The following is a 57,671-nucleotide window of genomic DNA, read 5'->3' on the forward strand; positions in this document are numbered from 1 at the left end:
AATAGTTGCACCTAATGCAGCTAATTTCTTATGGAAGTTTACATAGCCACGGTCAAGATGTTTTAACTCAGTTACACGAGTGTAACCTTCTGATACTAAACCAGCTAAGATTAATGCAGCTGCAGCACGTAAATCAGTTGCTGCTACTTCAGCACCTTGTAAGCTGTTTGGACCGTTCATAATAACAGAACGACCTTCGATTTTAATATCAGCATTCATACGACGGAATTCTTCAACGTGCATAAAGCGGTTTTCAAATACCGTTTCTGTAATCATACTTGTTCCATCAGCTTGTAGTAATAATGCCATCATTTGTGATTGCATGTCTGTTGGGAAACCTGGGTGAGGCATAGTTTTAATATCAACCGCTTTTAACTTATCTGGGCCGATAACACGTACACCTTCATTTTCCTCAATAATTTTAACACCCATTTCTTCCATCTTCGCTGTAATTGAGCGTAAATGTTCAGGCACAGCATTTTCAATTAAGATGTCTCCACCAGTAATTGCCGCTGCAACCATGAATGTTCCCGCTTCAATACGGTCAGGAATAATAGAGTGGTTTGCACCATATAATTTATCAACGCCTTCGATACGAATCGTTCCAGTTCCAGCTCCGCGTACTTTCGCTCCCATCGCATTTAAGAAGTTAGCTAAGTCAACGATTTCTGGTTCTTTCGCTGCGTTTTCAAGGATTGTTGTCCCTTTTGCTAATGTAGCTGCAGACATAATGTTTTCTGTCGCGCCCACGCTTGGGAAGTCTAAATAAATTTTAGCTCCTTTTAGTTCTCCCTCAACGTATGCCTCAACAAAACCGTTACCAACCTGTACTTTTGCTCCCATTGCTTCGAAGCCTTTTAAATGTTGGTCAATTGGACGTGAACCAATTGCACATCCACCAGGAAGTGCAATACGAGCACGACCGTTACGTGCTAATAAAGGTCCCATTACTTGAACAGATGCACGCATTTTACGTACATATTCAAATGGTGCTTCAATGTTTAGCTCTTTAGAAGCATCGATTGTTACTTTGTTATTTTCAAATACGACTTCAGCATTTAAATGACGTAATACCTCATTAATTGTGTATACATCAGACAAAACTGGTACTTCAGATAGTACATTCTTTCCATCACTCGCTAATAGGGCTGCAGCGATTATAGGTAATACAGCATTTTTTGCGCCCTCAACACGCACTGTGCCGTTTAACCGCTTTCCGCCACGGACGATGATCTTTTCCAAATTATTCCCCTCCGTGTCCTTTTTTCAGTATCTATTCACTCAATACTCAGAAGTTATGATCGGTGTGCCAACCACAATTGTATCTTTGTTGTCTGTAGAACGTATTGCTATTTGCACATTTATTTTCTCTCTATTTGTTGAAAGAGCGTCATCCCACTTTTTATTGTATGCGGAGACTGACACAAATGCTCTTTCTTCTATCTGTTCGATCGCTCTTGCTGAAAGATCTTTCAAAACCTGATTGGTTTTATTTTGCAAAACACCTTCAATCTTATCATTCAGTACACCTTGAACACAAGTGTAAATTATAGGTTTTTCACTAAAAATTTTATTCGTTTTCTGAATATACTTCGGGTCCCATTTTGCCCCGCTTACTTCAAAGATAATGAAAGTGTTTTCTTTAGTATTTTCCTTACTCCAAGTTACTACTACTCGTTCTTCATAGGAAGAAAATTTTTTATAGGATGTAGCTTTATATCCATCTGGAGATTGCTCTAATTCCCACTTTTGAATATTCGCCTTATCCTTCACATCGTTTAACAACTTTTGAAACGTATGTATATTAGAAATTGTTTTTGTTTCTCGTGCTAACCATGACCATTTCTCTACTTTAGCATCATTTTTCTCTACAGCTGCGATCATGTTCTCCATCTTCTGTTCATCGCTGATTGGTTTCATCTCTCTATACCCAACCAAAAATAAAACAACACTTAATGCAACAATAAGAATGGCTTTAAGCTTCAATTTCATCCCCTCCTATCCCCATTGTTAACGGAGATTTGAGGTTCTATACACTTACTTTACTAAATACGTTAAACTCTTTGAATAGCCTAAATAATCAAGGAAAAAGTTACTTACAGATGTCCCAATTGCAATTGTAATTAAGATGAGTAATACTCTCGTCTGCATCACCTTTCCAGGCTTCATTAAACGCTCAATGTGAATACCTTGTAAGGCCCACCACGTAATGGTAATAAACAATAAATGCGAAACGATGGCAATCAGTGCTTGTTGCCCTAAAAGATGTGCCAAAAAACCGACTCCTTTTTACCTAGCCACTACTTACGAAATACTATAAAAACGATACCATAATAAGTAGGAGCCACACTTTTTCAAATACAAATAAGCATCTTACATGTTACATCGTAATTTTCTCTTTAAAAGCGTATACTTATATGCATTTTCAATCGTAGTTCACACAAAATAAAAAGCGCAGAGTAACGACTCCACACCTTTTATTTTCACTATTGTACCACGTTCCCTAAGAAGAAGAAATCTTTCATTAATGGAAAATATTCATAAAAGAAATTGTATCCAATCATCGGCATAATCCCTAGTATTACAATCGAAATTGCGCAAAGGCTCATCACAACCTTTATATTGAGTGGCAACCGAATTTTCTCTTCTACTTCTCCTGTACGGAAAAACATTTGCTGTAAAATACGGAAATAATATACGAATGAAATGACTGTCGTCCCCATCATAATAGAAGCTAGTACGTAATGAGCTGGCTCTACATGAAGGGCCCCTAAAAAGATGTTAATTTTCCCAATGAAACCAGCTGTTCCTGGTATCCCCGCTAGCGATAAAATAAAAATCGTCATCACGATTGCTGTAAATGGCGACCTTTTATATAATCCGGTGAAAATGGTGATATTTTCTTTGTCGCTTTGTAAGATTAAGCCGTGGATAATTGCAAACGCGCCTATATTCATAAGCATATACGCAAGCATGTAAAACCACATGCTATCCATCGTAAATGACGATAATGCTACAAGCGGTACGAGTAAATATCCTGCATGCGCGATTCCTGAATAAGCAAATAAGCGTTTTACGTTATATTGCTTTAATGCGACTACATTTCCAATAATCATCGTAATACTAGCTAGCACAGCGATGTATATGCTCATACGTCCGTATAAAGATTGCATGTCTCCTTGCACCGATACACTTGCAAAAACCATGAGGAACAGACGAATAATGAGTAAGAACCCAGCAATTTTAGAAATCGTTCCAAGAAAAGCAGTAACAGGTGTAGCCGCTCCCTCATACACATCAGGCGCCCACATATGAAACGGCACTGTCGCAATTTTGAATGAGAGCCCAACGAGTAATAGTAGAAATGCAAGAGCTAGCAATAACTGAATACCACCAGCCAGTTCCCCGGCAAATACCTTTTGCATATCCACAATATTAGTTGATCCTGTAATGCCGTATAAATAACTCATTCCAAAGAGCGTAATTGCCGTTCCAATTCCTCCATTAATGACATATTTCATTGCTGCCTCATTTGATGCACGGTTCTTTTTTCGTATTCCTACTAAAATGTAGGAAGAAAGTGAAAGCAATTCTAGGCCGACGAAAAGTGTAATGAAGTCGACACTAGAAGCCATAAACATAGCCCCAAGAAGCGCCATTAAAAATAAGTAATAATATTCTCCCTTATCTTCAATTGGATTTTTCTTATCATCGCTCATTGCGGTGCATAAGATGAGAGCCGCTCCGCCTAATAACAACGTTTTAAATCCTTTTGAAAACCCATCTAACACAAACGAGCCATTTAAAATATCTCCCGCTGGTTCACCGTATAGCATAATTAATGATACGATCGCTAATACGATAGCTGCGATTGCACCAAGCGCTACATACCTATGGTTCAGCTTAAAAAACAAATCACATATGGAAAGAAGGATGGCAGCCCCGAGAATGATGAATTCTGGCACCATGAGATGCCATGATAAGCTAAGTAACGTATTCATATCCACCCTACTTCACCCCCAATGTTTTCAATGTATTTTGAAGCGGATCCCCTAGTATTTCTGGCATTACTCCAATTGCAATAATGCAGAAGATAAGTAGTAAAATCGGGACATACTCCCATCCGTGTATATCAGCTTTCGCTTCCCACTCTTTCTTACCAAATGTTACTTGAAGGGTTGCTCTTAATACGTATACAGCAGTTAAAATGATGCCAAGTACTCCGGCCGCAGCAATAACTGGCTCCCCTTGGAATAAACCGAGAAAGGCAAGAAACTCGCTCACAAATCCAGACATTCCCGGCAATCCAAGCGATGCCATTCCTCCCGCTAAGAAGAAACCGCTAAGTACTGGTACACTTTTTGCAAGTCCGCCAAGCGCTGTAATATTTGATGTTCCAAAGCGCTGTTCTATAACACCAAGTAAGAAAAAGAGTAAAGCTGCAATTAAACCGTGCGAAACAATTTGGAATAGAGCGCCTTGTGTACCTGGTGCATTTAACGCCCCAAGGCCCATTAATACAATACCCATATGTGAAATACTAGAGTAAGCAAGCACCTTCCGGAAGTCCGTTTGAATGAGTGCCAAGAAGGCTCCGTACAATAAATTGATGACTCCTAAAATCGCAATGAGCGTTGCAACCTCGCGAAAGTATTCCGGGAATAGCCCCTGGCCAAAGCGGATTATACCGTATGCTCCAATCTTCAGTAAAACACCTGCATGAAGCATAACGACAGCCGGATGTGCTTCAATATGTACATTGACCATCCAGCGATGTAACGGGAAAACGGGTAGTTTAATCGCAAAAGCGATCATTATGCTAAGAAACAAGCCGAACTGTAAGCTATTTGGGACAGCCATTCCTCCGCCAGCACCTACACTCGTTAATATTTCTTTAAGCTCTGTAATATTGGTTGTACCTGTTTTCGCAAATAAAACCGAGAAAACGATAAGCAAAATAGCGGAGCCAATACCGTTATATATTAAATAACTATAAGCAGCCTTTTCACTCGACAATTTCCCCCACTTCCCAATTAATAAAAACATCGGTGGCAATGTAATTTCAAAGAAGATAAAGAACAACATTAAATTTTGAGCAGCGAAGACACCGAGCATCCCTATTTCTAACATGAGTAACAGCATATAAAATGCTTTCAAATTCCTTTTAATCGTAAATGCCGCAATTGCTGCAAGCATCGCTAGAAGGGCCGTCAGTACCATCATAACGAGCGATAAACCATCAATACCAAGTTCGTAATAAATGGAAAACCACCTTTTATCCACCGCTGCAAAATCCCCAAATGTAATCCATTTCACTTTTTCATCAAATAGAGACAAACTCTTTCCAGAAGCATATGTACAAGCGAGGACGATAGCCATTCCGAATGGAAGCACCGTTCCAAATAAACCGAGCGCTCGCACTGTACGTGATTCTTTTTTCGGTGTTAATGTAAGTAAGAGAATTCCTAAAAGCGGGGAAAAAATGAAGAACGTTAATAACAAATCATTCATCGTAAATCCCCTCCCGTATAGAGCAAAATAATGAAGAGTACTGCAAGTGAAACAGCTGTTACAGTCCCGTACACTTGTACATTTCCGTTTTGAAGTCTAGAGCCAATTGCACTTATCCCTTTCACTAAACTCCCTATTAAAACGGCAATTCCTTCGACTACATACACTTCAAATAGGCGAAGCACATGAGCGATTCCTTTCGCAATAGGGAGCACCGTCATATTGTATAGTTCATCCACATAATATTTTTCTTTCAAAAGTTTATAAAGAGGCGAGTCCTCGCCACCAGCCCAATCTCTAGCAATAGATTTCTTGCCATATATGAAATATGCAAGAGCAATCCCTGTCAAAGAAACGAGCGTCGCAACAATCATAATCCAAACTGGTCCGTGTGCCTCTCGCACTTTAAATGCTACATCTTTCGTAAGCCAATCCCCGAGAAACGTTCCAAACCACGGTGTATTTATATAGCCTGCCACGACTGCAAGAACGCCAAGGACAATCATCGGATACGTCATGATGCGGGGCGATTCATGCACATCTTCCTTCGTCTTCGCTTCCCCAGTAAAGACAAGAAAGTATAGGCGGAACATGTAGAACGCTGTTAGGAATGCTGCAATTATCGCTAAGACGAATAAAACATAATTGCCGTTCATCCAAGCTGCAGCTAAAATTTCATCTTTACTAAAGAAACCGGAAAGGAGTGGCACACCACTAATTGCAAGAGTACCGATTAAAAATAAGGCACCTGTTACTTTCATCTTCTTCTGTAAACCGCCCATTTTATTAATGTTTTGCGTATGCACGGCATGAATGACACTTCCTGCCGCCAAAAATAGCAACGCTTTAAAAAAAGCGTGTGTCGTTAAATGGAACACACCAGCTACATAACCGGCAGATCCTAATGCAAACATCATATACCCGAGCTGGCTAACTGTAGAATAAGCAAGTACTCTCTTTATATCCGTTTGTACAAGACCGATGGAAGCTGCAAAGATTGCAGTAAAGGCGCCAACAATTGCTACCGTCTGCATCGCCACCGCACTTGCTGAAAATAGCGGAAACATCGTTGCCACTAAATATACGCCAGCTGCGACCATTGTCGCCGCATGAATAAGTGCCGAAACAGGCGTCGGCCCTTCCATGGCATCCGGTAACCACGTATGAAGCGGGAACTGACCTGATTTCCCCATCGCTCCGATAAAAATTAAAATCGCCGTTATTGTAATCATTGTCGGAGTCAGATCACCCGTATGAATCGCCCTAAATATTGCGTCATATTCAAAACTACCTGCATGCCAGAAAATTAAGATCATCCCAATAAATAAACCGACATCTCCAATACGTGTCATAATAAAAGCCTTTTTCGCGGCAGCCTTCGCTTCTTCTTTAAAGAAATAAAAACCGATGAGTAAGAATGAACCGAGGCCGACTAACTCCCAAAATATATAAAGCTGTAATAAATTCGGTGATATAACAAGCCCGAGCATCGCAAATGTAAAGAGCCCTAAATAAGCATAAAAGGTTGGTAATCTTTCCTCACCTTTCATATAACCTTTCGAATACACGTGTACAAGTAAACTCACAAGTGTAACGATAAACAGCATTAAAGCCCCTAATGCTGTCACTTCAAAGCCAAATGATATATCAATATCTCCAGCTCTAAGCCATACCCACTTATGCTTCACTGGTACTGTCGTAAATCTTTCTATTAATACAAGTACCGCAAATATAAAGGAGAGAAAGACGAAGAAAATACTAAGTACACTGCTTCCTTCTCTAATTTTCTTCCCGAATATAATTAATAACAAAAACGAAACAAGCGGGAAAAGCGGTATGAGCCATGCATAATCGATCATTGTTTCCTTCCCCCTTTTCGGTCACAATGTTATCCTTTGAGCGTATCCATTTCATCTACATGAACTGTCGTACGATTACGATATAAAGCAATTAAAATGGCGAGTCCTACCGCCGCCTCCGCTGCTGCTACGGCCATCGTAAACAGAGAGAAAATTTGCCCTGTTACATTTGGGAACAAACCTAATTTACTAAACGCTACTAAGTTTAAATTGGCTGCGTTCAGCATTAATTCAATACAAACTAATACAATCACTGTATTGCGCTTCGTTAAAGCTCCAAACAAACCGATGCAAAACAAAATAATCGCAAGCGTTAAATACGCAGAAGCAGGCACGCTACTCATTGGAATCCTCCTCTTTCTCATCCTTCTTCGCAAGAATAATTGCACCGACAAGTGCTACAAGTAAAATAACTGAGGTTAACTCAAATGGAATGATATATTTTGAATAGAGAAGCGTACCGATTTGAAGTGTGTTTTTTTCATGGAGAGGTAAACTTCCTTGTGTACTTTCATTTGCGAAATCAATATTGTTAACAGCGAAATACATAACTGCCCCAAATGCTACAACCGCAAAGAAGATAATCCATTTTCGAAGAGTAAGACGCGATTCATTTTCCGCGTTATGTTTCGTTAACATAATGCCAAAAATCATAATAATTGTGATCGCACCCGAGTAAAGTAAAATTTGTGCAACCCCGATAAATTCAGCTGATAAAAGAAAGTACAAACCTGCAATGCTGAGAAATGTTAGAACGAGAGCTAGCATCATATGCATGACCTTCGTTAAATTCAACATAAGAACGCCGCCGATAATTGCAGACAAGGATAGTATAAAGAATGCTATAAACTCGCCATTCATGCTTTATTCTCCTTCCTGACGTTTTCGTCGTTTTCATCAAGCCACTGCAAATTTTTAAATAAGTCATCCCGTGAATATTCCGCGAGTTCAAAGTTATTTGTCATAACAATCGCTTCTGTCGGACAAACTTCTGTACATAAATCACAAAGAATACAAATTTCAAAATTAATATCGTACGTGTCAATAATTTTTCCTTTTTTCGTAGGATCCGGATGTTTTTTCCCCGTTAACTGAATACAGTCTGTCGGACAAATGTTGGAGCACTGGTTACAAACGATACACTTTTCTGGATAAAACTTTTGAATTCCTCGAAAACGATCTGGCAATGGCAACGGTTGATTCGGATAATCATACGTCACCTTCTTCTTACTCAAATTGCTTAATGTATATTTTAATCCTTTAAATAGCCCTTTCATCTCTTACTGGCACCCCCTTCATAGATTAGAAGAATAACTCCTTAATCAATGCCGTTAAGAAAATATTTGCAAGTGCAATTGGCAATAATACTTTCCAGCCAAACTCCATTAACTGATCACCTCTTATACGCGGAAACGTAACGCGGAACCAAATTAATAGAAAAACTACACTGCTAAACTTTAAAGCAAACCATACGGCACCTGGGATAAATCCAAGGAACATAACTGGATTCCATCCGCCTAAAAAGAGCACTGTAATTAAAGATGCCATCCCGAAGAAATATACGTACTCTGAAAGCATAAAGAACGCCCAGCGAAACCCTGAGTATTCCGTATGATATCCAGAAACAAGCTCCGACTCAGCTTCTGGTAAATCAAACGGCGTCCTATTTAACTCTGCTACTGCTGCGATTAAAAATACGATGAAACCGATTGGTTGCACGAAAATGTACCAAACATTTTCCTGCGTTGCTACGATTTCATTTAAATTTAAGCTACCAGCTAACAAAACGATCCCAATTACACTCATTACGAGCGGAATTTCATAAGAAATCATTTGCGCCGCTGCACGCATCCCTCCTAAAAGGGAATATTTATTATTCGATGCCCATCCTCCGGTTACGACGCCAATCGTCGTAATGCCAGAAACAGCAATGTAATACAGTAAGCCTACGCCAATATCCGCGAACTGAAATTTATCAGTAAATGGGATGACTGCAAGCACCATAAATGCTGGTGCGAACGCAATGACAGGTGCTAATATAAACAACGGTTTATCTGCCGCCTTCGGAATACTATCTTCTTTCAATAATAGTTTTAAAACATCGGCTACCGTTTGCAACAGACCAAACCGGCCCCCGACTTGGTTTGGCCCAATCCGCCCTTGCATAAAACCCATCACTTTCCGTTCTGCCAAAATACCATATGTAACGAAGCCAAGGACCGCAAATAATAGGAGCACCGCTAATCCGAAAAAAATGAAGAAATTCGTCCAGCTAGAAGGTGATTGTAAGAGCGTTTCAATCATTAGCCATCAACCTCCCCAAGTACAATATCCACTCCACCTAAAATCGTAATTAAATTGGCGATGTTTTCGCCTTTCAATAACTTCGGTAAAATTTGCAAATTGTAAAAAGACGGCCTGCGAAACTTCAAGCGGTACGGCTCTTTCTTTCCGTCACTAGCAATATAGCAACCAATCTCTCCTCGCGGCGACTCTATACGGACGAATGCTTCCCCTTTAGGAGCCTTAATAATTTTCGATACTTTCGCAAGTACTGCTCCTTCTTTCGGGAACTGTTGAACCGCTTGCTCAACAATCTTTAAAGACTCCTCGATTTCTTGCATTCGGCAAACGTAGCGATCCCAAGCATCCCCCACGCTCCCAACAGGAATATCGAAATCAAAACGGTCGTAAATGGAGTATGGTTCATCCTTGCGAAGATCCCAGTTTACTCCGGTGCACCGCAAATTCGCTCCGCTTAAAGAATACGAAATCGCTTCCTCCGCGCTATATATACCAACGCCTTTTACACGATTTAAGAAAATCTCATTGCCGCTAACAAGATCATGATACCCTGCCAATTGTTCTCTCATATACGGAACAAATTCTTCCACTTTTTCAATCCAACCATCCGGTGCATCCCACTTTACACCGCCGACTCTCATATAGTTAAAAGTAAGCCGGGCACCGCATAATTCGTTTAATAAATTTATAATCATCTCTCGTTCACGAAACGCGTACAAAAACGGGCTAACCGCTCCTATATCAAGAAGATTTGTCCCCCACCAAACGAGGTGGCTCGCAATCCTTCCAAGCTCCATTGCAAGTACTCGCAAGTATTCGGCACGCTCCGGGATTTCAAGCCCCATCATCGTCTCTACAGCATGGCAAATGACGTAATTATTCGTCATAGCCGATAAATAATCCATCCGATCTGTATAAGGGATAATTTGCGTATACTGTAAGCTCTCTGCAATCTTTTCGGTCCCGCGATGCAAATATCCAATAACCGGTGTAGCTTCTTTAATAATTTCCCCGTCAATTTTAATAACGAGCCTGAACACACCGTGCGTACTCGGATGCTGAGGACCTACATTCAAAAGCATTTCTTCCGTACGGATCATTTAGCTACACCTCCACATCATACGGTTCATAATCTTTCCTAAGCGGGTGCCCTACCCAATCATCAGGCATTAAAATACGTGATAAATTCGGATGCCCCTTAAATACGATACCAAGCAAATCATACGCTTCCCGCTCTGGCCAATCTGCCCCTTTCCAAAGCGCTGTCACCGATTCCACTTGCGGTGCTTCCCTATCCAACTTCACCTTCACCGCTACTGACTGTTTCTTTCCATATGAAAATAAATGAACATACACTTCCATATGTGTCATAAAATCCGTCGCATGTAGCTCTGACATATAATCAAATGCAAGTCCCTCATGGAATCGCAGTAACTCCATTACTTCATAATATTTTGAGGGCTCTACTACAAGAGTTGGTACATCTTTGGAAAGTTTATTAATGTAGCAATCTACTAAAGCATCCTCTCCTACTTTTCCCTTAATAACTTCAACATACTGATTTAAATACGGTTGATTCACAGATGGCTCTTCCTGCTTCGTCTCTTCTTCCTTCTTACCTTCAGCACCCTTCATCTTCGCCCTTGCAGCCGCTGCCGCTTTTGCCTTCGCCTTTTCATCCCCCGAATCCCCATCACCTTGCGATGCTTTCTGCTTCGCTAACGCCGCTGCTTTTGCTTTCGCGGCGGCGACTGCCTTCGCTTTCGCCTTGGCCTTTTCTTCTTCCGTCACTTCTTCTGTTCCTTCTCTTTTTTGCTTCGCTAACGCCGCTGCTTTCGCTTTTGCGGCTGCTGCTGCCTTCGCCTTTGCTTTTGCCTTTTCTTCTTCTGTTCCTTCTCTTTTTTGTTTCGCTAACGCCGCCGCTTTCGCTTTTGCAGCCGCTGCTGCCTTCGTCTTCGCTTTGGCCTTTTCCTCTTCCGTTACTTCTTCTATTCCTTCTCTTTTCTGTTTCGCTAACGCCGCCGCTTTCGCTTTTGCAGCCGCTGCTGCCTTCGCCTTTGCTTTTGCCTTTTCTTCTTCCGTCACTTCTTCTGTTCCTTCTCTTTTTTGTTTCGCTAACGCCGCTGCTTTCGCTTTTGCGGCTGCTGCTGCCTTCGCCTTTGCTTTTGCCTTTTCTTCTTCCGTTACCTCTTCTGTCCCTTCTCTTTTCTGTTTCGCTAACGCCGCCGCTTTTGCTTTTGCCGCCGCTGCTGCACGTCGTTTTGCTTCTTCTATAGTCATATCGTCATTTTTTGGTAGCGCTTTCTCTTTTTCGCGATTTTCTTCCTCAAGTTTACTTATTTCCCCACCATGTTTCGCAACGAGACGCTTTCTCGCCTCTTCTTTCGCACGCCTAGCCGCTTCTCTTTTTAAATCCTCTAAGTCTTTGTTAGGATCACTCATTTATTCGTCACCTGCTTTCCAGTCTTTGCTTCGTAACGAATTTTTTCTTTTAATTTATTAATTCCATAAATTAAAGCTGCAGGATTTGGTGGGCAACCAGGGATATACACGTCAACTGGAACAATTTGATCTACACCTTTCACAACAGCGTACGAATTTACATATGGACCACCTGCTGTCGCACAAGATCCCATTGCAATAACCCATTTCGGTTCAGGCATTTGGTCATATAAGCGCCGAACAATAGGAGCCATCTTCTTCGTTACCGTTCCCGACACAATCATAACGTCCGATTGCCTTGGTGAAGTCCGAAAAAATGACCCAAATCGATCTAAATCATAATGTGATGAACCTACTCCCATCATTTCAATTGCACAGCATGCCAGTCCGAATGTCATCGGCCATAAAGAATTACTTCTCGCCCATCCTTTCAACTGTTCCAATGTAGAAAAAAAGATATTTCGTTCTAATTCCGCTCGCTCATTTGGATGTAATTCCTCAAAATTTATAACCATTGTAACACCTTCTTTTTCCAAGCATACGCTAATCCAACTAGCAACATTACAACAAAGATGAGCATTTCAATCAGTGCAAATAAACCGAGGTTGTCATATGCAACAGCCCATGGATATAAAAATAAAGTTTCTACATCAAAGATGACAAACAATAAAGCAAAAATATAATAACGAGCATGAAACCGAATATTCGCATCATGAAAAGGCTCAATCCCGCTCTCATACGTCGTCGCTTTCGCTGCACTTGGTTTATTTGGGCGCAGCATCCTTCCTAATGTAAGAGCCACTACCGGCAGCAATATACCTAATAGCAAGAAAATCAAAACGATCATATAACTATTTTCATATACACTTGCCATTGTGAAACCCTCCCCCCTAAATTAAGAACAAGTTCACTTAGTAAACAATATGTCCTAGTTGCAGTAATTATTATTTTTAAATTTTTCTAAATAATGCAACTATTTTAATCATTATAGCAAACTTCAAATTCCTATGTCGATATGTTGGGGACAGAAACGAGAATTATTAAAATCTGTTTTTATAACTTGCTATACTTGCGCAAAATAAGTATATAGGTTATATATGTTTTTTAAGAAACTATAAAAAATACAAAAGAGGAATTTATATGTATATACCGTGGGTGAGATAGATGAAAAAACAAACACATGTAAGTATTCTTATAAGCATTACATTGCTATCTATAGTAATTCATTACGTGGCAATGCCTTTTCTATATGAATACTCATTTCCCTTTCAAATATTAATTGGAATGAGTACTTTATTCATTGATATTATCGCTTGTAGTTATATACTTTATTTTTCAAATATGAAAGAAGGGTTACCTCGTTTATTTTGGACGATATTATGCGTTGGAACTCTCTCTTATTTCATCGGGGATATCGTCGTTGCCTATCAACGTTTAATTTTAAAGGACTACTATACATTCGTTGATCCGTCCGACTTTTTTTATTTACTTTTTTTAATTAGCTTTGCATTCGCCTTTCTATATGAAATCATTTATAACCGAGATTTATTAGAAAAGCTTTTTATGATATGTGATATTTGTATTATTGTTACAGCACAATTCACTTTAAGTTACTACTTACTTATTGAAAGAACCATTCACATTTCTTCAACATCCTATATCGACATATTTGTTCAACTTACTTATCCAATGACCGATTTACTCTTTTTCCTCATAGGAATTAATCTGTTATTCAAGCCTTTATCTTTATTATCCAAAAAGGTTGGCGCACTTCTTGGCAGTGCTTTACTTTTATATGCTACTACAGATGCGATTTATGCTTATATCAAATACTTCATACCCGAGTATTCTATGTTTACAGTTACTCCTCTTTATCAAGTAACTTTAGTACTAGTAGCAATCGCATGTATTATCCATACAAAAGAACCTGAAAAACAAGAACAAGTGCTATTAACACCTAAATTTGGGGAAGCGATCAGATTATCATTACCTTATATTTCTGTCGTAATGCTTATTGTTTTCATATTAGTCGAATATGTTTTCGCGCCTATTGTAGTAATTGGGCTTATGATAACTTTCTCCTTCGTTCTCATACGCCATAGTTTAGTTCGAAAACAAAATAAAATATTATTATTAGCCCAAATGCAATTCAACTCAGAACTCGAAAAACAAATTGAACTGCGTACAGAAGATTTAGTAGAACAAAAAAATGAACTGTATCATAACCAACAAATGTTTAAATCTTTATACGAGCATCATCCAGATCCAATCTTCACATTAGATTTATACGGTAATTTTCTTAACGTGAATAACGCTGGTACGACTTTACTCGGTTATCAAACGAATGAATTATTAAATCAGCCTTACTATTCACTTACGTATGAAGAAGATTTGGAAGAAATCATTAATGCCTTTCATCGCGTAAAAAAGGGGAAATCTATTTCTTTAGAAATACGGGCATATCATAAAAATAGAGATATTTACTACTTGCATGTGACAGCTGTTCCTATCTTTTTAAAGGATCATATTTCCGGAGTTTATTTAATGATTAAAGATATTACGGAAAGCAAACAACAACAAGAACAAATTAATTTTCTAGCATATCATGATACACTAACAGAGCTTGCAAATCGACGTGCATTTCATCAATATGTAGAACAAGCAATTGCGCGATCCAAAATATCAAAAATGCCTTTTGCTGTTATGTTTCTTGACCTAGATCGCTTTAAAGTTATTAACGATACCCTCGGTCATAGGGTAGGAGACCTTCTATTAATTGCAGTAGCAAAAAGACTCGAAAGTATAGCGACACCAAATATGAAGCTTGCCCGATTAGCTGGAGATGAGTTCACAATCCTTATCGAAAATTATAAAAAGAGGCCAGACGTAAAAAAAATAGCTGATACAATTGTAGCAGCCATGAACGAACCATTCGAAATTGAAAATCAACATTTACAAATCTCACCGAGCATCGGGATTGCAATATATCCTGAAGCAGGTGAAGATCCGTTATCCATTTTACAACATGCTGATATGGCCATGTACGAAGCAAAAAATAAAGGAAAAAATGGTAGCTCTCTGTACACGAAAGAATTGTATAAAAAAACGGAACGAAAAGCCCGAATTGAAAAAGATTTACCACTCGCTTTAGTAAACGAAGAATTTTATCTCGTCTATCAACCACAAATTGATATTACGACGAAAAAGATTATTGGTGCTGAAGCATTACTACGCTGGAAACACCCACTCCTTGGTGACATTCCGCCATGTGAGTTCATTCCAATTGTAGAGGAGACTCCTCAAGTCATTCCACTTGGTCATTGGGTATTAAATGAATCTTGTCGTCAGCTAAAAATATGGCATACTTTTGGCTACAAAGATTTAAAAATAAGTGTTAACTTATCAGCTAAAGAGTTCCAGCAAAATAATTTAATCGAGAACATTTTACAAATAATAACAGACGTTAAAGTCGATCCAAAAGATGTAACACTTGAATTAACAGAACGAATTGCAATGATCGATGAAAAGGAAACGTTATCCAAGCTAAAACAATTAAAGGAATATGGTATTCAAACGTCCATTGATGACTTCGGCACCGGCTATTCTTCTCTCGCTTATTTATCTATTTTCCCTATCGATACATTAAAAGTACCGAGAGAATTTACACAACTAGCTGATCATCGACCTGAAGAGAGAGCCATCGTGTCCACTATCCTTTCCCTTGCAAATACGTTAAACCTATCTGTCGTTGCTGAAGGAATTGAAACAGAAAAACAACTTAAGTTTCTACAAAAGAACAACTGTAAATATATGCAAGGTTACTATTTCAGTAAACCACTTACTAGTCATCAATTTATAAAATTTCTACAAAAAACACCTAGTATGAACCAATAACTCATACTAGGTGTTTTTATCATGCCATTTGCGGACTACAAAGCTATTCATCGACGCAGAGTGTCCGACTCACTTTATAATGTCGGAATGTTTTTCTCGTAATATTCCTCTGCAATCTCTTCATAAAAAGCTGCTGACGTCGTATAAAAATATGGAATTAGCCATAAGAATCCAATCCCGAGTGTAATACAACTTAATATAAACCAACCAATAAAACTCAAACATAAAATGAAATACTCCATCTTATGTCCATCCATCATACGACGGCTTTCTGTAATCGCTTGATTTATAGAATACTCCGGGTGATCATTTATAATAAAGTACGTCATCGCATAAGAAAATGATTTAATAATGCCTGGGATAATGAACAGTAACGTCCATAAGAAAAGATAAAAATTTACTAATAAATATAATAAAAATGACTTTAAAAATCTCTTTCCCTCTGAAAACCAAATGAACACATTACCGATACTAGCTTGCTTTTCACGAAGGATATTTAAAGCAAGATAATATCCACCTAAAGTTAAAGGCCCAGTAACAAAAAATGTAAGGATATTTATTGAAATTGAATTTTTCGTTTCTTTCCAATCAAAAATTGAAGAAAATCCCCACTCAATACTAAAACTAAAAATCATGATTAGAATTGAAATAAGTAATGTCGCCCCGACAGCTAATCCCCATTTCCCTTCTAATGAATCTAATGCTTCTCCTTTTAAATCACCAATCATACGTAACCTCCTATACACAATAACTCTATTAGTATAGCATGTTCCTACTACAATTCATCTTTTGAAATATAGCGGTAAAAATGCGCTGTTGTTGTACTCACGTACGGACTAAGCCATAGAAAACCTATCCCAAGTGTAAAAATCGCTAAAATAGCCCACCCTATAAAGCTTAGCCATAAAAGAAATAGATCTAATTTATGCCCCTTCATCAGATTCTTACTTTCTTTCATTGCTTGCGAAACACTGTATTCCGGTTTTTCAACCATCACATAATATGTCATCGAATATGAAAAATACAAAATAGCCATTACAATAAACGAAATAGCTAATAAAATAAAGAAAACAATTATAAATGATGGATTTGCATTCTCATCAAGAAAACCTAATAGCCCAAATACAATCGTTCCTAACATCGGAACCCATGTACCTGTATATAACAAAATTGCAAGCATAGCCCACATTGTTTTCATCATTCTTTTAAAGCCACGAAATCCTTCAAATAAATAATCCACTCTAGCATCTTCTCGTTTGCTTATTTGTAGAAACAAATTCGTATGACCATATGTGGTAATGCCATAAGCCGCATAACTTAAAATTATCATAAGGCAGTAAAAAACCCCAAACGTAATAGCAGCTCCAATTGCCATTGTTTCTTCTTCAATTGAACCAGTTAAAATAGATGCTAAAATAAATATTATAACTCCTGGAATTAATACTATAAGCATTACAGCCATTGAAACGACGTAACTTACAATATGATATAAAATCGTTGATCCAACACCTAGTCCCCATTTTCCTTTTAAAGAGTGCAATGCTTCTCGCTTCATTTCACCGATCATTTATTCATCCCCTTTATAAATTGTTGTACATTCTCTACTTATACGAGCACCAATATAATTATACCATTTTTGTAAAATTATCCATTAACTACATAAAAAAAATCCGTAAAGGCTTTGCCTTTACGGATTTTTTTATTTCATATCGGAAACGTTTAAACGGTTCACAGCGCGTTGTAATGCCATTTCTGCACGTTTAAAGTCAACATGTGCTTGTTTATCTTGCAGACGTTGCTCAGCACGACGCTTCGCTTCATTTGCACGATGGATATCGATATGGTTTGCTTCTTCAGCAGATGATGATAATACAGTTACTTTATCTGGACGAACTTCGATAAAGCCACCACTTACCGCTACATAATCAGTGTGTCCACCATTTTTCAGACGAACTGCACTAATTTTTAATGGTGCAACAGTTGGAATGTGACCTGGTAAAATCCCCATTTCCCCACTCTCTGCTTTTACACTTACCATTTCTACTTCTTTTTCGTAAACCGGTCCATCAGGAGTTACAATACTGACTGGAAATGTCTTCATACTTCGTCCCTCCTAAGGCCTTACGCCATCATTTTCTTCGCGTTTTCAATAACTTCTTCAATGCCACCAACTAAGCGGAATGCATCTTCTGGAAGGTCATCATATTTTCCTTCTAGAATTTCTTTGAAACCACGAACTGTGTCTTTTACAGGTACGTAAGAACCTTTTTGACCTGTAAACTGCTCCGCTACGTGGAAGTTTTGAGATAAGAAGAATTGAATACGACGAGCACGATGTACAACTAACTTATCTTCTTCAGATAACTCATCCATACCTAAGATAGCAATGATATCTTGAAGCTCTTTGTAACGTTGTAAAGTTTGCTGTACTTGACGAGCCACTTCATAATGCTCTTCTCCTACGATTTCTGGAGAAAGTGCACGAGATGTAGATGCTAATGGATCTACGGCTGGGTAAATACCCATTTGTGTTAAACGACGCTCTAAGTTTGTTGTTGCATCTAAGTGAGCGAACGTTGTAGCTGGTGCTGGGTCAGTATAGTCATCGGCTGGTACATATACCGCTTGGATAGACGTGATAGACCCTTTATTTGTAGATGTAATACGCTCTTGTAATTGACCCATTTCTGTTGCAAGTGTTGGTTGGTAACCTACCGCAGATGGCATACGGCCAAGAAGGGCAGATACTTCAGAACCTGCTTGCGTGAAACGGAAGATATTATCGATGAACAGAAGTACGTCTTGTCCTTGCTCATCACGGAAATATTCAGCCATTGTTAAGCCTGTTAATGCAACACGTTGACGTGCTCCAGGTGGCTCGTTCATTTGTCCGAATACCATCGCAGTTTTCTTAATTACGCCAGAATCGCTCATTTCGTGGTATAAGTCATTACCCTCACGAGTACGCTCACCTACACCAGCGAATACAGAGATACCACCGTGCTCTTGTGCGATGTTGTTGATTAACTCCTGAATTAATACTGTTTTACCTACACCGGCACCACCGAATAGACCGATCTTACCACCCTTAATGTAAGGAGCAAGTAAGTCTACTACTTTAATACCAGTTTCAAGAATTTCTACTTTAGTAGATAATTCTTCGAATGCAGGTGCTTGACGGTGAATTGGATCACGGCGTACATCCGAAGGAACCTCACCATCTAAGTCAATAGCATCACCTAATACGTTAAATACGCGACCAAGTGTTGCATCACCAACTGGTACAGAGATTGCTTTACCAGTATCTTCTACTTCTGTGCCACGAACAAGTCCATCTGTGGAAGACATCGCAACTGTACGAACTGTATCATCACCTAAATGAAGTGCAACTTCAAATGTTAAGTTAAGTTCACCGTTTTCGTTGCTCTGTTTTACCGTAAGGGCGTTGTAGATTTCTGGTAGCTTTCCGCCATCAAACTTAACGTCTACAACCGGACCCATGATTTGCGTAACGCGCCCTTTATTCATCGGGTTCCCTCCTAGCTTTCTTTTAATTAGCTAACTTTCTACGAGCAGCTAGCTTTTCATTTTTTATTAGTTTATAGCTTACGCGACTCTTTTGACAGAGCCGCCTACGCTTTTTATTGAATCTAGCTCCAGCGGTTAGAATGTTCGGTGGCTTCGCTTTTTCCTGCGAGGCACAAATCGCCTCTACGTCAAAAGCTCCATCCCCCTCTCATTCTGAACGAACCGCCTACGCTTTTTATTACTATTCTAACGCTGCTGCTCCACCAACGATTTCCGTAATTTCTTGCGTAATCGCTGCCTGACGCGCACGGTTGAATGAAAGTGTAAGTGAATCGATAACTTCCATTGCGTTGTCTGTAGCACTCTTCATTGCTGTCATACGCGCTGCGTGCTCACTTGCTTTACCGTCTAGTAATGCACCGTACACTAAGCTTTCTGCGTATTGTGGCAATAGTACTTTTAAAATTTCTTCTTCAGAAGGTTCGAATTCATAAGCTGTCGTCGGTTTATCAGACGCCACATCAGTAAGCGGTAAAATTTTATTTTCCGTTACTTCTTGTGAAATTTTACTTACGTAATGGTTGTAGTAAATATACAGCTCATCATAAGCACCATCTGCGAACATCGCAATTGCTCGAGAAGCAAGGTCTTTAATATCAGTAAATGATGGGTGGTCAGATAATCCAACTACTTCATCAATGATGTTAAAGCCGCGACGTTTTAAATAATCACGTCCTAGTCGTCCAAGCACAATAATTGAATATTGGTTTGAATCCATATTATGACGTTCACGAATTACGTTACTTACTGTACGTAATACGTTACTGTTATAACCACCTGCTAGTCCGCGATCAGATGTAATAACGATGTATCCTGTACGCTTTACAGGACGCGCATTTAGCATTGGATGATTAATTCCTTTACTTCCTTGCGCAATGCTCGCTACTACTTCTTGAATCTTTTCCATATACGGAACGAAAGATTTAGCATTTTGCTCTGCACGGTTTAACTTAGATGCAGATACCATCTCCATCGCTTTCGTAATTTGACTCGTTTTCTTTGTCGAGTTAATCTTCGCTTTTATATCGCGTAAAGATGCCACAGGTTTTCACCACCTTTTTTCCGGAAGTTGGCACGATTAGTAAGAATCCTCTTCCTAATCTACGTTGCAAGATATTCTTGCTCATGATTGAAGGAAAAGAATAGGTGCACCTACTCTTTTCCTTTACATAACCGTCAGCAATCTCAGAAATTGAGATGCCTTTATATATTATCTAGCTCCAGCGGCTTCCGCTTTTATTAATCTAGTTCCGCCTCTTAGCCGATGGGGCTAAACAGTCGGCTTCACTTTTTATTATTCAGAAGCTACGAATACTTTTTTAAATCCGTTAATTGCTGCTGCAAATTTGTCGTCATCCGCAAGTTTCTTAGTTGTGCGGATTTCTTCTAATAAGTCAGTCGCATTAGAATCTAACCAAGCATGGAATTCTTCTTCGAAACGAGTGATATCTACTACTGGGATATCATCTAGGAATCCACGTGTTAAAGCGTAAAGAATGATAACTTGTTTCTCTACACGTAACGGTTTGTGTAATCCTTGTTTTAATACCTCAACAGTACGAGCACCACGGTTTAGTTTCGCTTGAGTTGCTTTATCTAGGTCAGAACCGAACTGAGCGAACGCTTCTAACTCACGGTAAGATGCAAGGTCAAGACGAAGTGTACCTGATACTTTACTCATTGCTTTAATCTGAGCAGATCCACCTACACGAGATACAGAAGTACCCGCATCGATTGCTGGACGTACGCCAGAGAAGAATAGGTCAGATTGTAAGAAGATTTGTCCATCCGTAATTGAGATTACGTTTGTTGGGATGTAAGCTGATACGTCCCCTGCTTGTGTTTCGATGAAAGGTAGTGCAGTTAAAGAACCGCCGCCTTTTGCATCACTTAATTTTGCTGCACGCTCTAATAAGCGAGAATGTAAGTAGAATACATCCCCTGGGTAAGCTTCACGACCTGGAGGACGACGTAATAGTAATGACAGCTCACGGTAAGCTGCTGCTTGTTTTGATAAGTCATCATATACTACTAATACGTGTTTACCATTGTACATGAACTCTTCACCCATTGTTACACCAGCGTAAGGAGCTAGGTATAATAATGGAGCTGGTTGAGAAGCAGATGCAGTTACAACGATTGTGTACTCTAATGCACCATGCTTACGTAGTGTTTCTACTACGTTACGTACAGTTGATTCTTTTTGTCCAATTGCTACGTAGATACAAATCATATCTTCATCTTTTTGGTTAATGATTGTATCTAGTGCAACTGCTGTTTTACCTGTTTGACGGTCACCGATGATTAACTCACGTTGACCACGGCCAATTGGTACAAGAGCGTCGATCGCTTTAATACCTGTTTGAAGTGGCTCATGAACAGATTTACGATCCATTACACCTGGTGCTGGACTTTCGATTGGACGAGTGTTTGTTGTATTGATTGGGCCTAAACCATCAACTGGTTGACCTAATGGGTTTACAACACGACCAATTAGTTCTTTTCCTACTGGTACTTGCATGATACGACCAGTACGACGAACTTCGTCACCTTCACGGATTTCTGTGTAAGGTCCTAAAATGATAATACCTACGTTGTTTTCCTCTAAATTTTGTGCTAGTCCCATAACGCCGTTAGAGAACTCTACAAGTTCACCAGCCATAACGTTATCAAGACCATGAGCACGCGCGATACCGTCACCAACTTGGATAACTGTACCAACATCACTAACTTCGATTTCAGACTGATAGTTCTCGATTTGTTGCTTTATCAGTGCGCTAATTTCTTCAGCTCTGATGCTCATGTGCTTCACCCCTATCTATTCTTCATTAATTCACGCTGAATACGTGCTAATTTTCCTTGTAAACTTCCATCATAAATGCGATTTCCAATACGTACTTTAATGCCGCCTAGTAAATCTTCATCTACAACATTTTTTACGCGAATTGCATCTTTTCCTGTTCTCTTTGCAAATGCTTCTGCAATGTTAAGCTTCTCTTCTTCCGATAGAAGACGAGTAGAATATACAGTTGCGTCCGCTACGTTACGTTCTTCATTAGCAAGAACAACATATTCATCTGCAATTTCAGGTAAGATATCAATGCGCTTGTTATCAATTAAAATATATAACGTATTTAAAATAGATTCAGAAACAGACCCGAATACGTTTGCAAGAAACGTTTTCTTTTGTTCCTTTGAAATGTTCGGTTGCGTTAAAAAGCTATGTAGTTCTCCGTTCTTTACATAAACGTTTTGTACAAGGCGTAATTCCTCTTCAAACATTTCTAATACGTGTTTTTCTTTAGCAATTTTAAAAAGAGCGACAGCATAACGTTTTGCTACAATCCCATTGCTCATCGCGCTTCTCCTACTTCTTTAATATAATCGCGAATTAACTTCACTTGATCTTCTTCTTTTAATTCTTTTTCAATTACTTTAGAAGCAATTTGAACAGATAAAGAAGCAACTTGTTCTTGTAAAGCAGCAATCGCTTGCTCTTTTTCGCGTTGAATTTCTTGTACAGCAGATGCTTTAATTGATTCTGCTTCTTCTTTCGCAGCAGCAACAATAGCATCTTTTTGATCTACAGCTTGTTTTTTCGCTCTTTCGATTAACTCTTGTGCTTCAACACGTGATTGTTTTAACATTTCACGTTGTTCTTCTACTAACTTCTTCGCTTCAGCGTTACTTCTTTCTGCAGCGTCGATTTCATTAGTAACATGCTCTTCACGTTCTTTCATAATCCCCATTAAAGGACCCCACGCGAATTTGCGTAGCATTACTAATAGAAGTAAGAAAATGAACAATGTATAAGCAATCGTTCCAAATGGAATGGCAGCCCCTAATAATAAAGTTGGCACAAGGATTCACTCCCTTCAAAATATCTAAATTGATCATATGAAAAAAAAAGACATACGTTTCGTTCATAAAGCAATGGCGAAGAAAGTTCGGAAAAACACTCTTCGCCATCTATGTAAGGGGAGTCTCCCTTATTTGTTCATTACGATGAATGCAATAACTACACCGATGATTGGAAGTGCCTCAACTAAAGCAACCCCGATGAACATAATTGTTTGAAGTGCGCCTTTTAATTCTGGTTGACGAGCAACACCTTCGATTGTACGTGATACGATAAGACCGTTACCAATACCTGCACCTAATGCTGATAAACCAATTGCAATTGCAGCTGCGATTACACCTAAACTCATTTAATTTGTCCTCCTTTGTATTATAAAAAAATAAATTTTTTCTTACTTAAATTATATTAATGGTCATGACTTACTTTATGAGCCATATAAACCATCGTTAACATAACGAAAATAAATGCTTGGATTGATCCAACGAATACACTGAATCCCATCCATGCTAACATCGGCACAAGTGCACCTAATGCTCCAAGGAATGATGCTCCGCCCAGCTTAGCAAGTAATCCTAATAAGATCTCACCTGCATAAATGTTACCAAATAAACGAAGACCTAACGTTAATGTGTTAGCAAACTCCTCAATAACCTTTAATGGGAATAAGAATTTCATAGGTTGGAAATAACCTTTTACGTATTCTTTCGTACCCTTCATCTTAATTCCATAATAATGGGTGAGGGTAACTACCATCACGGCTAATGTTAATGTAACTGCTGGATCAGACGTTGGTGATCTCCACCATGCAATATGTTCGCCAGCTTCAGTTGCTGAATACATGAATGGTAAACCAAGGAAGTTCGATACGATGATAAACATGATAAGCGTAACGCCAAGCGTTAAGAAACGTCCACCTGTTTTCCAGTCCATCGTACTATTGATAATCCCTTTCACGAAGTCAAACACCCATTCCATGAAGTTTTGCATTCCTGTTGGGCGAAGAGCTAAGCTGCGAGTTCCGATAACAGCGATTAAGAAAACAATAACTGCTGCTACAGTAACCATCATAACTGATGACAAATCGAACGTTAAACCTAGAAATTTAACTAATTTACCGTGTTCCACTAGTAATTCACCTCTCTTCCCTGCTCTTATACTCTAAATAAAGAAAATCTATGATCATGACAAGGTATCCTGTCAGCAATCCTACACCTAAGCCCCACATCGCAATTAACTCTTGATATTTGGCTGCAAATAAAATTAATAACCCAATCGTGGCGAATCTTGAATATGTACTTACCGCTGTCGCTTTAAACTTCACGTTTTCTCCATTTGTCACGCGATCCAACAGCTTGTCTGTCCTACGTGCAATGATGCGCAAACTAAGAAAACTGAAAATCGTCCCGATAATCAGTCCAAGAAATACATCCTTGTAAGAGGTGAATCCCCATCCTAGCACTAGAAGCGCAAGCAAGTAGTACATATATTTCTTTTGTCTTTGGACAAGTCCATGTACGTCTATCATCATTGCTCTCCCGAATAGTAATGTCGAATGAGTCGAATCATTGCGTATACCCCTGTTCCTAATCCGAGTAATAACCCTATAATAAGAAACAATGGAAACGTTCCAACCTTATTATCAATCCACTGCCCACCAAAGATCCCAACAAGAATAGAACCGACTAACTGAGCAAGAATACCTGACATTAAAGCATAAGCTTTTATATGGCTGCGATCGTTTTTTTGCAAGGATTCATCCCTCCAATATGTAACCCTCATTCACGATGTGTTAATAATAACTCATTTTTTTGCATAAATCCTATACAAAATAAAAAGTTTACATTTTCGTCACGGAATAGATGTATTTTTGTCACTGAAAGCCCTACCATCTATCCCCGTTGTTAGCATACAATAGGGTATTAACAGTGTCAACGAGAAATCGTAAAAAATCAAAAAATTTGAGTATTAGTCATTTCCTCCCAAAAATGAAAACGTTCCCCTTCTAAATACTGGTTAGAGATATGAAATTTCTAACAGTTTTCTCTTTATAATAGAAGGAAATGTTCACAAGTTTGTCACTATTATATTTTTACGATATAACGCTTTCCTTCCATAATATAGTGCTCTTTAGACGTAAGACTTCTATATTATATGTGATGTGTATGCAACTTATGTTGTATATACTATGTATATTTATCCTCTCCCCTCCCCTACTTGCTTACATCAAAAAAAGACGAGCTGAGGAATCCCCCTGCTCGTCAGTTGTCTTACTTCGTTCCGAATAAACGGTCACCAGCATCACCAAGACCTGGTACTACATATCCGTGGTCATTTAATTTCTCATCTAATGCTGCTACATAAATATCAACATCAGGATGTTCTTCTTGTACTACTTTTACTCCTTCTGGAGCTGCAACGATACACATTAATTTAATTTGTTTTGCGCCGCGCTTTTTCAGAGAGTTAATTGCTTCAGCTGCAGAACCACCTGTTGCTAGCATCGGATCTAGTACGATAAAGTCACGCTCTTCTACATCCGTTGGAAGTTTCACATAGTATTCTACCGGTTGCAATGTTTTAGGGTCGCGGTATAAGCCAACGTGTCCTACTTTTGCTGCTGGAATTAATTTCAGAATTCCATCAACCATTCCTAAACCTGCACGTAAAATCGGAATTAAACCAAGTTTTTTACCAGCGATCACTTTTGTTGTCGCTTTGCTTACAGGAGTCTCAATTTCAATGTCTTTAAGTGGAAGGTCGCGAGTAATTTCAAAAGCCATTAAGCTTGCTACTTCGTCCACTAATTCACGAAAATCTTTCGTACCTGTATTCTTGTCGCGAATATATGTAATCTTATGTTGAATTAACGGGTGATCAAATACATACAGTTTTCCCATGTGAATCTCTCCTTTAGATGATATTCATGCGTTTGCACGCTTTTTTACACTATTTACGATTGTAAAGAAAACGCTACTAATATTCAAGGGCAAATTTGGAAAAGTCATGATTTCCGATGAATCTATCTAGTATCTTTACCAATTATGGGAGCTGTATCCTTCATTATATCGCCAAAATTTATTCATCATTTGTATACATACTTAAAGAACAATATATGTCCACAAAAAAAACTGCCAAAACAATTATGTCTCAGCAGTCTTCTTCAATCTATTATAGATTTGGATACATTGGGAATTTGCTCGTTAACGCTTCTACACGCTTACGTGCTTCTTCTAATGCAGCTTCATTGTCATGATTTTTTAATGTGTAAGCAATAAGTGACGCAATTTCATCCATTTCTTCTAAACCGAAACCACGAGATGTTACAGCTGCTGTACCGATACGTACACCACTTGTTACAAATGGGCTTGCTGTTTCAAATGGAATTGTATTTTTGTTCACTGTAATACCAACTTCGTCTAATACGTGCTCTGCTACTTTACCTGTGATTTCTAGGTTACGAACATCAATTAGGATTAAGTGATTGTCTGTTCCACCAGAAACAAGTGTAAGTCCTTCTTTTTGAAGACCTTCAGCTAAGCGGTTCGCATTGTTAATGATATTTTGTGCATATGTTTTGAAATCATCTTGAAGTGCCTCACCAAACGCAACAGCTTTTGCAGCGATTACGTGCATAAGTGGACCACCTTGAATACCAGGGAAGATTGATTTATCAATTTGTTTTGCAAATTGCTCTTCACATAAAATCATACCACCACGTGGACCACGTAATGTTTTATGTGTTGTTGTTGTAACGAAATGTGCATGTGGCACTGGATTTGGATGTAAACCAGCCGCTACTAAACCAGCGATATGTGCCATATCAACCATTAAGTATGCGCCCACTTCATCTGCAATCTCACGGAATCGTTTGAAATCGATAACACGAGGGTATGCACTTGCACCTGCAACGATTAATTTTGGTTTATGTTCTTTCGCTTTTGCTAATACATCATCGTAATTAATACGGTGAGATTCAGCATCCACGCCATATTCTACGAAATTATATTGTACTCCACTGAAGTTAACAGGGCTTCCGTGTGTTAAGTGACCACCATGAGATAAATTCATACCAAGTACTGTATCGCCTTGCTCTAAAATCGTGAAGTATACTGCCATGTTCGCTTGTGCACCAGAATGCGGTTGAACATTTACGTGCTCTGCGCCGAAAATTTCTTTTACGCGATCACGTGCGATATCTTCTACTACGTCTACATGTTCACAACCACCATAGTAACGTTTCCCAGGATATCCTTCAGCATACTTATTCGTTAAAACAGAACCTTGCGCCTCCATTACTGCTTCACTTACGAAGTTTTCCGAAGCAATTAACTCAATCTTCGAACGCTGTCTTCCTAGTTCTGCCTCAATTGCAGCAAATACCTTTTCATCTTGACGTTTTAAATGATCCACCAAAATCCCCCTTTTCTGAACGAATTACATCGATTCCCAACAGTTTTTTCTTATTTATTCAGAAAAAACGAAAATTCAGGTTGTAATTCTTTCGAACCTTCATGTTTTCAACTACATTCTAACATGACTTTCTATATCATAAAAGAAAAAAAAGACCGAAAATTGGTCTTTTCTTTCTTCTATAATAAAGTCAGACAACATACCTTATTCATAACTTTAACGGCAAGTGATAGTCTCTTCCTTCGCCGCATAAACAGCACGTGCTCCACCAATTAGCTTTCCACGTGTTGTTGCCATCGTTACATGTGCACTTCCAATTTCCTTCACACTAGTACGAACCGGAACAGCTACGTGCTTTAAATGCATACCGATAAATGTATCACCAATATCCATTCCCGCATCTGCTTTAATAAACTCAATTACTACCGGATCTTTCAAATTGTGATAAGCATATGTTGCTAATGCACCACCTGCTGATCTAACAGGCGTAACTGTTACAATTTCAAATTGATATTTCATCGCCAACTCTTTCTCAACTACTAAAGCACGGTTTAAATGCTCACAACATTGAAACGCCAACTCAATACCTGTTTGTTCTTGAAATTGTTTTAACTCAGAAAAAATCGCCTCTGCTACTTCCATCGTTCCTGATGTCCCAATTCTTTCTCCTAGCACTTCGCTCGTACTACACCCCACTACAAAAATTTGACCACTTTGTAATGAAGCTTGTTCTTGGAAATCAGAAAGCGAAATTTGTAGCTGTTCTCTTACCTTTACGATTTCTGTCATTACGCCTCTTCCTTTCACAGGTTGGTTCACCAAATTATATTTCCTACTGCTTCTAGTTAGAATCTATTACTTTGCTTCGTATGTTTTAATTTTTCCTACGCGGTTTTCGTGACGGCCGCCTTCAAATTCAGTTGTTAACCAAATTTTTGCGATGTCGCGTGCTAGACCAGCACCAATTACACGCTCGCCCATTGCTAACATGTTTGTATCGTTATGCTCTCTCGTTGCTCTCGCACTGAAAGTATCATGAACTAACGCACAACGAATACCATTTACTTTGTTTGCAGCAATTGACATACCGATGCCTGTCCCACAAACTAAGATACCACGATCTACTTCGCCATTTGCTACCATTTCCGCTGCTGGAAACGCAAAATCAGGGTAATCAACAGAACCAGCTTCACATTCACAACCTAAATCAATATATTCAATATTTAACTCTTCTAATAAACTTACAAGTTCTTTACGGATATTCATACCGCCGTGATCAGATGCTACTACTACTTTCATTTTTACCCCTCCAAAGTTTCAATCCATTATCTTCATTCTCACTTAATCCTTTAATGGGACGAAGTGATCTCCAATATCGTATTATACACGAAACATCAACCTTCTGAATGTTTTTTCAGTAAAGTTTGTACAAGTTTTTCCATCTCTTCTAATGTTTCTTTATAAATAGAGAGAGATCCGCCGAACGGATCTGAAATATCCTTACTCATCCCCTCAGTTACTCCATATAATGTATCTACTTTCCCTTCAACACTCGGATAATGCCCAAGGATAAGTTCCTTATGGTTTTCCGTCATTGTTACTACAATATCTGCCCAATCAATTAAGGCTTCGTTTACCTGCTGCGAAGCATGATCGATTGCAATTCCCTTTTCAGCTAAAGCTTCCTTTGCATGTACCGACGCATCACTTCCAGGATAGGCGAAAACACCAGCAGATTGCACTTCAAACTTACCTTCTCCATAATGGCGCAGTAACGCCTCAGCCATCGGACTACGGCATGTATTTCCAGTGCAAACAAATAATACTCGTTTCATCTAAACCCACCCCTTTTCTCTATTTCCTTCCTTTTATCATAGCGTACATTACAATAGAACAAAAGAAATGTGAATATACGAAAGGCGCATTTCTCTTATATTTTTTCTAAGAAAAATGCGCCTTATCCACATATATGTGAAACCCTATTTCCAAGTGCCCAAAGTATTTTACCATATATAAGGAACAGACTACAAAACAAAATAAGGAATCCATTTCATACGAAACGGATTCCTTTCATGTGATAATTATTTCATTGTAACTTTCATTACTTCTGTTGAACCTTTTGTAGCAGTTACACCTACAGTTGTCTTAATAGACTCAGCTGCATCTGTGTTTGTAATAACGATTGGAGTAATTGTGCTTTTCGCTTTTTCACGAATTAATTCTAAGTCGAATGAGATTAATTTATCTCCAGCTTTTACAGCTTGTCCTTCAGAAACGTGAGCTTCAAAACCTTCGCCTTCCATTTTTACAGTTTCTAATCCAACGTGGATTAAAATTTCTATACCGTTTTTCGCTTTAATTCCAATTGCATGTTTCGTGTGGAATAATTGTACGATTTCGCCATCAACTGGAGATACAACTACACCTTCAGTAGGATCGATTGCAACACCGTCACCCATCATACGACCAGCGAATACTGGATCTGGTACTTCTTCAATATTTTTCACCGCTCCAGTTAATGGAGCTACAATTGTTTCTTCATTTGTTTTTGAACCAAGACCGAATAATTTTTTAAACATAGGATAGTCCTCCTTATAATTTACCTAAAAGTTTATAGGGCAATCTCTATTAAAGATCAGAATAAACGTAAGACTTCATACTTCGAATATTATACTGTAAAAACGCTTTCGAAATAAATTACGTCATTACTACTAGACTCTTATTGTAGCGTCTCACAAAATTCCAGTCAATTCTGATTGTCTGAATAACAATAAGAAGTTAACTTCTACTTATATTTTCTCTTTTTTTACCTAACTTGTCTAGAGGTCTTTACTACATTTTATTTTTTGTTGTTAATTTGTAAAATTTTTTTCAAACTTTTTTCGAAATCCACTTGACTAAAGTAAGTAACTATTTTATTATTACTTACGTAAGGTAAGTTAATAACTTTTAGGAGGTTTTCAAAAATGATGGATTTCGGTCTTCTTATTATTCGTCTTATTATAGGTATTACATTCATGGGTCATGGTGCTCAAAAATTATTTGGTTGGTTCGGCGGTTACGGTTTAAAAGGAACAGGTGGCTGGATGGAATCAATCGGTTTACGCCCTGGTGTATTTATGGCATTTATGGCTGGTGCAACTGAACTATTAGGTGGTTTCTTATTCGCATCAGGTATTTTCACTGCAATCGGTTCATTATTTATTGTTGGAACAATGTTAATGGCGATCTTCACTGTTCATGGAAAAAACGGTTACTGGGTAACTCAAAATGGATATGAATATAACTTAATGTTAATCGCTGTTGCTATCGGTGTAGCTTTAATCGGTCCTGGCGCATACGTTTTACTATAATTTTTATCTTGAATCCGAGATTATTTAGGTGGAACTTACTTCATTGTGGTTGAAGTAAGTTCTTTTTATGTAATAAAAATATTATTTTCAGCAGGAGTTTTCCACTAACATCTTGTAAACAAACAATAAGTCGTCATATTTAGAAAGGGGATTTCAATCATGTTATCCATTAATCCAAATGAACAATCGGAAAAAGAGAATTACAAATTACTTACAGGAAGTATTATTCCACGCCCTGTCGCATTCGTTACTTCTGTAACAAAAGACGGCGTATTAAATGGAGCACCATATAGTTATTTCAATATTGTTGCTGCTAATCCGCCACTTATCTCAGTTTCTGTACAACGAAAAGCTGGAGAAAGAAAAGACACTTCTCGAAACGCAATTGAAAAAGGAGAATTTGTTGTACATATCTCTGATGAATCATATGTAGCGGCAATTAACGAAACAGCAGCAAATCTCCCTCCAAATGAAAGTGAAATTGAATTAGCAAAATTAACACCAATTGAAAGTGATGTCATCTCCGTTCCAGGTGTAAAAGAAGCAAATATTCGAATGGAATGCGTACTAGAACGCGCAATTCCCCTTGGCGGAACAGAAGACTCACCAGCTTGCGATTTACTAATCGGACGCGTCGTTCGCTTCCACGTCGCAGAACACCTATACGAAAAAGGACGCATTCATGCCGAAGGACTAAAACCAGTAAGCCGCCTAGCAGGACACAACTACGCAAAACTAGGAGAACAATTTGAATTAGTGAGGCCAATCTAAAAGCGGAAGCGGCTCGTTCAGAATGGGAGGAGGATGGAGCTTCTGACGTAGAGGCGCCTTTTGCCTCGCAGGAAGACGCGAAGCCACCGACCATTCTAGCCGCTGGAGCTGGATAACAACTAACAGCGAAAACAGCTCGTTCAGAATAGAAGTAACAATAATATAAAAGGGTGTACCAAATTAATTTGGTACACCCTTTTCATAGAAGAAGAAAAATAATTTTTCATTATTGGTCATCGACCTCTTTTCCCATTATTGGTCATCGGTAAAAAGTAACAGTGTGATTGGTTATTGGATGATTGGTTGTCCTTTGGCCATCACAAATCTCATTTTTACAAAAGTGGTCTTCTTCTATGCCTTGAAGCGGAGTCTCACCACTTCAAGGTTTAAAAGTATTTTTCACCATCAAAGTCTAGTTCAATGGCGTAGTTTTTCGCATTAATTAAGTTAGATAACCTATTAGCTTGTCTCTCTAACTCTAAACCTTTTACACGATATACTTCAGGATCAAACATGGCTACTTTTACAAGCGACGATGTTTCACCGTACGAATATACATGTTCTTCTTTCTTACTCACGCCAAACTCTTTACACTTTCGAGCTTTTGCACGTAACTGCGTTGCAAGTTCTATCGCTTCAACAATCGTTATATTCTCTCCGTTGAAATTCACTTCATTTCGGATATTTGCTTCATACATTAATTTATCTAAAAGACGAAAATCAGCGCGAACTTCATCTAGCTCCTGTTCAACTTGTACCAATGTACGCGTCTGTTTTGGAAGTGTATCACCTTTTTCAATTTCAACAAATCCAATTTGGTTCATCTCTTCTTCTAATTCATGTATCCTTTTCGATAATACACTTTTTAATTTTACAGCTTCTGCCAAAGAAATGTTAGACATAGTATCCCCCTTATATCTCTTCTTTCTGCTCCTCTAAAGTAGGTACTTTCTCTTTTTTCGGTTTCCCAAGCTTAATGACTAAGAAATATAGGGAAAGCAATGTAATAAGAAAAACAATTATAAATGGATACGGAGAATAAAAGGCACGCGCTGCCTCCGTTTTCCCTGCAACAAACTTCAATGACTCAATATCTAAAAACTCAGCAAACATTTGTACACCGAGCATACTAAACCAAAAAACAAAAAAACTAATAATAATACCAAAAACTTGCTTCAATCTCGTCATCCATCTCATCCTTTCTATATGTTTAATTTTTTAGCGCAATCAGTATAGTACAAACAAAACTATGCACAGAAAGGAACTATCTTACCATTCGCGAATTAATTTAATCCAACCTAAAATTGAAATTTGTAAAATAATACCCCAAATAACAAGTAGTCGTAACCATCTCGGAAAAAAAGTTACAAATCGAATATACCATTCCAATAATTTGTTCATAACGCCCTCCCCCTTAAAATTATATAGGAAAAAGGAGATATAATCCAAATCCAACCAAAATGATACCACCTACTATCTCACCATATGTACCGAGCATACCTTTCGCATGCCTACCAATGAATAAACCAGTCCACGCTAATAACATACTAATAAATCCAAAGAGTAATATCGTAATAACTGTCTGTGCTCCGTAAATACCAAGACTAAGCCCTACTGAAAAACTATCTATACTAACACCAAATGCAAATACGAATAAACTAATTCCAATAGGGGCTGTTCTAGTCTCTTCATTCTCTAAAATAGAGGAATACACAATATAAAATCCTAGTCCTATTAATAAAATAGCACCTGCAAAATGTGCAATGTCTCCATACTGCTCTGATAAAAAACGACCTAATACCATCCCAATAAATGGCATGATAATATGAAATATCCCTATCGTCACACCGATATACAGGATCTGTCTTATCTTTAAGGCCATCATTCCCATACCAAGACTCACCGAAAATGCATCCATCCCTAAGGCGAATGCCATAATTATTAAAGGTATTAGCTGTTCAAACGTCATTCATGTCCCTCCTCGGACGTGCTACTTCACAATATGCTTATCCGAGGAGAAATATTCTGTTTGCTAATCGTACCTTATCATTCAGTAATAATTTGATGTCCTGCCGCTTTTGTTAAACGATTCATAATGGCATTCCCTATTCCTTCATTCGGGAATGATTCACTAAAAATAACATCCACTTCACTTGCATCAAATGTTCTAAGTACATCATATAATTTAGTCGCAACGCTAGCTAAATCACTTCGAACACCACAAGATAATACAACATCCGCGCTATATACATGCTGATACTCTTCTGTCGTTAATACACCGACTTTGAATCCTTCTTCCTTTTTCTTATCCACAATAAGCTGAATAAATTCACGTGAACCTTCAACAATACTTAGCGGCGCTTTCGGTGCATAATGTGTATATTTCATTCCAGGTGATTTAGGTTTTTCCTTCTCATCCTTTAGAGCCGGATCTAAAGAAACCGTGCCAATCACCGCTTCCAATTGTTCTTTCGTAATTCCACCTGGGCGTAATATCGTTGGAACAGCGCTCGTACAATCAATTACAGTCGATTCAACACCGACCCCTGTTGCACCACCATCTACAATACCTGCGATTTTCTCATTTAAATCTTCATATACGTGAGATGCTAACGTCGGACTTGGACGACCTGAACGATTTGCACTAGGTGCTGCAACAGGTACATTTGCCTCTTCAATAAGAGCAAGAGCTACCGGATGATCAGGCATTCTTACTCCAACCGTATTAAGTCCTGCCGTTACCTTCTCTGAAATCCCTTCTTTTCTAGGTAAAATAATTGTTAAAGGGCCCGGCCAAAAATGCTCCATTAACTGTTCTGCAACTGGCGGAATTTCCTTCACAATACCATCTAACTGCGATTTTGTACCGATGTGGACAATAAGTGGATTATCACTCGGTCTTCCTTTCGCTTCAAAAATTTTCGCAATCGCTTCATCATTCATCGCGTTTGCACCTAGTCCATATACCGTTTCTGTAGGGAAGGCAATCGCCTCATTTTCCCTTAATAATTTTGCTGCTTCTTGTAACTGTGGATAATATTTTTTTCTTTCCACAACATTATCCACAACCCACATATTTGTATGCATTTTTTCCCACGTCCTTTTCTACCCTGAAATACTTGTCTATTTTTAGTTTACTATGAGATTTATCCAAAAGACAAACAAGGTTTATCCACAAAATGTGGATAAACCTAATTAATCCGTGGATAACTTTGTGAATAGCTGACAATTTAGTATTATTGCATTTGGCTCTTTTATATTTTTACAAAAGTGTTCTAACTGTCGAATTCCCTCTGGTACGTTCTCTTTCTCTATCGTAACAAAGTCAAAAAACTGAAAGATCGTTATAGATTGTGGATGATTTGTTAGTAAGTACAATTGTCGAATATTTTTTTCTTTCATATACTGCAAAAACATTTCAAAAAAATATAAGAAAGTCTGTTTATCCACATTAGGTGTGAATAAACAAGAACGAATAAGTGCGTTTTCTTCACTTTGTTCATATCCAATGACTGCCCGTATTTCTTCCGCCTCTTCCAAAATCATAAACTGTGCGTACAACTCATTTATTTTATCATCTTTTTTATTAGCTTGTCCGAAAAAAGAATGCAATCTTTCCACATCTGCCCTTGTCGCAAAATATACCTTCTTCATAATAAATCCCTCCTCTTTTTTATATATGAGAAGGGATTTACGAATAGTACTATTTAGAGAATAAAGATGTAAAAGCTTCTACAATAAATAACTTAACTTCCGGCTTTTCTTCTTCCTCTTCTACTTTTACATACTCATTTCGCTTTTCTTGTTTTTGTTCCACAGGTTTCTCCACTTTTTCCACAGTTTTTGTTTCCTCTTTACTTGCAGGTTGTTCTTCTACTTTCGTTTCATTTTTTACTACTTTTTTTTCAGAAGCTGTTACTTTTTTTGCGACTTCCTGCTTTACAACTTTCTTTTCTTTCACCTCATCCCCTTTTTTCTCTTCTGCATTTACTACTTCTTCATCATCTATTTGTTTCACTTGCTCCTCTTCAGGAGATTCAGCCTTCACAACATGTTCTTCTTTCCTTACAGCTGTACCACTTGAAAAATCTAAGAAACACATTGGTGGAAATAGTACACACCACCAGTTTGCCCCTTCACCTTCCCCAATTGTAATTAAGACTGCTTCATATTCCCCTGCCGGATAAATAAAATTCCCATATACCTTTGTAGGAAACTTCACATTTTTACTGAATTTCACTTGAAATGAATCTTTACTTCCTTCTTTTTTCAACGTATTTGCTACTGTTTTTTCGATTTCTGGAATATGACTTTGAATGACCTTGCGTGCCTCTTCAAATGAAGTTAAATCAGCTACCCATCCATCAATTTGTGCTTTTACTTCATCACGCACTTTGCGCTTTAACGCCTGGTCTTTATCTGAATCACTATTTGCTAAAATCCGTAATCGAACGGCCTCTTTCGGAATAACTGAAGGCCCTTTCGCATCAGCTTTCATATATCCAAACTGCACAAGTAACTGTGCACCAATTAATAATAGAAGAAGATAAGCAATAACTTGTTTTTTCATTTCCTCCACCGTCCCTTCTACAAACAGTGTGGACAGACTTTCATCTTTCTAAACTATTAAATTCAAAATCTATATGAATTTTTCCACAAAAAAAATAGAGTAAGGTGTAAACCTTACTCCATCTCCGCAAATACCATACGATCTTTTCCATTAATATCAAAAACAACCTCAACATGAGCATGTGGAAATGCTTGTTGTAACAGCCCTTTCACGTCCTCACCTTGCCCTACTCCAATTTCAAATGCGACAATTGCTTTCTTCTGCAACACATTCGGCAACTCTTCCATAAAGCGGCGATAGAAATCTAATCCGTCTTCACCACCAACAAGCGCTCTCTTTGGCTCATGCTCTTTCACCACTGGAGAAAGACCACGCCAATCTTCTTCCGGTATATATGGAGGATTTGAAACAACAACATCTAACTTTTGACCCGTTTCATAAAATGGTGATAATAAATCACCATGATAGAACGTTACTTCTGCGCCCAAAGTTTTCGCATTTTCTTTTGCAACTTCAATCGACTCCTGCGCAATATCTACCGTATACACATGAAGATTTTTATTTTCTAAAGCAAGTGTAATCGAAATTGCTCCGCTACCTGTACCAATATCTGCTACATGTATTTTCTCATCACCAAAATGACGCTCGATTCTTTCTAACACTCCTACTATAAGCTCTTCTGTTTCTGGTCTTGGTATTAATACTTCTTCATTCACAAAGAACGATCTTCCATAAAACATTTCATGACCAATCATATATTGAATAGGAATACCTTCTACATGCTTGTGGATAAACTCTGTAAAACTTTTTTCTTGTTCCGCAGTTATTTCTTCACGCATGTTCATCAATAATCCTGTTCTATTCGTCTTTAATACATGACAAAGGACAATTTCTCCCGCATTTTCATCTCGTCCATTCTCCTGTAAAAAAGAAGAAGCCCATTTCAGGGCTTCATAGACACGCATTACTCAGCTGCCTCCATCCTTTGAGCCTGATCTTCCATTACTAAGGCATTGATGAAATCATCTAACTTACCTTGTAAGATTTGATCTAACTTTTGAATCGTTAAACCGATTCGATGGTCTGTAACACGGTTTTGCGGGAAGTTATACGTACGAATACGCTCTGAACGATCACCCGTACCAACAGCTTGTTTACGGTTTTGATCATACTCAGCTTGTGCTTCTTGTCTAAACTTATCATAAACACGTGCGCGTAATACTTTCATCGCTTTTTCTTTATTCTTAATTTGTGATTTCTCATCCTGACATGATACAACTACACCAGTCGGTAAATGCGTTAAACGTACCGCTGACATCGTTGTATTAACGCTCTGTCCACCAGGTCCACTAGAAGCGAATGTATCAACACGAACATCTTTCTCATGAATATCAATTTCTACTTCTTCTGCCTCTGGTAATACAGCTACAGTTGCTGTAGATGTATGGATACGTCCACCAGATTCCGTTTCAGGAACACGTTGTACACGGTGAGCGCCATTCTCGAATTTCAGCTTCGCGAAAGCACCTTTACCGTTAATCATAAAGATAATCTCTTTATATCCACCTAACTCTGTATAGCTAGCCTCGATAATCTCCGTTTTCCAACCTTGCACCTCAGCATAACGGCTATACATACGATATAAGTCACCAGCAAATAAAGCGGCCTCGTCGCCACCAGCAGCTCCACGAACCTCAACGATAACGTTCTTATCATCGTTAGGGTCTTTTGGTACAAGTAAAATTTTCAGACGCTCTGATAATGTTTTTTCTTGTGATTCTAACTCAGAAACCTCTTCTTTTACCATTTCACGCATTTCTGCGTCTAACTTATCTTCTAACATTGCTTTCGCATCTTTTAATTGCTCACGAACATCCTTATACTCACGATACACCTCTACCGTTTCCTGTATATCAGACTGTTCCTTTGAATATTCACGAAGCTTATTTGAATCACTAATAATTGCTGGGTCGCTTAGCAATTCATTTAACTTCTCATAACGATTTTCTACAGCTTGCAAACGATCTAACACATCATTCACCTCTACATCCTAGTATCTAATACAAATAGTATATGGTACTTACTCAAAAAAACGCAAATTATATTTAAAAGCGTAAGCGGCTTGCTCAGAATCGCAGGCCATTGGAACTCTCGACCTTGAAGCGCTTTTTGCTTCAAGCGAGAGAGTGAAATGGCCGGAGATTCTAGCCGCTGGAGCTAGATATTACAACTTAAAGCGCAAGTGGCTCACACCACTCACACTCTCTATTCTGAAAAAAACCCGCCTTGCGCAGCGAGTTTTACTTATCTTTGTTTGTAGGAACTGCATGACAATGACGACAGCGTGGTTCATACGATTCTGAAGCACCAACTAAAATAATCGGATCATCAAATGCCGCTGGTTCTCCATCAATTAATCGTTGTGTACGACTTGCCGGAGATCCACATGCAGAACATACTGCTTGTAGTTTTGTTACATGTTCAGCAATCGCCATCAGCTGAGGAACTTGTCCAAATGGTAGACCACGGAAATCTTGGTCTAAACCAGCTACAATGACACGATAGCCACGATTTGCCAATACTTGCACCACTTCCACAATGTCCCCATCAAAGAATTGCACCTCATCGATTGCAATTACATCCATTTCTTCAGTGATATGTTCAAATATATCTTTTGAAGCTGAAACAGGAACTGCTTTTACCTTTAATCCGTTATGTGATACAACGTCTTCTTCACTATAGCGATTATCAATACATGGTTTAAATACAATTGCATGTTGTTTCGCAAATTGCGTACGACGCACACGGCGGATAAGCTCTTCTGATTTACCAGAAAACATACTACCGCAAATCACTTCAATCCAACCGTTCTGATTTATTAAGTACATGAAGCTCTCCTTTCATCTACTTTTTAATTAAAAGTAGGGTAAAGGTATAATATTTTCGCAAAAAAAACAGACAAGCGAATAGATACACTTGCCTGTTTTATGTTTTTATTACTTAAGACCGTATTTCTTATTGAAGCGGTCAACGCGTCCGTCTGCAGTAGCAAACTTCTGACGTCCAGTGTAGAATGGGTGAGAATCAGAACTGATCTCAACTTTTAGTAATGGATAAGTGTTACCATCTTCCCACTCAACAGTTTCGTTAGATCCTCTAGTAGATCCGCTTAAGAATTTGAAGCCTGTGTTTGTGTCCATGAATACAACTTTCTTGTAATCTGGGTGAATTCCTGCTTTCATTCTTTTCATCTCCTTCCGCCCTGAATCATTTTCGAAACAGAGTTTTTCATCTTCAGCTGCATACACAACTATATTGATGAAACACATATGATGAAATTATAACAAGGCTAACTTCATTTTGCAACTACCTGTTTTTGTCTTTTTAATTTTAAAAGCAGAAGCGGCTCGTTCAGAATGGGAGGGGGATGGAGCTTCTGACGTAGAGGCGCTTTTTGCCTCGTAGGAAGACGCGAAGCCACCGACCATTCTAGCCGCTGAAGCTGGATATTATCTTTAAAGTGGAGGGGGCTCGCTCAGCTCTGACCAGCTAAGGTTCTTTCGCCCTAAAGGTGCTTTTTACCTTTCGGGCGGAAGGTTCTTAGATGCGAAGAGCTAGCCACCGGAACTGGATATCATTTAAAAGCAGAAGCGGCTCGCTCAGAATCGCAGGCTATTTGGAACTCTCGACCTTGAAGCGCTTTTTGCTTCGAGCGAGAGAGTGAAATGACCGGAGATTCTAGCCGCTGAAGCTGGATATTATCTTAAAATGGAGGCCGCTCATCTCTCTTTAAGATCACCTAAAAAACATAAAAAACTCGCTTACCATAAAATAAGCGAGTCCCAATCTTTTCCCTTTACTTCGTTGTTACATATCTTTTCGAATCTGCAACAATGTTTTGTAAAAATTCTTCATTTGTCTTTGTTTGACGAAGTTTACGTAAGAAACCTTCAACAAAGTCTGGTGTATCACGCATTGTTTTACGAATACCCCATAGTTTGTCTAAATGTTCTTTCGGAATTAATAGATCCTCTTTACGTGTACCAGAACGGCGAATATCAATTGCCGGGAAGATACGACGCTCAGCTAATGAACGATCTAAATGAAGTTCCATATTTCCAGTTCCTTTAAATTCTTCGTAAATTACATCGTCCATACGAGATCCTGTATCAACAAGAGCTGTTGCTAAAATTGTTAAGCTACCGCCTTCTTCGATATTACGTGCAGCTCCAAAGAAACGCTTCGGTCTATGGAAGGCAGCTGGGTCGATACCACCCGATAATGTTCTACCACTTGGCGGAATAACAAGGTTGTAAGCTCGCGCTAAACGGGTAATACTATCCATTAAAATGATAACATCTTTTTTGTGCTCTACAAGACGCATTGCACGTTCTAACACAAGTTCTGCTACTTTAATATGATTTTCTGGTACTTCATCAAAAGTAGAGCTTACAACATCTCCTTTAACAGAACGTTCAATATCTGTTACTTCCTCTGGACGCTCATCAATTAAAAGGACAATTAATTCAGCTTCCGGATGATTTGTTGTAACACTGTGTGCGATTTCTTTTAATAGACTAGTTTTACCAGCCTTTGGAGGCGCGACAATTAAACCACGTTGTCCAAATCCAACTGGTGCAATTAAATCCATGATGCGTGTCGGTAACTTTTTCGGTTCCGTTTCCAATTTCATTTGGCGATCTGGGTATAATGGTGTTAATGCAGGGAAATGCACACGCTCTTTTGCTGACTCTGGATCATCTCCGTTTACAGCTTCAACTTGTAATAACCCAAAGTAGCGTTCATTTTCTTTCGGAGGTCGTACTTTACCAGAAACCTTATCTCCATTACGTAAATCGAAACGACGGATTTGCGAAGCTGAGATATAAATATCTTCTGAGCTTGGAGAGTAGTTGATAGGACGTAGGAATCCAAATCCTTCTGATTGAATAATTTCTAATACGCCTTCCATGAAGAAGAAACCTTCTTTTTCTGCTCGAGCTTTTAAAATGGCGAAGATTAACTCTTTTTTCGTTAATTTGCTATAATACGAAATTTTAAATTCTTTCGCAAGCTCGTATAACTCTTTTAATTTCATGTTTTCTAATGCTGCAATTGACAAATTCATTCAGACACCACACTTTAACGTTATTCTCTTTTCACATGGGTAAAGGGAAAAAATACGGAAGGCAAATAATTAATAATGAAAGGCAATAAGTTCAAGTAGGGTAATATTCACTATTGTAACCCTTTTATCTAGTTTTAATCAATACGTTGAAACACAAATACAAGAAGCGAAGACAAGAAAATTTGTCTTCGCTTTTTATTTAATCCAGCTTCAGCAGCTAGAATGGTCGGTGGCTTCACTTCTTCCTACGAGGCACAAAACGCCTCTTCGTCAGGAGTTCCAATGCCTTCCCCTTCTGAGCAAGCCACCTCCGCTTTTTACTTAATAACCAAGTTCGGTTTTTTATTTAAGCTGTGACGTCCGTCTACGAAGCGTACTGTGCCTGATTTTGCGCGCATAACAAGGGATTGTGTTGTTCCTACGCTACCTTTAAATTGAACGCCGCGTAGTAGTTCTCCGTCTGTTACGCCTGTTGCTGCGAAGATTGCATCGTCACCTTTTACTAAGTCCTCCATGCGAAGGATGCGGTTGATGTCTTCTATGCCCATCTTTTTGCAACGCGCCAATTCAGCTTCGTTTTGTGGTAATAATTTCCCGTGAATTTCTCCACCTAAACATTTTAATGCAACTGCTGCTAACACACCCTCAGGCGCGCCACCAGAGCCGAATAAAATATCTACACCTGTACGATCAAATGCGGTGTTGATTGCACCAGCTACGTCTCCATCATTAATCAATTTAATGCGAGCACCAGCTTTACGAATTTCTTCAATAATTGCTTGATGACGTGGACGGTTTAAAACTGTCGCTACAACATCTTCAATATCTTTGTTTTTCGCTTTCGCAACTGCACGTAAGTTATCGATAATAGGCGCATCAATATCGACCGCCCCAACTGCTTCTGGGCCAACCGCGATTTTATCCATGTACATGTCAGGAGCATGTAACAAATTACCATGATCTGCAATTGCAATAACAGCAAGAGCATTCCATCCACCAGCTGCTACAATGTTTGTCCCTTCTAAAGGATCAACTGCAACGTCTACACGCGGACCATATCCTGTACCTAATTTTTCTCCGATATATAGCATTGGTGCTTCATCCATTTCACCTTCACCAATTACAACTGTACCTTTCATCGGAATTGTATCAAATACATCACGCATAGCTGATGTTGCTGCACCGTCTGCCTCATCCTTTTTCCCGCGTCCCATCCAACGCGCTGATGATAAAGCTGCAGCCTCTGTTACACGTACTAACTCCATAGATAAACTTCTTTCCACGATAATCCCTCTCCTTTAAGTCTTTATATTTCTGCCGTATTTTGTGAACCGTGTTTTTCTATAAAGTGTACTTCCGCAAGTAGTGATGCTTCGCTTCCCCCTCGCGGAAGTATCACTTATGCGTTCTTCATTTCTTCAATTTCTTGCTTTGTCATTTGTTCTCGCCAAATGTTTGCACCAAGCCCTTTAAGCTTGTCTACTATATTTTCATAGCCACGATCAATATGCTCAAGTCCGGTTACTTCTGTAATTCCATCCGCCATCAATCCTGCAATAACAAGAGCTGCTCCAGCTCGCAAATCACTCGCTTTCACTTTTGCACCTTGTAATAAAACAGGACCAGTTACGATAGCTGACCGACCTTCTACTTTAATTTGCGCATTCATGCGACGTAATTCATCAATATGTTTAAAACGTGCGCCATAAATCGTATCCGTTACAACACCCGTTCCATGCGCCTTTGTTAAAAGTGTTGTAAATGGCTGTTGTAAATCTGTTGGGAAACCTGGATATACAAGCGTTTTTATATCAACTACTTTTAATCTTCTATCACCGTTCACTGTAATCTGGTCATCATTCGTTTCAACTTGGACACCAGCTTCTCTTAATTTTGCAGTAACTGACTCCAAATGCTGAGGAATAACATTATCAACTGTTACTTCTCCTCCTGACGCAGCACCTAAAATCATATACGTACCCGCTTCAATACGATCTGGAATGATCGTATGATGACAACCGTGCAATGAATCCACACCATCAATTCGGATTACATCTGTACCAGCACCTTTAATGCGTGCTCCCATGCTAGTTAACAATGTAGCTACATCAATAATCTCTGGTTCTTTCGCTGCGTTTTCAATAACAGTTCTACCTTTCGCTCGTACAGCTGCTAGCATAATATTAATCGTAGCTCCTACACTAACAACATCTAAATAAATACGTGCCCCTCGTAGTTCATCTGCTCTTAAATAGATAGCACCTTGTTCATTCGTAACATGTGCACCTAACGCTTCAAATCCTTTAATGTGCTGATCAATCGGCCTCGGTCCTAAGTGACATCCACCTGGAAGCCCAATAACAGCTTTTTTAAAACGGCCAAGCATCGCACCCATTAAATAATAAGAAGCACGCAATTTTTTCACTTTTCCATTTGGTAAAGGCATTGCAACCATGTTAGAAGGATCGACTACCATCTCTTCCTCCTGTCCATACGTTACTCTTCCTCCAATTTCCTCTAGTAAGTCTCCTAACATTTTCACGTCCGAAATATTAGGGACACCACCAATAGTTACTGGAGTATCTGCTAAAATTGTCGCTGGAATTAGTGCAACGGCGCTGTTCTTTGCACCACTCACACGAATTGTTCCATTTAAAGCTCTTCCGCCTTCAATTAGCAATTTTTCCATATTGAGCTCCCTTCTTGTGAATGTATTTACTTTCTATATTTTTATAGAAAGCTCCCCCTTAAGAATCTCAATCACTCTTTCCACCCTAACACTCAATAAATAGGAAACCATCATCTTCATTTCTCCTGTAATACAAAAAGATAAAGATTAACTATTTATCGAATTTACTTTATCAATTTAGATACATTATCACATTTATTAATAGGACTATGCACATTATTTTCTATTTCAAAAACAAAATGATAAAATCTTTAGACTTGTTCACGCTTTCATTATACAACGAAAGGAAACCGTCTAAAAGAGTAGACGGTTTCCAAAACGGAATTTTATTCTTACGCTTTACCGTTAGAACCGAATTCGCGAATTTTACCAATAACAGTTGCTTTGATAGCGTCGCGGCCAGGTCCGATAAATTTACGAGGATCGTAAACTTCTTGGTCTTTGTTTAATACTTCACGAACAGCTTTTGTAAACTCAATTTGGTTCTCAGTGTTTACGTTGATTTTTGAAGTACCTAAAGAGATAGCTTTTTCGATATCAGCAGTTGGGATACCAGTACCACCGTGTAATACTAAAGGTACGCCAGTGAAGTCACGAACTTGTTCCATTTCAGCGAATCCTAAGTTAGGCTCACCTTTGTAAGGACCGTGTACAGAACCTAAAGCTGGAGCTAGGCAATCGATACCTGTTGCTTCAACAAGGTGCTTACACTCAGCTGGGTCAGCGTAAATTACGCCTTCAGCGATTACGTCGTCTTCTTGTCCGCCAACTGTTCCAAGCTCAGCTTCAACAGATACGTTACGAGCGTGTGCGTATTCTACTACTTTTTTAGTAGTTTCTACGTTTTCTTCGAATGGGTGGTGAGAAGCGTCGATCATTACAGATGTGAAACCTGCATCGATTGCTTCTTTACATTTTTCGAAGCTTGAACCATGGTCAAGGTGAATCGCTACAGGAACAGTGATGTTCATTTCTTCGATTAAAGCTTTAACCATAGCTACAACTGTTTTGAAACCAGTCATATGACGAGCTGCACCCTCAGATACACCTAGGATTACAGGAGATTTTTCTTCTTCCGCAGCAGCTAAGATAGCTTGAGTCCACTCTAAGTTGTTCATGTTGAATTGACCAACTGCGTATTTTCCTTCTAGTGCTTTGTTTAGCATTTCTTTCATAGAAACTAAAGGCATGGTGAATCCTCCTAAAAAACGTTTTTTGTATCCGATAAGTTCTTATCGCTGGTAGTATGACCAGAATAAGGTAAAATATGTATATCTACATACCGGACTTTTTTCTACACTCAATAGGATAACAACTTGTACTCAAAAACTCAACCGTATTCACCTGCACAATAGTCCATGTAAACGCTTTTTTCCATATTTTTTATAAAAAATTCATTTTTAAGCCTCTACAGCGAGTTCATTTCTCACCGCTTGACGAATTTCATCAATATCAAATGGTTTAGCAAAATGCATTAAAGCACCTAAATCTTTTGCTTCTTGGATCATATCAAGCTCTCCATAAGCAGTCATTAAAATCACTTTAATACTCTCATCAATTTCTTTTACATGCTTTAAAATCTCTATACCATCCATACCTGGAATTTTCATATCTAACACAACTAAATCTGGATTATCTTTTTTCACGATATCTAAAGCTTGAAATCCATTCGCTGCTTGGAATGTCTGATAACCTTCTTTTTGGAACACTTCATGTAATAACACACGAATGCCATATTGATCATCAACGATTAAAATTTTCCCTTCCATAACTCCCAACCTTTCTGTGTAAGTACAAGATTTAAAGCTTCTTATATCTTAACGATTAATTTTCGCTATTCTTTACCAAATTCCTTCCTATTTCTTTCTTATTTTACCGTTTCCTATTTTGTTATGCCACCTTCGATTTCACCTTTCTAAAAAAATAAACTATAATGAAAGCCGGTAAACACGTACGAAGGGAGTAACATTATGTTAAAAATTTTTTCAACCCAATTAAGCGGTTATTTCTCCAGAGTTTCTCAAAAAGAGGAAATGAATATAGAAGATAGCGCCCGTCTACTTGCTCAAGCATTAGTTGGCGAAGGTTTCATTTATTTACATGGTACAAATGAAATGGAGGGCGTTGTTGCTGAAGCACTATTCGGTGCTGAACCAATGAAGCAAGCAAAACGATTTTTTGAAAATGGTAAAGAAGTAGAAGTAACTTCTGCAGATCGTGTGCTTCTTATTAGCCGTTTTTCAACAGATGAAGAAGTTGTAGCAATAGCAAAAAAACTGCAAGCAGATGGACACTCTATTGTCGGCATCTCTACTATTCAAGAAGGCAATGAATCACTAGAACAATATACAGATGTACATATTGATACAAAACTGTTAAAAGGGCTTATTCCAGACGATGAAGGTAATCGCTACGGATTCCCAAGCTTAATGATAGCTTTATTTGCATATCACGGAATCAAATTTACAATCGATGAAATGTTAAATGAATATTAAAAAAAGCGCCCTATTTCAGGCGCTTTTTTATTACTTGCTCTCTTTATTCGTAATAGAAGCTTTTACGAAGTCATGGAACAATGGCTGTGGACGGTTTGGACGAGAAACAAGTTCTGGGTGGAACTGTGCTGCCACGAACCAAGGGTGATCTTTTAATTCAATGATTTCAACTAGACGGCCATCTGGGCTTGTACCAGAGAATACAAATCCTTCTTTTTCCATATCCGGACGGAATTGATTGTTGAACTCATAACGATGACGATGACGCTCATATACAACCGGCTCATTGTAAGCATTGTATGCATTTGTTTCTTCAGCAAGCTTACATGGATATAGACCAAGACGAAGTGTACCACCTAAGTCTTCTACATCTTTTTGTTCTGGTAATAAGTCGATGATTGCATAAGGTGTGTCAGGATTGATTTCAGAAGAGTTAGCTCCTTCTAATCCTAATACGTTACGTGCGAATTCGATTGATGCAAGTTGCATACCTAAGCAAATTCCTAGGAATGGAACTTTGTTTTCACGAGCATATTGAATTGCAACGATTTTACCTTCTACACCACGATCACCGAAGCCACCTGGTACAAGGATACCATCTGTGTCTCCTACTAATTCTTGTACGTTCTCTGCTGTTACGTGCTCAGCATTTACCCATTTCACTTCTACATCTGTGTCGAAAGAGTAACCCGCATGACGAAGTGCTTCTACAACAGAAATGTATGCATCTTGAAGCTCTACGTATTTACCAACAAGAGCGATTTTTGTTTTCTTAGAAAGGTTACGCACTTTTTCAACTAGCGCAGTCCACTCTGTCATATCTGCAGCTGGATTGTCTAATTTTAAGTGATCGCAAACGATTTGGTCCATATTTTGCTCTTGAAGAGATAATGGAACTGCATATAAAGTATCTGCATCGCGTGCTTCAATAACTGCTTTTGTATCAATGTCACAGAATAATGCAAGCTTGTCTTTCATATCTTGAGAAACAGGCATTTCTGTACGAACAACGATAATATTTGGTTGAATACCTAAACTGCGAAGCTCTTTAACGCTATGTTGCGTTGGTTTTGTTTTCATTTCACCCGCTGCTTTTAAGTACGGGATTAACGTACAATGAATGTACATTACATTGTCACGACCGATGTCGCTCTTAATTTGACGGATTGCTTCTAAGAATGGTAGAGACTCGATGTCACCAACAGTTCCACCGATTTCTGTAATAACAACGTCCGCGTTTGTTTCGCGACCAGAACGGTATACGCGCTCTTTAATTTCGTTAGTAATGTGAGGAATAACTTGAACTGTTCCTCCTAGGTATTCACCACGACGCTCTTTTTGAAGAACTGAAGAGTAAATTTTACCTGTTGTTACGTTGCTGTATTTGTTTAAGTTGATGTCGATGAAACGCTCATAGTGACCAAGGTCTAAGTCAGTTTCTGCACCATCATCTGTTACGAATACCTCACCGTGTTGATATGGGCTCATAGTCCCTGGGTCTACGTTAATGTATGGATCAAACTTTTGAATTGTTACGTTTAAACCACGATTTTTTAAAAGTCTTCCAAGAGATGCTGCTGTAATACCTTTACCTAAAGACGATACTACACCGCCTGTTACAAAAATATACTTAGTCATGAAAAAGCTCCCTTCTATTTTGCTGTTATATAATCACCGTTGCAAAGCGCAACGTATGTAGATAACACTGTATCCATCTTATTGTTAGACTCTTTTTATTTTCTAAACAAAAAACAAAAAAGAAAATTGCTCCCCTCATCACATAAAGTAATAAGTAGGGAGCAATTTTCTTTTATATTTACACTTTAAAAGTATTATCGTCCTTTTTTAAAGAGCCCAAAAATGATTCTACATGGACGATAATGAAAAGTCAAGAACTACAGTTCTTCCTCTTCTTCTTCTTCAGTTTCATCATACTCAAGTTCTTCTTCAGCGAAGTCATCTTCATCGTCCTCTAAATCATCAAGATCATCGTCGTCTCCGTCTTCGTCTTCAAGAACCTTGTCCAAATCTTCTACATCATCATCTTCGTCTTCATTTCCGTCTACATCATCAAAGTCATCTTCATCTTCTTCAATGTAGTCGTCAAAACCGTCTTCTTCAACTTTACGTTTCTTCTTCGGTTTTGGTTGAGGCAAGATTTCTTCATCAATTTGCTCATATGGGTACCAGCTACGTAATCCCCAACGATTTTCTCCTAAATTAATGAAACGTCCATCGATGTTTAAGTCTGTATAAAATTGTGCGATCTTCGCATTAACTTGCTCTTGAGATAGTCCCAGCACTTGAGCGATTTCTTGAACCAACTCGTTGAATGTCGTTGCTTGTTTTTTATCCCCTAAAACGCTATGTACAACTTCAATCATTGAACATTCTTTTAGCTCTTCTGGTGAATATTGCTTAAAATCCACTTATGCGGCACTTCCTTTCATCAAATATAACCTTATATATAACGGCCTGCTTAAAAAAATCCATACTATTCATTATAAACAAAAGTCGCACAAATATGCTACAAAAAAAACGGGAAACTTTTATAGGGTAGTAAAATTATAATTTGTGCATTCCTTATTTCGGAAGCATATGGGCCCCTTGTAATACATACCTAATTTGCATGTCTGTATATTCCTCGAGCGTATATAGCTTTTGCAACGCCCAACGTCGAAATCCCCACATCTGTCCTTGTATAAAAATATTATGCGCAAGAAGCTGTATTTCTTTTTTATTTAATGTAAATGTTCCGTTTTCCGTACACTGTTCTAAAATATTCTCAAACATTCCTACCATTTGAAACTCCTTTTCTAATACGTACGGGAGTGATTCTTTCGGTAAAAAGCGTACCTCTTGATACATTATTAATACTTCTTCCTGCAATTCGTCCATCACTTTAAAATAATTCGTTATTGCTATCTTTAAACTTTCTACACTTCCTTTTTCCGTACAAACTACTTCCTCTAACCTTTCTTTTACATGTTCATAAATACTATCACAAACTAAATACAAAACATCATCTTTTGTACGAATGTATTCATAAAGCGTTCCAATACTAAATCCAGCTGCCTTTGCAATCTCTCTCGTTGTTGTACGCGGAAATCCTTTTTGTTTAAACAGTTGTACTGCACCTTTAATCATTTGTTCACGCCTTAACGCAACTAATTTTTCATCTTTCACTGATGCATGCACATTATGTTTAACCATCCCCTTCACCTCTCTATTATTTTTTGGAAGGAAAAAGCGTAGGAAAATACCTACGCCTTTGATCCTACTTCGTTAACATACGAGAAATTACGAGCCTTTGAATCTCTTGTGTTCCTTCATATATCTGTGTAATCTTTGCATCTCGCATGTATCGCTCTACTGGATAATCTTTCGTATAACCGTAACCACCAAATACTTGTACCGCTTCCGTCGTCACCTTCATCGCTGCATCACCTGCAAATACTTTTGACATCGCTGACTCTTTCCCATACGGAAGCCCTTCCGATTCCAGCCAAGCTGCTTGATATGTTAGAAGACGCGCCGCCTCCACATCCGTTGCCATATCTGCAAGTTTAAAGCCAATCCCTTGTTGCGCCGCAATCGGCTTCCCAAACTGATGACGCTCTCTTGCATATTCTACGGAAGCATCTAAAGCCCCTTGTGCAATACCGACCGCTTGCGCCGCAATACCGTTACGGCCACCATCTAATGTTTGCATCGCTATCTTAAACCCTTGTCCTTCTTCCCCTAGTAAATTCTCTACAGGAATACGGCAATCTTCGAACATAATTTCAGTTGTTGGTGAAGAGCGAATCCCTAATTTACTCTCCTTCTTCCCAACTGAAAATCCTGGTGTATCACTTTCCACTATAAATGCACTCGTGCCACGCTGCTTCGATTCAGGATCAGTTAATGCGAAAACAACATAAATATCAGCAATACCACCATTAGTGATAAATATTTTTGATCCATTTAATACATAATGGTCTCCATCTCTTTTGGCGATCGTCTTCATTCCACCAGCATCCGATCCAGACCCTGGCTCCGTTAAGCCGTACGCACCAATTTTCTTTCCTTCAGCCATCGGTCGTAAAAATGTTTGCTTTTGCTCTTCTGTTCCAAATTTAAAAATTGGCCAACCAGCAAGCGAAGTATGTGCAGACAATGTTACACCTGTAGAAGCACATACACGCGATAATTCTTCAATAGCAATTACATACGCTAAGTAATCGCTTCCAATTCCGCCGTATTCTTCAGGCCACGGAATACCAGTTAAACCAAGCTCGGCCATTTGATCAAATATTGCACGATCAAATCTCTCTTCTTCATCACGCTCAGCTGCCGTCGGTGCTACTTCATTCTTAGCAAAGTCTCGAACCATTTTTCTTATCATTTCATGTTCTTCTGATAGTTTAAAATGCATGCCCGTCTCCCCCTTGTGCTTTTATAAAGCTCGGCTAATAACAAGTTTCTGTATTTCGCTCGTTCCTTCATATATTTGCGTGATTTTCGCATCACGGAAAAATCTTTCTACTGGATAGTCCTTCGTATAACCGTATCCCCCAAATACTTGCACCGCTTCAATCGCAACTTCAACAGCTGTTTTAGAAGCGAATAATTTCGCAATAGATGCTTCCTTACCACATGGTAATCCTTGCGCTCTTAGCGATGCCGCCCTATATACGAGTAATCGCGCCGCTTCTACACTAGTTGCCATATCTGCAAGTTTGAAGCCAATCCCTTGCTGCGCCGCAATTGGCTTTCCGAATTGCTCACGTTCTTTCGCATAATCAATCGCACATTCAAGCGCCGCTTCAGCAATCCCTAATGCTTGCGCCCCAATCCCAATTCTTCCAACATCTAAATTCGCCATTGCTACCTTAAATCCTTGTCCTTCTTCACCAAGTAAATTCTCAGCCGGTACCTTCATATCCTCGAACGTAAGTTGTACAGTGCGAGAACCGAGCAGTCCCATTTTATGCTCATCTTTACCGATAATTAAGCCTGGTGTATCTTTCTCTACTATGAATGCAGAAATCCCACTCTTTCCTGCCTCTGGATTTGTAGAAGCGAATACAATATATGTACTTGCTTCACCACCATTTGTAATGAACACCTTCGATCCATTAATAATGTAATGATCGCCTTTCTTCACAGCTCTTGATTTCAAACTTCCTGCATCCGATCCTGCATTTGGTTCTGTTAATGCAAATGCACCTAAATATTCACCAGTCGCAAGTTTAGAAACGTATTTCTCTTTCTGTTCTTCTGTTCCGAAATATAAAATCGGGTTCATTCCAACTGACGTATGTACAGCTAAAATTACACCAACCGTTGCGCTTACCTTTGAAATTTCTTCAATTGCTAAAATGTAAGAAATAAAATCCATTTCTGCCCCGCCGTATTTTGCAGGCGCTGGAATTCCCATTAATCCAAGCTCACCCATCTTCTGCAAAATCTCTTTTGGAAACACCCCTTGTTCCATACTAGGAACAAAGGGAGCAATTTCCTTCTGTGCAAAATCTCGAACCATTTTTCTCATCATTTGTTGCTCTTCATTAAAACGAAAGTTCATATACTCCGCCTCCATTTGCTATAAATCCTTTTAATAATTTGGTAAGACCACTATTTTGTAACAAAGGGGGATTTATTCGTAAACGTAGAAACCACGACCTGTTTTACGTCCTAACCATCCTGCATTTACGTACTTACGCAGTAATGGACATGGGCGGTATTTACTATCACCTAAACCTTCATGCAACACTTCCATAATATATAAACACGTGTCTAAACCGATAAAATCAGCGAGCGTTAAAGGACCCATCGGGTGATTCATACCAAGTTTCATTACTTCATCAATCGCTTCTTTCGTCGCTACACCTTCATATAACGTATAAATTGCTTCGTTAATCATCGGCAATAAAATACGATTCGATACAAATCCTGGGAAATCATTTACTTCAACTGGTACTTTGCCAATTTTCTTCGTAATATCTTCAATTGTTTTGTATACCGCATCATCTGTAGCCAAACCACGAATAATTTCAACAAGTTTCATAACCGGAACCGGATTCATAAAGTGCATACCGATTACTTTTTCCGGACGTTTCGTTACCGCGGCAATTTCTGTAATTGGCAAAGATGACGTATTTGTCGCTAAAATTGCGTGTTCTGGAGCAATTTCATCTAAATTCGCAAAGATTTTCTTTTTAATATCCATTTTCTCGACAGCTGCTTCGATAATAAGATCCGCTTCCTTCACACAATCTAAATCAAGCGTTACTGCAAGACGGTTTAATGTCGCTTCCTTTTCTTCTTCCTTCATGCGCCCCTTTTCTACTTGGCGTGCTAAGTTTTTCGTAATAATAGCCAATCCTCTATCTAATTGCTCCTGTTTTAAATCTTGTACCTTCACATCGTATCCTGCCATTGCACATACTTGCGCAATTCCTGATCCCATTTGTCCTGCACCAATTACAACAATTTTTTGTACACCCATTTCTTCTTCCCCCTTAATTTTTAATAAACTATATATCTTCTAATCTTAATTAGTGAACTTCAATCATCACTGCATCGCCTTGACCGCCACCACTACAAATCGAAGCAATTCCAATTCCACCGCCGCGTTGCTTAAGTGCATGGATTAGTGTAACGATAATGCGCGCTCCGCTTGCTCCAATCGGATGTCCCATCGCTACTGCGCCGCCATTTACATTCAATTTTTCTGGGTCAATTCCTGCGATTTCTGTACTTGCAATTGCTACTGCTGCAAATGCTTCATTAATCTCGAATAAATCGATGTCTTCAATTGTCTTGCCTGTTTTTTCAAGCAATGCGTTAATTGCATAACCTGGCGTTCTCGGGAAATCTTTAGACTCCACTGCAATTGCTGTATGTGCCAAAATTGTCGCTAACGGCTTTCTTCCTTCTTGCTTCGCTCTGTCTTCGCTCATTAATACAAGTGCAGCACCACCATCGTTTAAGCCTGGTGCATTACCAGCTGTCACTGTCGCTGTTTTATCAAATACAGGTTTTAATTTTGCTAACTTTTCAATTGTTGTATCCGCGCGTGGCGCCTCATCCTTTGCAACGACAATAGGATCGCCTTTTCTTTGCGGAATCGTTACTGGCACGATTTCCTCTTCAAAACGTCCTTCATTATGTGCTGAAACCGCACGCTGGTGGCTACGATATGCCCATTCATCTTGCGCTTCGCGAGAAATTCCATCTTCCTTCGCAACTTCTCCGCCATAAACACCCATGTGTATACCTGAAAATGCGCATGTTAAACCGTCAGCAATGTTTAAATCAACGACTTCGTTGTTGCCCATTCTATATCCCCATCTTGCTCCTCGTAAAATGTAAGGACTGTTACTCATCGACTCCATACCACCAGCTACAATCAATGATTGATCGCCAGTACGAATAATTTGATCCGCTAACGTAACCGCACGAAGCCCCGATGCACAAACTTTATTCACTGTTTCCGTCTGCACTTCCCAAGGGATTCCAGCAGCCCTCGCCGCTTGGCGCGACGGAATTTGCCCCTGCCCACCTTGAATAACCGTTCCGAATATAACTTCCTCAACATCACTAGCAGAAACATTTGCTCTTTCAAGCGCCGCTTTAATTGCAATCCCTCCAAGTTCTGTTGCTTTTACATCTTTTAAAGATCCTCCAAATTTTCCAACTGGTGTTCTTGCAGCACTTAAAATAACTGTTTTACTCATGTTTCTTTCCCCCATTTCATTTTTTAACACTGAGCGCTCGCTCGGTATCCCTACGTTGAGAAGAGGTGCAATCATTGCACCTCTTTCTAAAGTTGTATGCATTCCTACAAACTAGATTGCTTCTTTCTTCTGTCCAATCACTGAGCGTTCTAAAATCTCTGTTACATCGAGAGTTTGAACTTTCTCTTCAACTTCTTTCGCTTTCGTCCCATCACTAATCATCGTTAAGCAATACGGACATCCTGTACCGATAATGGATGGCTGTACAGCTAATGCTTGTTCTGTACGAGCAACGTTAATGCGTGAACCTGTTGTTTCCTCCATCCACATTAAGCCACCACCTGCTCCACAGCACATTCCCGTTTCACGGTTACGTGCCATTTCTACAAGATTCACACCAGGAATCGCTTTCAAAATGTCACGCGGGGCTTCGTATACTTCGTTGTATCTTCCTAAGTAGCAGGAATCATGGTACGTAACTGTTTCCTCAATAGCGTGAACCGGTTTTAAGCGTCCTTCTTTCACCCACTGAGCTAACAGTTCTGTATGATGATAGACTTCTGCTTGCAAGCCAAAGTCCGGATACTCATTTTTAAATGTGTTATAAGCATGAGGGTCAATCGTAACGATTTTCTTCACTCCTGCTTTTTCAAATTCCTCGATATTTTTTGTCGCCATCTCTTGGAAGACAAATTCATTTCCAAGGCGGCGCGGTGTATCTCCAGAGTTCTTTTCCTTATTACCGAGTATCGCAAATGAAATGCCTGCTTCGTTCATCAACTTCGCAAACGATATCGCAATCTTCTGACTACGATTATCATATGATCCCATTGAACCAACCCAGAATAAATATTCGAACTCCTCACCAGCTTTCGATTTTTCTTTTACAGTTGGAACCGTTACTTCATCATCACCTTGGCGCCAAGTTTCACGCTCTTTACGGTTTAGACCCCACGGATTCCCCTGACGCTCGATATTTGTCATCGCACGCTGTGCTTCCGCATCCATCTTTCCTTCTGTTAAAACGAGATAGCGGCGTAAATCAATAATTTTATCAACGTGCTCATTCATAACCGGACACTGATCCTCACAGTTACGACACGTTGTACAAGCCCAAATCTCTTCTTCTGTAATAACATCTCCGATTAAACTCGGATCGTAAGCGAGTGTTGCAGCCGCTGATTCTTGTTGCCCTTTTCCAGCTGCCATCATCGCTAACTGATTTCCTTGTGTATTATTAAAAGCAACTACTGGAACCCACGGTGCTTTTGATGTCACTGCAGCTCCTTTATCAGTTAAATGATCGCGAAGTTTTAAAATTAAATCCATCGGCGATAACATTTTACCTGTTCCTGTTGCCGGACACATATTTGTACAACGACCACACTCTACGCAAGCGTATAAGTCAATAAGCTGATTTTGTCTAAAATCTTCGATTTTACCAACACCAAATGTTTCTTGTGTTTCATCTTCAAAGTCAATCTTTTCAAGTTTCCCTGGATTTGAAAGACGGCCGAAGAAAACGTTAGCTGGTCCCGCAATTAAATGCGCGTGTTTCGATTGTGGAACATAAACTAAAAATGTTAACAAAATTAGTAAATGCACCCACCAAGAGAAATAGAACACAGAAATGGCTACGGTTTCATTTATCCCTGAGAAAACGTAAGCGATTGCAGAAGCGATTGGCTCACTCCATGAAAGCTCCTCGCCATGCCATATAATTCCCATCCCATTACCGAGTAGCACAGAAATCATTAAGCCACCGATAAAGATAAGAACAAGGCCTGATTTGAAATTACGTTTTAAACGAACTAGCTTCTCAACATAACGTCGATGAAAAGCCCAAAAGACTGCAATTAAAATAACAAGTGTGACAATTTCCTGGAAGAATGTAAATGCAGGGTATAGTGGTCCAAGTGGAAGATGTGATCCTGGTGCGAGTCCTTTCCAAACGAAGTCAATTGCTCCAAATTGGACAAGAATAAATCCGTAAAAGAACATAACGTGAATAATGCCGCTCTTTTTATCTTTCAGCAGCTTTTTCTGACCGAAAACATTGACCTTAAGGAGATCCCAACGCTCTTTAAAACGACGGTCAAATTCAATCTTTTTTCCTAACTGTATGTAGGCCATCCTCGTTCGTATAAGATACACAAACAAATATCCCGCATAAGCAATAACAGCAATGGCAGCCAGCCAATTCATGATCAGTAAGCTATTCATTTTTATGCTACCCCTCTCTTTGTAAGCCCTCTTTCTTTTTTAGAATCTTCAAAAACATATAATTTTCTGAATTTTATCCCCTACCTTCATTATATAATGAGTGAGCATTCAGTCAACAGTTTTTTGTTATACAACAACATATTTTTTAATAAAGCTGTTTATTTCGGTGAAACTATAAAGTGAAACTTTAATCATTAGAAGTTATTTACTCCCTACTAATTATTAGCCCACAAATAACCGAATAAAATGAATGTTTGATTTATAAAAAACAAATGGTGAAAAGACCGTGAAGGAGGGAATTTACTCATGTTCTTCTTATCTCTCTTATTAATAGGTATTGCTCTCTGGATTGTAATTGATCTTTCTTATGGGAGAATTGTTCATTTAAGGCGTGTACGTTCTCGTTCTTTCCCTTTACGTCAAAGTGATTTTCACCTTTATACATACGGAAAAGATTTGTATGACGCTCTATTTACTGATATAAAACAGGCGAAACACCATGTGCACGTTTTGTTTTTCATTGTAAAAAACGATACAATCAGCCGGGAATTTTTAAAGTTACTTATTGATAAGGCAAAGGAAGGAATTGAAGTAAGACTTCTACTCGATCGATTGGGGGGCCATCATTTATCAAACGAGGCCGTTCGCTCCCTACAAAAACATGGTGTCTCTTTTTCATTTTGTCACAAAGTAAAGTTTCCTTTTCCTTTCTTTTCTGCAAATCAAAGAAACCATAGAAAAATTACAGTTATCGACGGGAAAATTGGTTACATTGGGGGATTTAATATTGGTGAAGAGTATTTGGGACATAATGAGCGGTTAGGATTATGGAGGGACTATCATTTACGTCT

At 38.8% G+C, this 57,671-nt stretch carries 62 protein-coding genes (2 of these 62 running past the window's edge); 5 read left to right on the forward strand and 57 right to left on the reverse strand.

Translation table 11 applies throughout. The features are described from left to right. From murA (ACTFR9_RS17700) to nuoA, 14 genes are all read right to left on the reverse strand, one after another. Nucleotides 1–1,242, reverse strand: partial view of a UDP-N-acetylglucosamine 1-carboxyvinyltransferase gene (gene murA, locus ACTFR9_RS17700; protein WP_000411259.1) — the 5' portion only. The gene continues 63 nt to the left of window position 1, outside the view; only the first 1,242 of its 1,305 coding nucleotides appear in the window; it begins with the start codon at nucleotides 1,240–1,242; its stop codon lies beyond the left edge, outside the window. Nucleotides 1,243–1,281: 39 nt separating this feature from the next. Continuing rightward, complete coding sequence (locus tag ACTFR9_RS17705; RefSeq protein WP_000767902.1) at nucleotides 1,282–1,986, reverse strand: YwmB family TATA-box binding protein; 705 nt, start codon at nucleotides 1,984–1,986, stop codon at nucleotides 1,282–1,284. A 51-nt stretch (nucleotides 1,987–2,037) separates the two neighbouring features. Then, nucleotides 2,038–2,274 (reverse strand): DUF1146 family protein, encoded by a 237-nt coding sequence (locus tag ACTFR9_RS17710; protein WP_000940742.1) that lies wholly within the window; start codon nucleotides 2,272–2,274, stop codon nucleotides 2,038–2,040. Nucleotides 2,275–2,486: 212 nt separating this feature from the next. Next, nucleotides 2,487–4,001 (reverse strand): NADH-quinone oxidoreductase subunit NuoN, encoded by a 1,515-nt coding sequence (nuoN, locus tag ACTFR9_RS17715; protein WP_229136642.1) that lies wholly within the window; start codon nucleotides 3,999–4,001, stop codon nucleotides 2,487–2,489. A 7-nt stretch (nucleotides 4,002–4,008) separates the two neighbouring features. After that, nucleotides 4,009–5,511, reverse strand: a complete 1,503-nt coding sequence (locus tag ACTFR9_RS17720) for an NADH-quinone oxidoreductase subunit M (RefSeq protein WP_193635244.1) — start codon at nucleotides 5,509–5,511, stop codon at nucleotides 4,009–4,011. Continuing rightward, the gene (nuoL, locus tag ACTFR9_RS17725; protein ID WP_440049004.1) at nucleotides 5,508–7,370 is read right to left on the reverse strand and encodes an NADH-quinone oxidoreductase subunit L; all 1,863 of its coding nucleotides are present in this window, start codon (nucleotides 7,368–7,370) and stop codon (nucleotides 5,508–5,510) included. Before nuoL ends, ACTFR9_RS17720 begins: the two co-directional genes overlap by 4 nt. Before the next feature lie 29 nt (nucleotides 7,371–7,399). Then, a complete protein-coding gene (gene nuoK, locus ACTFR9_RS17730; RefSeq protein ID WP_000100082.1) occupies nucleotides 7,400–7,714 on the reverse strand; it encodes an NADH-quinone oxidoreductase subunit NuoK in 315 nt (104 codons plus the stop codon). After that, nucleotides 7,707–8,231 carry an NADH-quinone oxidoreductase subunit J gene (locus tag ACTFR9_RS17735; RefSeq protein ID WP_001012803.1) on the reverse strand — a complete coding sequence of 175 codons (525 nt, stop codon included), beginning with the start codon at nucleotides 8,229–8,231 and terminating at the stop codon, nucleotides 7,707–7,709. The genes nuoK and ACTFR9_RS17735 overlap by 8 nt, the downstream gene beginning before the upstream one ends. Continuing rightward, complete coding sequence (gene nuoI, locus ACTFR9_RS17740; protein ID WP_000677191.1) at nucleotides 8,228–8,647, reverse strand: NADH-quinone oxidoreductase subunit NuoI; 420 nt, start codon at nucleotides 8,645–8,647, stop codon at nucleotides 8,228–8,230. The genes ACTFR9_RS17735 and nuoI overlap by 4 nt, the downstream gene beginning before the upstream one ends. A gap of 25 nt (nucleotides 8,648–8,672) precedes the next feature. Beyond that, the gene (nuoH, locus tag ACTFR9_RS17745) at nucleotides 8,673–9,674 is read right to left on the reverse strand and encodes an NADH-quinone oxidoreductase subunit NuoH (RefSeq protein ID WP_440049005.1); all 1,002 of its coding nucleotides are present in this window, start codon (nucleotides 9,672–9,674) and stop codon (nucleotides 8,673–8,675) included. After that, nucleotides 9,674–10,774: an NADH-quinone oxidoreductase subunit NuoD gene (gene nuoD, locus ACTFR9_RS17750; protein ID WP_229136600.1), complete on the reverse strand. Its 1,101-nt coding sequence runs from the start codon at nucleotides 10,772–10,774 to the stop codon at nucleotides 9,674–9,676. Before nuoD ends, nuoH begins: the two co-directional genes overlap by 1 nt. A gap of 4 nt (nucleotides 10,775–10,778) precedes the next feature. Next, entirely contained in the window at nucleotides 10,779–12,116 is a 1,338-nt protein-coding gene (locus tag ACTFR9_RS17755; RefSeq protein ID WP_324255183.1) for an NADH-quinone oxidoreductase subunit C, read from the reverse strand. Continuing rightward, a complete protein-coding gene (gene nuoB, locus ACTFR9_RS17760) occupies nucleotides 12,113–12,631 on the reverse strand; it encodes an NADH-quinone oxidoreductase subunit NuoB (RefSeq protein ID WP_000236331.1) in 519 nt (172 codons plus the stop codon). Before nuoB ends, ACTFR9_RS17755 begins: the two co-directional genes overlap by 4 nt. Further along, nucleotides 12,622–12,990, reverse strand: a complete 369-nt coding sequence (gene nuoA, locus ACTFR9_RS17765) for an NADH-quinone oxidoreductase subunit NuoA (protein ID WP_000179275.1) — start codon at nucleotides 12,988–12,990, stop codon at nucleotides 12,622–12,624. Before nuoA ends, nuoB begins: the two co-directional genes overlap by 10 nt. Nucleotides 12,991–13,280: 290 nt before the next feature. On the opposite strand from nuoA, the gene ACTFR9_RS17770 reads away from it, so the two are divergent. Then, entirely contained in the window at nucleotides 13,281–16,010 is a 2,730-nt protein-coding gene (locus tag ACTFR9_RS17770; protein WP_000744988.1) for a putative bifunctional diguanylate cyclase/phosphodiesterase, read from the forward strand. Nucleotides 16,011–16,084: 74 nt separating this feature from the next. Here the strand turns inward: ACTFR9_RS17770 and ACTFR9_RS17775 are convergent, their stop codons facing one another. From ACTFR9_RS17775 to ACTFR9_RS17865, 19 genes are all read right to left on the reverse strand, one after another. Continuing rightward, nucleotides 16,085–16,738, reverse strand: a complete 654-nt coding sequence (locus ACTFR9_RS17775; protein ID WP_076868024.1) for a DUF975 family protein — start codon at nucleotides 16,736–16,738, stop codon at nucleotides 16,085–16,087. Nucleotides 16,739–16,785: 47 nt separating this feature from the next. Beyond that, on the reverse strand, nucleotides 16,786–17,577 hold the full coding sequence (locus tag ACTFR9_RS17780) for a DUF975 family protein (RefSeq protein ID WP_000578799.1): 792 nt from the start codon (nucleotides 17,575–17,577) through the stop codon (nucleotides 16,786–16,788). Between the two features lie 132 nt (nucleotides 17,578–17,709). Beyond that, nucleotides 17,710–18,111: a F0F1 ATP synthase subunit epsilon gene (gene atpC / locus ACTFR9_RS17785; protein WP_000847211.1), complete on the reverse strand. Its 402-nt coding sequence runs from the start codon at nucleotides 18,109–18,111 to the stop codon at nucleotides 17,710–17,712. A 20-nt stretch (nucleotides 18,112–18,131) separates the two neighbouring features. Continuing rightward, a complete protein-coding gene (atpD, locus tag ACTFR9_RS17790) occupies nucleotides 18,132–19,538 on the reverse strand; it encodes a F0F1 ATP synthase subunit beta (protein ID WP_001032592.1) in 1,407 nt (468 codons plus the stop codon). Between the two features lie 241 nt (nucleotides 19,539–19,779). After that, nucleotides 19,780–20,640, reverse strand: a complete 861-nt coding sequence (atpG, locus tag ACTFR9_RS17795) for a F0F1 ATP synthase subunit gamma (protein ID WP_000157696.1) — start codon at nucleotides 20,638–20,640, stop codon at nucleotides 19,780–19,782. A 252-nt stretch (nucleotides 20,641–20,892) separates the two neighbouring features. Continuing rightward, on the reverse strand, nucleotides 20,893–22,401 hold the full coding sequence (gene atpA, locus ACTFR9_RS17800; protein ID WP_000027518.1) for a F0F1 ATP synthase subunit alpha: 1,509 nt from the start codon (nucleotides 22,399–22,401) through the stop codon (nucleotides 20,893–20,895). An 11-nt stretch (nucleotides 22,402–22,412) separates the two neighbouring features. Further along, the gene (gene atpH / locus ACTFR9_RS17805; protein ID WP_000064683.1) at nucleotides 22,413–22,955 is read right to left on the reverse strand and encodes a F0F1 ATP synthase subunit delta; all 543 of its coding nucleotides are present in this window, start codon (nucleotides 22,953–22,955) and stop codon (nucleotides 22,413–22,415) included. Continuing rightward, nucleotides 22,952–23,458, reverse strand: a complete 507-nt coding sequence (gene atpF / locus ACTFR9_RS17810; protein ID WP_001142617.1) for a F0F1 ATP synthase subunit B — start codon at nucleotides 23,456–23,458, stop codon at nucleotides 22,952–22,954. The genes atpH and atpF overlap by 4 nt, the downstream gene beginning before the upstream one ends. A gap of 129 nt (nucleotides 23,459–23,587) precedes the next feature. Beyond that, nucleotides 23,588–23,806, reverse strand: coding sequence for a F0F1 ATP synthase subunit C (gene atpE / locus ACTFR9_RS17815; protein WP_000052064.1), 219 nt, complete (start codon nucleotides 23,804–23,806; stop codon nucleotides 23,588–23,590). A 56-nt stretch (nucleotides 23,807–23,862) separates the two neighbouring features. Then, complete coding sequence (gene atpB, locus ACTFR9_RS17820) at nucleotides 23,863–24,582, reverse strand: F0F1 ATP synthase subunit A (protein WP_000399879.1); 720 nt, start codon at nucleotides 24,580–24,582, stop codon at nucleotides 23,863–23,865. 7 nt (nucleotides 24,583–24,589) lie between these two features. Beyond that, nucleotides 24,590–24,982 carry an ATP synthase subunit I gene (locus tag ACTFR9_RS17825; protein ID WP_000567600.1) on the reverse strand — a complete coding sequence of 131 codons (393 nt, stop codon included), beginning with the start codon at nucleotides 24,980–24,982 and terminating at the stop codon, nucleotides 24,590–24,592. After that, on the reverse strand, nucleotides 24,982–25,206 hold the full coding sequence (locus ACTFR9_RS17830) for an AtpZ/AtpI family protein (protein ID WP_001171223.1): 225 nt from the start codon (nucleotides 25,204–25,206) through the stop codon (nucleotides 24,982–24,984). The genes ACTFR9_RS17825 and ACTFR9_RS17830 overlap by 1 nt, the downstream gene beginning before the upstream one ends. Before the next feature lie 26 nt (nucleotides 25,207–25,232). Further along, nucleotides 25,233–25,346 (reverse strand): DUF4024 domain-containing protein, encoded by a 114-nt coding sequence (locus ACTFR9_RS17835; RefSeq protein ID WP_000232961.1) that lies wholly within the window; start codon nucleotides 25,344–25,346, stop codon nucleotides 25,233–25,235. A gap of 378 nt (nucleotides 25,347–25,724) precedes the next feature. Beyond that, nucleotides 25,725–26,354 carry a uracil phosphoribosyltransferase gene (gene upp, locus ACTFR9_RS17840; protein WP_000517539.1) on the reverse strand — a complete coding sequence of 210 codons (630 nt, stop codon included), beginning with the start codon at nucleotides 26,352–26,354 and terminating at the stop codon, nucleotides 25,725–25,727. Nucleotides 26,355–26,625: 271 nt separating this feature from the next. Further along, nucleotides 26,626–27,867: a serine hydroxymethyltransferase gene (gene glyA, locus ACTFR9_RS17845; RefSeq protein WP_048557345.1), complete on the reverse strand. Its 1,242-nt coding sequence runs from the start codon at nucleotides 27,865–27,867 to the stop codon at nucleotides 26,626–26,628. A 216-nt stretch (nucleotides 27,868–28,083) separates the two neighbouring features. Continuing rightward, on the reverse strand, nucleotides 28,084–28,656 hold the full coding sequence (locus tag ACTFR9_RS17850) for a TIGR01440 family protein (protein ID WP_000136362.1): 573 nt from the start codon (nucleotides 28,654–28,656) through the stop codon (nucleotides 28,084–28,086). Nucleotides 28,657–28,722: 66 nt separating this feature from the next. Beyond that, entirely contained in the window at nucleotides 28,723–29,166 is a 444-nt protein-coding gene (gene rpiB, locus ACTFR9_RS17855; protein WP_000869919.1) for a ribose 5-phosphate isomerase B, read from the reverse strand. A 95-nt stretch (nucleotides 29,167–29,261) separates the two neighbouring features. Next, nucleotides 29,262–29,702, reverse strand: coding sequence for a low molecular weight protein arginine phosphatase (locus tag ACTFR9_RS17860; protein ID WP_000832385.1), 441 nt, complete (start codon nucleotides 29,700–29,702; stop codon nucleotides 29,262–29,264). Nucleotides 29,703–29,948: 246 nt separating this feature from the next. Then, entirely contained in the window at nucleotides 29,949–30,446 is a 498-nt protein-coding gene (locus tag ACTFR9_RS17865) for a PTS sugar transporter subunit IIA (protein ID WP_440049006.1), read from the reverse strand. 387 nt (nucleotides 30,447–30,833) lie between these two features. Between ACTFR9_RS17865 and ACTFR9_RS17870 the strand changes: the two genes are divergently transcribed. Continuing rightward, a complete protein-coding gene (locus ACTFR9_RS17870; protein ID WP_000968618.1) occupies nucleotides 30,834–31,220 on the forward strand; it encodes a DoxX family protein in 387 nt (128 codons plus the stop codon). Between the two features lie 159 nt (nucleotides 31,221–31,379). Beyond that, complete coding sequence (locus tag ACTFR9_RS17875; RefSeq protein WP_000949039.1) at nucleotides 31,380–31,991, forward strand: flavin reductase family protein; 612 nt, start codon at nucleotides 31,380–31,382, stop codon at nucleotides 31,989–31,991. Nucleotides 31,992–32,377: 386 nt separating this feature from the next. On the opposite strand, the gene ACTFR9_RS17880 is transcribed toward ACTFR9_RS17875, so the two are convergent. The 16 genes from ACTFR9_RS17880 to spo0F all read right to left on the reverse strand — a co-directional run bounded on the left by ACTFR9_RS17880 (nucleotide 32,378) and on the right by spo0F (nucleotide 46,147). Continuing rightward, nucleotides 32,378–32,893: a hypothetical protein gene (locus tag ACTFR9_RS17880; protein ID WP_000065590.1), complete on the reverse strand. Its 516-nt coding sequence runs from the start codon at nucleotides 32,891–32,893 to the stop codon at nucleotides 32,378–32,380. A 10-nt stretch (nucleotides 32,894–32,903) separates the two neighbouring features. Beyond that, nucleotides 32,904–33,179 (reverse strand): DUF3935 domain-containing protein, encoded by a 276-nt coding sequence (locus tag ACTFR9_RS17885; RefSeq protein WP_000197468.1) that lies wholly within the window; start codon nucleotides 33,177–33,179, stop codon nucleotides 32,904–32,906. Nucleotides 33,180–33,260: 81 nt separating this feature from the next. After that, nucleotides 33,261–33,392: a hypothetical protein gene (locus ACTFR9_RS17890; protein ID WP_001037628.1), complete on the reverse strand. Its 132-nt coding sequence runs from the start codon at nucleotides 33,390–33,392 to the stop codon at nucleotides 33,261–33,263. A 19-nt stretch (nucleotides 33,393–33,411) separates the two neighbouring features. Then, nucleotides 33,412–33,960 (reverse strand): manganese efflux pump MntP, encoded by a 549-nt coding sequence (locus ACTFR9_RS17895; RefSeq protein ID WP_000142468.1) that lies wholly within the window; start codon nucleotides 33,958–33,960, stop codon nucleotides 33,412–33,414. 77 nt (nucleotides 33,961–34,037) lie between these two features. After that, the gene (locus tag ACTFR9_RS17900; protein WP_000557347.1) at nucleotides 34,038–35,078 is read right to left on the reverse strand and encodes an L-threonylcarbamoyladenylate synthase; all 1,041 of its coding nucleotides are present in this window, start codon (nucleotides 35,076–35,078) and stop codon (nucleotides 34,038–34,040) included. Between the two features lie 108 nt (nucleotides 35,079–35,186). Then, nucleotides 35,187–35,645 (reverse strand): mechanosensitive ion channel protein, encoded by a 459-nt coding sequence (locus ACTFR9_RS17905; protein WP_229136599.1) that lies wholly within the window; start codon nucleotides 35,643–35,645, stop codon nucleotides 35,187–35,189. 49 nt (nucleotides 35,646–35,694) lie between these two features. Continuing rightward, entirely contained in the window at nucleotides 35,695–36,561 is an 867-nt protein-coding gene (gene spoIIR, locus ACTFR9_RS17910) for a stage II sporulation protein R (protein ID WP_002163457.1), read from the reverse strand. A gap of 113 nt (nucleotides 36,562–36,674) precedes the next feature. Next, nucleotides 36,675–37,526, reverse strand: a complete 852-nt coding sequence (gene prmC, locus ACTFR9_RS17915; RefSeq protein ID WP_001267033.1) for a peptide chain release factor N(5)-glutamine methyltransferase — start codon at nucleotides 37,524–37,526, stop codon at nucleotides 36,675–36,677. Beyond that, nucleotides 37,526–38,593, reverse strand: coding sequence for a peptide chain release factor 1 (prfA, locus tag ACTFR9_RS17920; protein WP_000887065.1), 1,068 nt, complete (start codon nucleotides 38,591–38,593; stop codon nucleotides 37,526–37,528). The genes prmC and prfA overlap by 1 nt, the downstream gene beginning before the upstream one ends. A 268-nt stretch (nucleotides 38,594–38,861) precedes the next feature. Then, nucleotides 38,862–39,449, reverse strand: coding sequence for a thymidine kinase (locus ACTFR9_RS17925; protein WP_000280862.1), 588 nt, complete (start codon nucleotides 39,447–39,449; stop codon nucleotides 38,862–38,864). A 108-nt stretch (nucleotides 39,450–39,557) separates the two neighbouring features. Beyond that, entirely contained in the window at nucleotides 39,558–39,803 is a 246-nt protein-coding gene (locus ACTFR9_RS17930) for a type B 50S ribosomal protein L31 (RefSeq protein WP_000643437.1), read from the reverse strand. Nucleotides 39,804–40,417: 614 nt separating this feature from the next. Next, nucleotides 40,418–41,689 carry a transcription termination factor Rho gene (rho, locus tag ACTFR9_RS17935; protein ID WP_001053898.1) on the reverse strand — a complete coding sequence of 424 codons (1,272 nt, stop codon included), beginning with the start codon at nucleotides 41,687–41,689 and terminating at the stop codon, nucleotides 40,418–40,420. 317 nt (nucleotides 41,690–42,006) lie between these two features. Next, nucleotides 42,007–42,972 (reverse strand): class II fructose-bisphosphatase, encoded by a 966-nt coding sequence (glpX, locus tag ACTFR9_RS17940; RefSeq protein WP_000442336.1) that lies wholly within the window; start codon nucleotides 42,970–42,972, stop codon nucleotides 42,007–42,009. A 116-nt stretch (nucleotides 42,973–43,088) separates the two neighbouring features. Beyond that, nucleotides 43,089–44,378 (reverse strand): UDP-N-acetylglucosamine 1-carboxyvinyltransferase, encoded by a 1,290-nt coding sequence (murA, locus tag ACTFR9_RS17945; protein ID WP_000413260.1) that lies wholly within the window; start codon nucleotides 44,376–44,378, stop codon nucleotides 43,089–43,091. Nucleotides 44,379–44,710: 332 nt separating this feature from the next. Beyond that, a complete protein-coding gene (locus tag ACTFR9_RS17950) occupies nucleotides 44,711–45,568 on the reverse strand; it encodes a class II fructose-bisphosphate aldolase (RefSeq protein ID WP_001131850.1) in 858 nt (285 codons plus the stop codon). A gap of 210 nt (nucleotides 45,569–45,778) precedes the next feature. Then, a complete protein-coding gene (gene spo0F / locus ACTFR9_RS17955) occupies nucleotides 45,779–46,147 on the reverse strand; it encodes a sporulation initiation phosphotransferase Spo0F (protein WP_000398594.1) in 369 nt (122 codons plus the stop codon). A 201-nt stretch (nucleotides 46,148–46,348) separates the two neighbouring features. Between spo0F and ACTFR9_RS17960 the strand changes: the two genes are divergently transcribed. Further along, nucleotides 46,349–46,873 carry a DUF2529 domain-containing protein gene (locus ACTFR9_RS17960; RefSeq protein ID WP_229136598.1) on the forward strand — a complete coding sequence of 175 codons (525 nt, stop codon included), beginning with the start codon at nucleotides 46,349–46,351 and terminating at the stop codon, nucleotides 46,871–46,873. Nucleotides 46,874–46,903: 30 nt separating this feature from the next. Here the strand turns inward: ACTFR9_RS17960 and pyrG are convergent, their stop codons facing one another. The 8 genes from pyrG to ACTFR9_RS18000 form a co-directional block, all read right to left on the reverse strand. After that, entirely contained in the window at nucleotides 46,904–48,511 is a 1,608-nt protein-coding gene (pyrG, locus tag ACTFR9_RS17965; protein ID WP_000170454.1) for a CTP synthase, read from the reverse strand. 257 nt (nucleotides 48,512–48,768) lie between these two features. Next, complete coding sequence (rpoE, locus tag ACTFR9_RS17970; RefSeq protein ID WP_000346283.1) at nucleotides 48,769–49,302, reverse strand: DNA-directed RNA polymerase subunit delta; 534 nt, start codon at nucleotides 49,300–49,302, stop codon at nucleotides 48,769–48,771. Between the two features lie 154 nt (nucleotides 49,303–49,456). Further along, nucleotides 49,457–50,086: a TetR/AcrR family transcriptional regulator gene (locus ACTFR9_RS17975; RefSeq protein WP_000238604.1), complete on the reverse strand. Its 630-nt coding sequence runs from the start codon at nucleotides 50,084–50,086 to the stop codon at nucleotides 49,457–49,459. A gap of 64 nt (nucleotides 50,087–50,150) precedes the next feature. Beyond that, nucleotides 50,151–51,290 (reverse strand): acyl-CoA dehydrogenase AcdA, encoded by a 1,140-nt coding sequence (gene acdA, locus ACTFR9_RS17980; protein ID WP_000545521.1) that lies wholly within the window; start codon nucleotides 51,288–51,290, stop codon nucleotides 50,151–50,153. Nucleotides 51,291–51,311: 21 nt separating this feature from the next. After that, nucleotides 51,312–52,442, reverse strand: coding sequence for an acyl-CoA dehydrogenase (locus ACTFR9_RS17985; protein WP_001011170.1), 1,131 nt, complete (start codon nucleotides 52,440–52,442; stop codon nucleotides 51,312–51,314). A 72-nt stretch (nucleotides 52,443–52,514) separates the two neighbouring features. Beyond that, nucleotides 52,515–53,366: a 3-hydroxybutyryl-CoA dehydrogenase gene (locus ACTFR9_RS17990; protein WP_000538858.1), complete on the reverse strand. Its 852-nt coding sequence runs from the start codon at nucleotides 53,364–53,366 to the stop codon at nucleotides 52,515–52,517. Nucleotides 53,367–53,415: 49 nt separating this feature from the next. Continuing rightward, the gene (locus tag ACTFR9_RS17995; RefSeq protein ID WP_002163456.1) at nucleotides 53,416–54,699 is read right to left on the reverse strand and encodes an acetyl-CoA C-acetyltransferase; all 1,284 of its coding nucleotides are present in this window, start codon (nucleotides 54,697–54,699) and stop codon (nucleotides 53,416–53,418) included. Between the two features lie 9 nt (nucleotides 54,700–54,708). Then, complete coding sequence (locus ACTFR9_RS18000; RefSeq protein ID WP_001086790.1) at nucleotides 54,709–56,820, reverse strand: heterodisulfide reductase-related iron-sulfur binding cluster; 2,112 nt, start codon at nucleotides 56,818–56,820, stop codon at nucleotides 54,709–54,711. Nucleotides 56,821–57,126: 306 nt separating this feature from the next. On the opposite strand from ACTFR9_RS18000, the gene cls reads away from it, so the two are divergent. Beyond that, on the forward strand, nucleotides 57,127–57,671 hold the beginning of the coding sequence (gene cls, locus ACTFR9_RS18005; RefSeq protein WP_000465816.1) for a cardiolipin synthase. 649 nt of this gene lie beyond the right edge of the window; 545 of the gene's 1,194 nt are visible here — the first part of the coding sequence; its start codon is at nucleotides 57,127–57,129; its stop codon lies beyond the right edge, outside the window.

It is taken from the genome of Bacillus cereus group sp. MYBK222-1 (genome assembly GCF_051916425.1).
Classification (GTDB): Bacteria; Bacillota; Bacilli; order Bacillales; family Bacillaceae_G; genus Bacillus_A; species Bacillus_A paranthracis.

Excerpts from the sequence above, each read along its gene's own strand:
- nuoN (WP_229136642.1), bottom strand. The coding sequence starts at position 4,001 with ATGAATACGTTACTTAGCTTATCATGGCATCTCATGGTGCCAGAATTC.
- ACTFR9_RS17720 (WP_193635244.1), bottom strand. The coding sequence starts at position 5,511 with ATGAATGATTTGTTATTAACGTTCTTCATTTTTTCCCCGCTTTTAGGA.
- nuoL (WP_440049004.1), bottom strand. The coding sequence starts at position 7,370 with ATGATCGATTATGCATGGCTCATACCGCTTTTCCCGCTTGTTTCGTTT.
- nuoK (WP_000100082.1), bottom strand. The coding sequence starts at position 7,714 with ATGAGTAGCGTGCCTGCTTCTGCGTATTTAACGCTTGCGATTATTTTG.
- ACTFR9_RS17735 (WP_001012803.1), bottom strand. The coding sequence starts at position 8,231 with ATGAATGGCGAGTTTATAGCATTCTTTATACTATCCTTGTCTGCAATT.
- nuoI (WP_000677191.1), bottom strand. The coding sequence starts at position 8,647 with ATGAAAGGGCTATTTAAAGGATTAAAATATACATTAAGCAATTTGAGT.
- nuoH (WP_440049005.1), bottom strand. The coding sequence starts at position 9,674 with ATGATTGAAACGCTCTTACAATCACCTTCTAGCTGGACGAATTTCTTC.
- nuoD (WP_229136600.1), bottom strand. The coding sequence starts at position 10,774 with ATGATCCGTACGGAAGAAATGCTTTTGAATGTAGGTCCTCAGCATCCG.
- ACTFR9_RS17755 (WP_324255183.1), bottom strand. The coding sequence starts at position 12,116 with ATGAGTGATCCTAACAAAGACTTAGAGGATTTAAAAAGAGAAGCGGCT.
- nuoB (WP_000236331.1), bottom strand. The coding sequence starts at position 12,631 with ATGGTTATAAATTTTGAGGAATTACATCCAAATGAGCGAGCGGAATTA.
- nuoA (WP_000179275.1), bottom strand. The coding sequence starts at position 12,990 with ATGGCAAGTGTATATGAAAATAGTTATATGATCGTTTTGATTTTCTTG.
- ACTFR9_RS17770 (WP_000744988.1), top strand. The coding sequence starts at position 13,281 with ATGAAAAAACAAACACATGTAAGTATTCTTATAAGCATTACATTGCTA.
- ACTFR9_RS17775 (WP_076868024.1), bottom strand. The coding sequence starts at position 16,738 with ATGATTGGTGATTTAAAAGGAGAAGCATTAGATTCATTAGAAGGGAAA.
- ACTFR9_RS17780 (WP_000578799.1), bottom strand. The coding sequence starts at position 17,577 with ATGATCGGTGAAATGAAGCGAGAAGCATTGCACTCTTTAAAAGGAAAA.
- atpC (WP_000847211.1), bottom strand. The coding sequence starts at position 18,111 with ATGAAGACATTTCCAGTCAGTATTGTAACTCCTGATGGACCGGTTTAC.
- atpD (WP_001032592.1), bottom strand. The coding sequence starts at position 19,538 with ATGAATAAAGGGCGCGTTACGCAAATCATGGGTCCGGTTGTAGACGTT.
- atpA (WP_000027518.1), bottom strand. The coding sequence starts at position 22,401 with ATGAGCATCAGAGCTGAAGAAATTAGCGCACTGATAAAGCAACAAATC.
- atpH (WP_000064683.1), bottom strand. The coding sequence starts at position 22,955 with ATGAGCAATGGGATTGTAGCAAAACGTTATGCTGTCGCTCTTTTTAAA.
- atpE (WP_000052064.1), bottom strand. The coding sequence starts at position 23,806 with ATGAGTTTAGGTGTAATCGCAGCTGCAATTGCAATTGGTTTATCAGCA.
- ACTFR9_RS17825 (WP_000567600.1), bottom strand. The coding sequence starts at position 24,982 with ATGATAGACGTACATGGACTTGTCCAAAGACAAAAGAAATATATGTAC.
- ACTFR9_RS17835 (WP_000232961.1), bottom strand. The coding sequence starts at position 25,346 with ATGGTAGGGCTTTCAGTGACAAAAATACATCTATTCCGTGACGAAAAT.
- upp (WP_000517539.1), bottom strand. The coding sequence starts at position 26,354 with ATGGGAAAACTGTATGTATTTGATCACCCGTTAATTCAACATAAGATT.
- ACTFR9_RS17850 (WP_000136362.1), bottom strand. The coding sequence starts at position 28,656 with ATGACAGAAATCGTAAAGGTAAGAGAACAGCTACAAATTTCGCTTTCT.
- rpiB (WP_000869919.1), bottom strand. The coding sequence starts at position 29,166 with ATGAAAGTAGTAGTAGCATCTGATCACGGCGGTATGAATATCCGTAAA.
- ACTFR9_RS17860 (WP_000832385.1), bottom strand. The coding sequence starts at position 29,702 with ATGAAACGAGTATTATTTGTTTGCACTGGAAATACATGCCGTAGTCCG.
- ACTFR9_RS17865 (WP_440049006.1), bottom strand. The coding sequence starts at position 30,446 with ATGTTTAAAAAATTATTCGGTCTTGGTTCAAAAACAAATGAAGAAACA.
- ACTFR9_RS17870 (WP_000968618.1), top strand. The coding sequence starts at position 30,834 with ATGATGGATTTCGGTCTTCTTATTATTCGTCTTATTATAGGTATTACA.
- ACTFR9_RS17875 (WP_000949039.1), top strand. The coding sequence starts at position 31,380 with ATGTTATCCATTAATCCAAATGAACAATCGGAAAAAGAGAATTACAAA.
- ACTFR9_RS17880 (WP_000065590.1), bottom strand. The coding sequence starts at position 32,893 with ATGTCTAACATTTCTTTGGCAGAAGCTGTAAAATTAAAAAGTGTATTA.
- ACTFR9_RS17885 (WP_000197468.1), bottom strand. The coding sequence starts at position 33,179 with ATGACGAGATTGAAGCAAGTTTTTGGTATTATTATTAGTTTTTTTGTT.
- ACTFR9_RS17890 (WP_001037628.1), bottom strand. The coding sequence starts at position 33,392 with ATGAACAAATTATTGGAATGGTATATTCGATTTGTAACTTTTTTTCCG.
- ACTFR9_RS17895 (WP_000142468.1), bottom strand. The coding sequence starts at position 33,960 with ATGACGTTTGAACAGCTAATACCTTTAATAATTATGGCATTCGCCTTA.
- ACTFR9_RS17900 (WP_000557347.1), bottom strand. The coding sequence starts at position 35,078 with ATGCATACAAATATGTGGGTTGTGGATAATGTTGTGGAAAGAAAAAAA.
- ACTFR9_RS17905 (WP_229136599.1), bottom strand. The coding sequence starts at position 35,645 with ATGAAGAAGGTATATTTTGCGACAAGGGCAGATGTGGAAAGATTGCAT.
- spoIIR (WP_002163457.1), bottom strand. The coding sequence starts at position 36,561 with ATGAAAAAACAAGTTATTGCTTATCTTCTTCTATTATTAATTGGTGCA.
- prmC (WP_001267033.1), bottom strand. The coding sequence starts at position 37,526 with ATGCGTGTCTATGAAGCCCTGAAATGGGCTTCTTCTTTTTTACAGGAG.
- ACTFR9_RS17925 (WP_000280862.1), bottom strand. The coding sequence starts at position 39,449 with ATGTACTTAATAAATCAGAACGGTTGGATTGAAGTGATTTGCGGTAGT.
- ACTFR9_RS17930 (WP_000643437.1), bottom strand. The coding sequence starts at position 39,803 with ATGAAAGCAGGAATTCACCCAGATTACAAGAAAGTTGTATTCATGGAC.
- rho (WP_001053898.1), bottom strand. The coding sequence starts at position 41,689 with ATGAATTTGTCAATTGCAGCATTAGAAAACATGAAATTAAAAGAGTTA.
- murA (WP_000413260.1), bottom strand. The coding sequence starts at position 44,378 with ATGGAAAAATTGCTAATTGAAGGCGGAAGAGCTTTAAATGGAACAATT.
- ACTFR9_RS17950 (WP_001131850.1), bottom strand. The coding sequence starts at position 45,568 with ATGCCTTTAGTTTCTATGAAAGAAATGCTAAACAAAGCACTAGAAGGA.
- spo0F (WP_000398594.1), bottom strand. The coding sequence starts at position 46,147 with ATGGAAGGGAAAATTTTAATCGTTGATGATCAATATGGCATTCGTGTG.
- ACTFR9_RS17960 (WP_229136598.1), top strand. The coding sequence starts at position 46,349 with ATGTTAAAAATTTTTTCAACCCAATTAAGCGGTTATTTCTCCAGAGTT.
- pyrG (WP_000170454.1), bottom strand. The coding sequence starts at position 48,511 with ATGACTAAGTATATTTTTGTAACAGGCGGTGTAGTATCGTCTTTAGGT.
- ACTFR9_RS17975 (WP_000238604.1), bottom strand. The coding sequence starts at position 50,086 with ATGGTTAAACATAATGTGCATGCATCAGTGAAAGATGAAAAATTAGTT.
- acdA (WP_000545521.1), bottom strand. The coding sequence starts at position 51,290 with ATGCATTTTAAACTATCAGAAGAACATGAAATGATAAGAAAAATGGTT.
- ACTFR9_RS17985 (WP_001011170.1), bottom strand. The coding sequence starts at position 52,442 with ATGAACTTTCGTTTTAATGAAGAGCAACAAATGATGAGAAAAATGGTT.
- ACTFR9_RS17990 (WP_000538858.1), bottom strand. The coding sequence starts at position 53,366 with ATGGGTGTACAAAAAATTGTTGTAATTGGTGCAGGACAAATGGGATCA.
- ACTFR9_RS17995 (WP_002163456.1), bottom strand. The coding sequence starts at position 54,699 with ATGCATACAACTTTAGAAAGAGGTGCAATGATTGCACCTCTTCTCAAC.
- ACTFR9_RS18000 (WP_001086790.1), bottom strand. The coding sequence starts at position 56,820 with ATGAATAGCTTACTGATCATGAATTGGCTGGCTGCCATTGCTGTTATT.